Consider the following 57,351-nt stretch of genomic DNA (forward strand, 5'->3'; position numbering starts at 1 on the left):
GCTGCACTACCTTGGTCATGGGAGCCTCCCTTCTTGGTGCAACAATCTTGCGGCCACGTTTGGCGTGTCCCGCGTGCACAAGGTGAGGCTCCCATCTTTCTCAGCTCACTCCAACCGAACACATGGTAACTCTGCGGTGAATCCCCACTCGTCTTGACTGCTTCGGCAATGGGGCTACGCTCGCGTTCGGATAAGGGAGTCTCAATGACACGCTGGCTTTCACTCGTGCTCGCCTCCGTCCTGCTGGTCGCGACTCATGCGATCGCCGAAGAACCGAGCACCGAGGAAACGGTTCCCAAGACGGTTCACGGCGGCAAGCAGAAGATCAAGTCGGGCGGCAAAGAGGTCGGCGAAGGGTTTCGCGGGATCGGACGCGGCATCAAGAAGACCTTCACCGGTGAGAGTTCGAAGGAAGACTACAGCGAGGGCGGCAAGCAGCTCGGCGAGGGCTTCAAAGATCTCGGCACCGGCACGGCAGGTGTCGGCCGCGGTGTCGGCACGTCAGTGGGTCACGCGTTCACCGGCGAGCCGGACAGCACAGGCGGCAAGCGCGCGACCAAGAGCAAAGCGGAGAACAAAGACTAGAAAAAGGAGGCGGCGGGACGCCCGCCTCCTTCCTTCGCTGTCTCGCGGACAGCGAACCTACGCTGGTGCGGCGGCGACGACAACGGTACAGGGAGATGGTGGAGCCCGCCGCTGGCAAACCGCCGTCGTTGTTCGGTCCGTTGCCGACACGCGGGATATGGACCGCGCTCGATCTCTCGCGCGCGCAGTTTCTACTGATCGTGATCGCCTCGCTGGCGGCCTTCGTGTTCGTCGGCGGGCCGGTGTGGGCGCACGCACGCGAGAGTCACTTCTGGCGCATCGGGCTGAGTTACGCAGTCATCCCGGTCTTGGTGGCGGCCGCGTTGCGCCGCAACGGCAAGACGCGCCTGATTCGCATCGTCGTTGGCAGCGCCGTTATCGCGCTGATCAAGCTCGTCGTCACCGCCGCGCTGTTGGTCGCGATCGTGTTGGCGCAAGGCTAACAGCTCGTTGGAAAACCCCGCATGCTTCGAGACGCGCCTCTCGGCGCTCCTCAGCATGAGCGGTTCATCCTTTGTGCCACAACACTTTCCCGTTCGCCCTGAGGAGGCGCGCAGCGCCGTCTCGAAGGGCGCCGCACTTTTTGAACGCGCTGCTAACGTCGATGTGGCTAACCATGATGGCCCGCAATAGCGGACCCTACAAGATCGGACACCGTAAGGTCCGCTGTGCGGACGCGCCGGCGGTTCAGTGGCCGCTGTGCCCGACGCCGAACGCACGCAGCAGCGTCACCAACCCAAACGCAATCACCAGCCAACCCGACAAACGCGACAAGTATCCTCGAATGGACGGCCGAGCCAAGGCCCGCGTCGCGCCGACGGACAGCATCGCCGGCACGGTGCCGAGACCGAAACACAGCATCGTAAGCATGCCTTCGCCGATCGACGCCGTCGCTGCGGCGCGCGCGGCGAAGGCGTAGATCAACTGACACGGCAGAAACGCATTGAACACACCGAGCGCTAGCGGCGCCGCGGGTGATCGCGAGCGGATCACGCCACCGAGCACGCGACCGACGGTCGCCTGCGCCAACACTGCACCGCGCGTGGTGATGTGCGCCAGCACGCCGAGCACTTCGAGTCCCACCAGGATCATGAAGCCGCCGGCGACCAGCGCGAGCAGTTGCTCCGCCACATGCCCGGGACCACCGGCAACCATCCCCGCGCCGAGCGCTCCAGAGATTGCACCGATGAAGACGAGCGTGTTGAGCCGGCCGAGATTGTAGAGCACTTGCCGTTGCAGATTGCGGCCGGGCGCGACCGCGGCCAGCGCGAGTGGAAATCCGCCGCACATACCGACGCAGTGCAGTGACGCGGCGAGTCCGCCCACGAAGATCGCAAGGTACCACGTCACGAGACGTTCCCGTTGCGCAATCGGCGCGCGTTCGCCACCACGACGAAGCTACTGCCCAGCATCGCCAACGATGCCACCAACGGATTGAGGGCGCCGGTAACCGCGACGGCAAGCGCGGCTGCGTTGTAGGCAAACACCCAGAACAGATTCTGCCGGACGACTCGGCGCACGCGCCGTGCATAACCTAGCAACCACGGCACACGGCGCAGGTCGTCGCTCACGATGGCGACATCGGCCGTCATCCGAGTGAGGTCGGTGGCGCTTCCGATCGCAATCCCAATACCCGCCGCCGCCAGTGCCGGCGCGTCGTTGATGCCGTCACCCACCATGGCCGTCGCACCCTGCGGAGTCGCGCTACGAATGTGCGCCAGCTTGTCCTCCGGCAGCAGACCGAGCGCCGCTCGCATCGGCGCGATCAGACGCGGCACCACCGCCGCCGCCCGCACGTCGCCGGAGAGCAATCCGACTTCGACCCCCAGGTCATTAAGAGCGGCGACCGCCGCCGGTGCCTCCGCCCGCACATCTTCCTCGAACACAAACCGGCCGAGCAATTGCTGCCCGCGCCACAAGCACACCGTCGCGTCGTGCTGATCATCGAGACGCCCGAGTTCTTCGTGGGCGAAGCGGACGCAGCCGAGCGCGAGTGACTCGCCGTCAACGACACCACCTACACCGCGCCCCGGTACAACTCGAATCGACCCGGCTTCGAGCAGCGGACAGTGCGCGGCTCGCGCGGCCTGGGTGATCGCCAGGGCGAGCGGATGCGTGAGCGCACCTTCCAATGCCGCAGCGCGGGCCAGCAGATCGTCGCGCGACAGCGCGACGCCGGGAGCCGGCTCGATCGCCACGAGACGCGGCACGCGTTGCGTGAGCGTGCCCGTCTTGTCGAAGAACACGCGCGCGACATCGGCCGCGCGTTCCAATGTCGGCGCGCTGCGCACGATGACGCCGTGGCGTGCCGCCGTCATCAGTCCTGTCCACACGGCCACCGGCGTCGCAATCCCGAGCCCGCACGGGCAGGCAACCACGAGGACGGCCAGGCCGACCAACACTCCGGTCTCAACGCCCGCCCGCATACTCCAGAACAGCATCGCGCCGGCAGCCATCACGATCACGATCGGCACCAACACCGCGGCAACGCGATCGGCAAGTCGCTCGGCTGGCGCGCGCTCACGACGGGCCGCTTCCAACAGCGCTGCGACACGCGCGGCCGCGCTCTCCGCGGCACGTGCGCTGACCCGCACGCGAAAGAGCCCATCGACACTGCACGTACCGCTCGCCACCGCGCTACCCGGCTCTTTCAGGATGGTGCGACTCTCGCCTGTCAACGCGCTCTCATCGACCCCGCCGGTGCCGTCGATCACCACGCCATCAGTCGGAAACGCCTCGCCAGGCGTGACACGGACCACTTCACCGGCGCGCAACGCATCAACGGCGACGGCAGCGCTCACGCCCGCACGAATGCGCGTGGCAACCGCGGGCGCTGGCGCCAGCGTCGCACGGACGGCCGCGCCGGCTTCCGCCTTCGCGCGAGCTTCGAGATAGCGGCCGATCGTCACCAACACGAGCAACATCGCCGCCGTGTCGAAGTACACCGCACCCCGTCCGGCGAGCGTGTTCGAGACCGACAGCGCATATGCCGCCGCGGTGCCGAGGACGATGAGCGCGTCGGTGTTGGCGCCGCCCTTGCGGAGCGCGCCGAGGGCGCCGCGCAGGATCGGCCACCCCAGCAACATCAGCACCGGCGCGGTCATCAGCATCGCCAGCACGCGCAGCACCTGAAACAGCGGACCATCGCTCGATCCGGCAGCGGTGCCGTACACATATGGCACGTAGGTCGGCATGCTCACCATCATCACGTTCAGCGCGAAGAAGATCGCGAGACCCAGTCGCACGAAGATGGCGCTCGCCGCACCGTGCTCGCCGGTGGCGCGCGTGACTTGCCACGCCAGCACGCAGCCGTAGCAACAGAAGCGCGACGGCGCGCCTTCGACTTCGCCGATGACCCAGCGCCGCCCGAGCGGCAAGCCGCAATGGGCGCAGTCGGCGGCCGTCTGCACGTCACTGGTTGTGACCAACCGCTGTTCGATCACGACCGCGTTCATGAATTCATCCAGCCATGCATAGGAACCCTCGACAGCGGGTCCGTCATGCCGGCGTACGCCGGTATCCAGGCGGGGTGTCGGGGCACGAGCCTGGATTCCGGCTTCCGCCGGAATGACGAAGGAGAGGGCGCTCGACTTCCATGCGAAGCGTTTCACCCGTCGCCTCTGCTCGACCGTCGCCTCACTCCATCAGATTGAGCATCAAGTAGGTCACGCCGAAGATGAAGAACGACAGCCACAACAGTCCGATCCACCACGGCGCCGGATTGCCTTCGTAGATGTGGAAGCGGCCGTCTTCGAGCGTCTGGTCGGGCCGCGACGCGGTGGCGGCGCTGGCTCCTGGCGGCGCGAGAATAGGGCCGGCACTCAGCGGTTCGGTGGAACCCGGTTCGTTAGCCATGATGCGACCCCAGCTCTCCGCCGCGTTCGATCTCGCGATCGAGTTCGAGCATACGGAACTTTGGTTGCTCGACGTCGCGGAATTTTCCCGTCATCACCGCCCACAGCGTGAGAAACACGATGGGCAGCATGCCGATGAGATACACACCAACGGCGGCCGCACCGAAACCCGCGATATCGTCGTTGACGATCGTCATCACGAACTCAGTCATCTTGTAGGTAAAGCCAAGGCCGGCGATCACCAACACCGCGACCGCAAAGCCGATCGTCACGATCGTTCTAAGGAGCGATTGATCGCCGCGCCTGCCGCGAATCGCTCTGAGTCGTCGCGTCGACATCACGAACCTCCTTGCAACGCGTCCACGTTGTAGATCGTGGCCGGCACTTGCGTGACCCAACTGCCGAGCCACTGCACGTAGGCCACCAACGCCAACCCGCGCTCGGTGGGTCGCCGCTGCTCGTCGAAGAACCACGGATACGCCGGCATCACTGAATAAGGCGCCACGCTGCGCGGATCGTAGAAGTGCGCGACATGCCAGTCGTTCGAGTGCTTGCCCGACTCGCGAATCAGATCGGGACCGACGCGCCGCGTGCCGAACAAGTGCGGCAGGTTCATCATGTTCTGGTATTCGCCGGGCTGCGATACCGGCCCGAAGCGCAGATCTTCCTTCGAGACCGGCCGGACGAACTGCGAGTGGCAGTGCCAACACGCCTCGGCGATGTAGTTGGCCTTGCCGACCTCCAGCGCATGCGCGAAGCTCGTCGGGTTCACCTCACCGAAGTAACGCTTAAACTCGTCCGGATAGTCCTCCGCGAGCTGATGAAACTCGGGCGGAATGGTCTTGGCGATCTCCGCCACCGACGCGATCGGCAACTTGCGCAGCGTGAGCACCGGCAGCAGCCCCTGCAAGACGAAGCCGAGCAAAAACGTCAGAACGCCGGCGATGAGGAAGCTCGCTCCGAATCGTTCCATTCGTTACACCCGCTGCGCCACCGCGACCGCCGCCCGCGTGGCGAGCGTGCTCGGTTGCCGCGCCGTCGCCCACATCGCGTAGAAGAACAGTCCTTGGCCGGCGATGATGAGCAAGCCGGCGACCGAGCGCACCCACCAAAACGGCATCGAGGCGACGACCGATTCGCCCCAGTGACTCAAGGCTGCCCAGCTAAAGCCCTGCACCAAGCCGGCCGCCGTCAAGTCGATCACCATCAGCACGAGCCCGATCAGCGTGAACCAGTAGTGCAGCGTCAACAGTTGCGGCGTCGCCCACGGCCGGCCGACCGCGCGCGGCCACAGCTCGATGATCAACCCCATGATCCAGAAACCGAACACGCCGAACATCACCATGTGTGCGTGCGCCACCACCCAGTCGGTGAAGTGAATGATTTTCTGGAACGTCAGCGTGACCTGGAAGGCGCACTGGAAGCAGGTCAGCGCGTACATGATCATGCCGGTGTAGAACCAGCGAATGGCGAGGTTGCCGCGAATCGCGTCGGCGCGGCCGTGCAGCGTGCCGAAGAAGTTCACGATGACAGTGATGACGACGATCTCGACCGCGATGGTCGCCACCACTGCCCCGTACTGCGCGTACATCGGGATCGGGCTGTACAAGAAGTGATGTACGCCTTGCATCGGATAGAAGAACGCCAACCCCCAGAACCCGATCAACGACAGCGCGTGGCTCCAGATCGGTTTGCGCAGCAGCAGCGGCACGAAGAAGTACATCAGGCCCCAACCGATTGGCGTGACGAACAGACCGACCAGATCGTGGATGAACAACCCGGTGATCGCCGCGCCCGCCGTGCCCGGTACCCAAAACTGCGGCAGGTAGTTGCCCATGAAGTAGACCAGGCCGGTCCACGCGAAGGCCGCGAGGAAATACCACAAGCTGACATACAGCCCCTGCTCCTGCGTGCGCAGGATGGGCGTCGCCAGGTTCGTCACCAGCAGCACCAAGCCGACAATGATCAACGGGTCGACGAACATCGGCGTCTCGCCCCACTCGATCCCTTGCCCGTAGCCCAAGAGTTGTCCGCCAATGGTCAGCGTCATGAAGAGTTGCCACGCGCCAAAGATGACCCAGCCGAGTCGATCCGAAAGAATCGGCTGGCGCGTCAGCCGCGGAATCGCGAACAGCATGCCGCCGATGAAGGCATTGGCGATGAAACCATACGCCGCCATGTTGGTGTGGACCATGCGCACGCGTCCGGGCGACAGCCACTCGATGCCGCTGAGCGGATAGAGGTTGTTGAACTGCATTGCATACGCGAGCCCACCGAGTAGCGAAGTCGCGAAGAACGCCATGCTCGCGATCAAGTGCCAGCGCACGAGATCGAAGTTGACCAGCGGACGCCGATCGACGGTTGCGATCACCTGGACGCCTCCTTTCCAGCTTCTGCAACGGGCGAATGATCGGTGGCGCGCAGCGACAGAATGTAAGACACCAAGTTCCACGCATCGCCGGCAAGGATGTTTTCGCCGTCCGGTTCGGCGAAGATGTCGGCGAATGACGGCATCGCCGTACCACCGACGCCGGTCATGAAGGTGCGGTAGACGTCTTGCGGCGTTGGCCCACTCTTGAGGCGCCCCTTGGTGAAGTCGAACGGCTTTTGCGCGTTGCCCCAACTGTCAGGCGGAAGGTTCTTGGCCGACAGCCCGTCGCCGCGCCCGCTTTCACCATGGCAGGCGGTGCATTCGAGCATGGTGTACAGCTCGCGTCCGCGCGCCACCGACGCGGGTGAGCCGAGTGCGGCCGGCGGCGGTGGAACGTAGATCGGCGTGCCGGCCCCGCGCGTCTTCCACTCCGGGAAGAAGCCCTTGATGTACTCGACCACCGCCAAGCGCTCGCGTTCGCTCAGCAACGACCAATCGGGCATCGACGTGCGATACACCCCGCGGCTGACGATTCGATACAGATCTTCGTCGGTCGGCAGGGTTCCGCTCGGGGTCGAACGAAACTTGAAGATGCCCTTGGTGAAGTCGCGTGGCTTGACGAGCAGCATCGGCGCCGCGGCGCTGTTGCCGTCGCCGTTCACGCCGTGACAGCCGACGCAGTAGCGCGTGTAGATCGTCGCGCCTTCACCCTTGAGCGTGGCGACTTGATCATCGGCGCGGAGCGGCGCCGCGAACACCACGATCGCAATCCACATCAGTGTGGGCAGGGTGCCGAATCGCACGCGCATCACGTCACCGCCGGGCGATACGGCACGAAGCGAGCGAGCGGCTGCAGCACGCCGAGCGTCAGTCCGTAAATCAGGTGCGTCAACGCCGCGATCCAGACCGGCATCAGATTGAGGACGTATGGTTCGCCGACCAAGCGCGGCTGCAGCCACGACAGCACGAAGTAAAAATTGACCACCCACATCAGCAACCCGTACAGCGCGCCGAGCGCGATCTGCTGCAGATAGGAACTCGGGAAGTAACGGCTGATGAAGACCTGAAACACCGCGCCCGCAGCCGCCCCGACCGAGAAGTGCGCGACCGCAACCAACATGAAGAAGTTGAGATCCTCGGTGGTCAGCGCCTTGGCCCCGAGGAAGGCGGTGCCGTAGACGCGCAGGAACAGCAGCGGGTCCTGATTGACCATCAAGGACCCGATGACATGGAAGGCGAAACTGGTGACGCTGCCGACAATGCCGAGCGTGGTGCCGGCGACCAGATAGAAGGTCAGGTAGAACCCGGTCGGCGGCCACGTGCGGCCGGTCGGGACCGTCAGCCGTGCTTCCAGGTCGGCAATGGCCACCCGATGGTCCTCGATCTCCCGCAGAATGTCTTCCCGCCCCGCCATGAGTCGCAGCACCGGATCGCAAGCGACATGCCACGGCCGTACCAAGTTGTAGCTATCGCTCGCCGCATCAGCCCCGATCGTCCAATTACTGCGAGTGGGAACGCCGAGCGTGCGGTACTCGCGCGCGCGCGAAACCTCAACGCGGGAGGCTCTTCACAAGAGCGCCGACATCCCCACTCGTCATTCCGGCGAAAGCCGGAATCCAGGATCGCGCCCCGTCCCCCCGCCTGGATGCCGGCTTTCGCCGGCATGACGGACGCGTTGCGTGGATCTCTGGTGCAAGCCAACTCGGGGTATGGCTCGCTCGCATCGTTCAACAAGCGCTTGACGATGGAGACGGAACTCGCGATCTTCATCAGGGCATGACTGATCACGAATTGGAGGATGTAGCCGGGGATCGGGCAGCGCGGGTTCGCTGGGCGCTCCGCCTACTCGAATCCGGCGGTGCAGCAGTCGCGGCGGACGAGCTGGCGGCAGCGTTGGCGGGCGTCGGGCCGTTCGGCCAACATGAGAATTTCGGCGCGTACCTTGCGTTCTGGAATATACGGATCGGACCGCATCGCCTGGCGGCGGTGCGGCGCGGCGCCGGCGATGTCATTGAAGTCATCCTCCTCGATCAGCGCGCGCGCCGCTGGCGGCTCGATTGCGGCGTGGAGTTCGCGCCGCCGCATCGACTCACGCGCTTCGAGATCCAGCGAGAACTTCCCGCCGGCGTCGCGATCCGCCGCGCGACCGTCGCGGATGCCGACGCCATCGCCAGCATCGAGCGCGGCAGCGCCATCGTCCGTGACGACGGTGTGCGCGTCACCATCGTTCGCGGCGCGCAGTTGTTCGATCAACTCCGTCTCATGGACGCAGCGCGGGTGTTTCTCGCCGAAGACAACGGGACGCCAATCGCCTGCGAGGCAATCGGCGCGCACCGTGCGCGCGTCGGCGGTCAACTGGTCACGCTGCTGTATCGGCATCACACCCGCGTGCTGCCCAGCCATCAGCGGATCGGACTCAACGACGCGTTCTCGGCGCGCGTGAACGAGTTCGCTCAAACCGAAACCCGGCCGGATAGCGGCTATGTCTACACCGACCCGCACAACGAAGCGGTGCGCGAGTGGCAAGCATCGGCCAGCGGCGCACACACCTGGCGGATCGCGCGCGCGTGGAACTATCGGCCGTTCCGCGCGCTGCTGCGCTGCGCCGCGGTGTCCGGGACTGCCGCGGGTCACGCGGCAACGCGCGCTGACGCGGCGCGGATCGTCGCGTTGGTAAACGCCTGCCATGAACGCGAGGAGATGTTTCTTCCATACGACGCGGGACGGTTGGCGAGCCGCCTCGATCGCCTTCCCGAGTCGTACGGATGGGCGCGGGTGTGGTTAGAAGGCGAGGCAGTCGTCGGCGTGTGGGAGTCCGGCGAACTGTGCGTCCGCGACGAAAACGGCAAGACGACCGAGTCGGTACGTGCGTACGTTCTCGACTACGGCTTCGATCCGCAACGCGGGCTGCGCGACTTCGAGCGCTTGCTGCGCGCGTGGTGTGCCCGCCTAGCCGACCGCGGCGTCACCCATCTTTCGATTTTCAGTTCCCCCGCGTCGCTGGGATCGGAGTTGATTCGCGACCTCGCCGAGGCCGTCGTGGAGGTTCAGTTTCAGTGCCGCCTCGGCGAGCCTCCCGATGTGTCCGAGCGCGGATTCTACGTCGATCACGTCTATTTCTGACGGGCTTCGCCTAGTCAGCGGGCCGTTCACCAAGGACTTCATGGAACCTGAGGAGATATCCGTCCGGGTCCATCACGAGGATCTGTCGCTGGCCGATCAGGATGGTCTCCCGTCGGTACCATGCTTCGCGGGGTTGCATCTTGAGCGGGTAGTTGGCGTTCGCCAACGCCAGGAGAATTTGGTCAAGCGACTCGACGCGAATCTCAAGGTTCATACCGCGACCCAACGGGTATTCGAGCGCGCCGGTTCGCCACGCCCCCGCCCGTAACTCCTCATCGGTTGCGGCGTCGGTCGCCGAAACCTGTTCGAGCATCAACTGACTGTTGCCGAGGGACAAGAACGCAAACCCAACGTCTTGCCGTTGATACTCGATCTTGAAGGGCAGCGTCTGTGTGTAGAACCGCAGGCTCGCTTCGATGTCGAGAACCCCAAGCTCCGGAATGAGGTCGTTGTACGTCATTGAAGACGCAAGAGTCTGCAACGTGCGCGAACCAACGCCCGCTACAGCAAGAATTTTCCGTTGCCCGACGCGACTGGGCGCGATGGGTCGTCCTGCCACGCGATGACGTGGACCACGGCGACGCGACGGCCGAGTTTGAAGATGTCGGCGCGCGCGCGGGTGGTGGCGGGGCCAGCGGAGCGGAGGTAGTCGATCGCGAAGTTGATCGGTTTGGGCACCTTGTCGGTGCCGCTCTCGTCGATCAGCCGGAGAATCGCCGTCAGCTCGAGGAACGCACCGAGAACGCCGCCGTGGATCGCCGGGAGCATGACGTTGCCGATGATCTCCTGACGGAACGGCAGCACACATTCGAGCGCGCCGTTGGCGCGATCCACCGCGACGCCGAGAAAGCGCGCATAGGGTATGAAATCGAGTACATCGCTCACGACGGTTCCTCCCTGTCCTCGGGCGCGCCATCGCGCATGAACCGCTCGAAGGAGCTGCCGGCAGGATTCGCCCCCAGCATGAACGTGCCCAGGCAACTCGCGAACGGGTCATCGGGGCCACGCTCGTAAGCAATGCCACGAATGAAGGCAACGTTGCGCGTTACTTTGTAGCAGTCGACGCGCGCGTAGAGATCGAGCCCCGGCGCCGCGGCGCGGAGGTAGTCGACGCGCAGGTCCACGGTCGCGATCGCCCGCAAGACATCGAGCGCGCACGCAACCGCAAGGCCGGAGGCGTGATCGAGGAGTGTGGTAATCGCGCCACCGAAGACGACCTTGCGGACCGGGTCGCCGATGAGCTCCGCACGATAGGGCAGCATGATGATGGCGAAGCCCGGCCCGGTCTCAATCACCTTCATGCCGAGGTGATGCGCGTGCGGAGTATGGCTCGCCATGTCGTCGCGACCGGGGCCGAAGAGGGACCCGAGGGCGTATTGCTGATTCGAGGACATGCGCGATTGTAGCACTCGCCGCTGTCAGTAGAAGAGTGGGTACTTGCGATACGCGACGCGCGACGATACTGAGCGCCGCATGCCGCCCGCTGACGAACTCGAAGCCGCACGCGGGCTCACGCTGCATCTCGGTGACTCGGTGCCGTGGCGTCTGAGTTGGGGCGAGCCGGACTGGCTCGGGCCGATCGGCTTCATGTTGCAGCGCGCGGGAGAGGTGCACGGCGGTGGCGTCGACGTACCGGGCGCGCGGCGTTTGCAACCCAGCCTCCACAGCTTCGCGGGGCGCGACGATCTCGGCGCGTACAATGGTGTCGACGTGGCGTGGGCAACGCTGCCGATCTCGCTTCGCACCAGCGTCCGCGCCTACGTCGACGCGCCCGTCATCGTGTTTCGCATCGAGTCCCCGGACGGTGTGCGCGAACTCAGCACTGGGCGTTTCGAACAGCCCTCGGTCGTGTGGCCACTGTTCCGGCCAACGCAGCGTCAAGCTGGCGGCGTGCCGGCCGGCACCGTGTCGTGTGGCCATCAGTACACCGAGTTCGCGTTGCCAGTGAGCGGCGATGCGCACTGTACGGGCTTCCGCTTCGCGCCGAATCGGCCACCGGTGGTCGAGCCGTTGCTATTCATTGCGCCCGACGGTCGCACGCTGCTGCTTGCGCCGCTCGATCAGTTTCACGAACAGATCATCGTCGTGCCAGCTGACCGCGAGTCGGCCGCTGAAGGCGTACGCTGCGGCTGGCACGGTGACCTGGCAGAGGTTCCCGCCGGCTTCGCAACAGAGTTGGTGCTATGGACGGGCGATGGACCGCGTGAGGTGCTCGACGCGTGGGCCGCATTGTTGCGGCAGCGTCATGGGACTCAGCGCGCGACCCGCTACGCCGACGCCGGCGTCGGCAAGCTGTCGTACTGGACCGACAACGGCAGCGTCTTCTACTACCGCACCGAGCCGGAGTGCGATTACCTCACCACGTTGGAACACGTCGTTGCCGACTTGCACGCGCACGATGTTCCAGTCCGCTCGTTGCAGATCGATTCGTGGTTCTACCCGCATGAGAACCTCCGCGAGGTGAGCGCCGAGGGGGCGCCGATCGTGCCGCCGAGCGGCATGTTGAAATGGGAGCCACGCGCGGACCTCTTTCCCGACGGCGCATCTGATCTCCAACGGCGCGTCGGCGGTCTGCCGCTGACGTTTCACAGCCGTCACTTCTCGCGCCAGTCACCTTACTTTGAACAGTACGCGGCGTGGAGCGATGGAGCGTACGCGCACCCGACGGACGGGGTGCTGTTCGATCGGCTCATGGCGCAGGCGGCGGCGTGGGGCGCGATCACTTACGAGCAAGACTGGATGGTCGAGTCGTTCTTGGGCGTGCGCGGCCTGCGCGCCGCGCCCGGTCGCGCGCGCGCGTGGCAGGAGCAGCTCGACCGCGCCGCCGGCGAGCACGGGCTCACTCTGCAATGGTGCATGGCCACCCCCGCTGACTTCTTCCAGACCGTCACGCTGCGGCATCTCACATCGATCCGCACGAGCGGCGATTATCGCTACCTGTTCGACAATGGACTCAACTGGGTGTGGTTCCTTCACACCAACGCGCTGGCGCGCGCCCTCGGTCTCCATCCGTTCAAGGACGTGTTTCTCTCGCACGGCGCGACCGCGATCAGCGCGGGCGAGGAATACGCCGAGGTCGAGGCGCTGCTCGCCGGGTTGAGCGCGGGGCCGGTGGCGATCGGCGATCAACGCGGGCACACCGATCGCAACCTGGTGATGCGGGTCTGCCGCGAGGATGGCGTGCTGATCAAACCCGACGTGCCGCTCGCGGCGCTCGACCGCTGCTTTCTCCGCAACAGCTTCTTCGAAGCGTCACCGTTGGTTGGCGAGTGCTTCAGCCAGCATCCGGCCGGCCGCTGGCTGTACGTCGCCAGCTTCAACGCGTGGCGCGAGAAGCAGCCACTGCAGTTCCGGATCGACCTCGCTGACCTCGGTAGTGTGCGACCGGACGGCGCGGTGCTCGTGTACGATTGGCGTAGTCGCCGGTGGGAACGCATTGAACGCAACGGCGGCTGGGATTGTACGCTCGAATTTCAAGACTGGGACTATCGCGTGCTGTGCCCATTGCTGCCCGGTGACGTGACCGTGTTCGGCGACGTGAGCAAGTACACCACCGCTGGTGACCGGCGCATCGCCGGCATCTCGACGACGACGGATGGCATTCGCTTCGACGTGCTAGGCACGCCGGGGTCGTCGATCGATATCCGCGGCTACGCCGCCACTCGGCCGCGCGGTTTCGCCGCGTGGGTACCGGGCGCGTCACGCACGATCGCCGCAGCCGACGCGCTCGCTGGCGAGTCGTGGTGCTGGGACGGCGATTCGGGCGAATGGATTCTGCGCATCCGCAGCGGCGTACTCGGTCAACAACGGGTGTGCCTTACACCTGGCTGAACGCGGCCGGGTACTCCACGGTACCACGAACCCCGCGGAGCACTCCCGGCATCAATTCGAGCGCCATGAAGGCGGCATCACGATACGGGGCTTCGAGTCCGAGGGCGCGCGCGGAGGTAAATCCGAAGCGTGGATAGTAGTTCGGGTGCCCCACGACCACGACAATGCGGTGCCCGAGTCGGCGGCAGTCATCGAGACCGTGTCGCACCAACTCGCAACCGACGCCGCGGTTCTGGAACTTCGGTCGCACCGCCATCGGTGCCAGAGCGAGCGCCGGCAGCGCGCCTTCGCTAGTTTGAAGGGCGATGCGACTAAAGAGGACGTGACCGACGACGGTCGTCCCATCGACGGCCACGAGCGACAGCTCGGGAATGAATTCGGCCGATGCACGGATAGCCTCGACCAGTCGCGCCTCATCGTCACGGCCGAAGGCAAGGGCGTTGATCTCGTGAATCGCCGCGTAGTCGGCGATCGTTTCGGCGCGAATGGCGAGGCTCACGCGCGTGGTCTATCTGGCCCCGGCGGCGGAGCCAAGCGCCGATTCTCCTCGAACTTGGACCGGTCATTGTTCGCTTGCGTTCGCTGCTTGCGTTCGGTTGTACCCCAGCGGCACACCTGCTATGGTCGCGCCACTCAAACTGACTGTCTGGCGCGAGAATCCCGCCTAGCACTGCGGCGTCTCGGCACGCCTCCCGCACCCCACAATCAGCGATGACAGCGACAACAGGTGCCGCTGTCCTAAGAAGAGGCAAACGCAACGCGGTCGCGGCGGCGACCCATCAATAAGGGAGTTCGTGCAATGGGAAGGAAACTATACGTCGGCAATCTCGGGTTCGACGTGACCCAGAAGGATCTCGAAGAGCTGTTCGCTCAGGCTGGCGCCTGCGAATCGGTGGCGGTCATCACTGATCGCGAAACCGGTCAGTCGCGCGGGTTCGGGTTCGTGGAAATGAGCTCGAACGGCGAGGCTCAGCGGGCCATCCAGCAGTTCGACGGGCAGGATTTCAAGGGTCGCGCGCTTAAGGTGAACGAGGCCAAAGAGCGCGAAAGCCGTGGCGGTGGTGGCGGTGGTGGCGGTGGTGGTGGCGGCGGCTGGAACCGTCGCTACTAGTCGCGACCAGTTGTACCCTTCGCGCCCGCCTCAATGAGGCGGGCGCGAACATCCTCCAGACGCGGGAGTGGCGCACACAGGTGGCAGCGCCGGCTGTCAACCCACGGCACTCAGGAGACTCCATGCAATTCAGCCATCTGCCGACTTCGAAGCCGGCTCCCAAGCGCGTCAAAACCGGCCCTGTCTTCTGCGTCGGTTGGCGCGCATTCGTAAATTGGCCACAGCCGAATGGGGGTACGCCGCTGCCGGTCCCAATGACCGACGCCGAGGGCAAGACGATCGGCAACGATCTCATCGATGGTCAAGAAGTGGAGATCGTCTCGTGGCGCCCCCGCGCGCGCGAAGGTGTGGCCTATCAAATCAGGCGAATCACCGACCGCAGCGAGTGGTGGGTTGCCGCTCTGTACCTCCGCCGCCTGCGCCTTAGTGAGCCACGCGTAGCTACGCCGATCTGAGGTGCACGAAACGGATGCCCATGCGCGTCTTCTTGATTCACATCCGCGATCCGCAATTCTACGCGTTGCCGACCGCGACGCGCGCGAAGAATGGCAACATCCGCGTCATGGGTTTCCCGCCCATCGGGATCATGTCGCTCTCGGCGGTGCTCAAGCGCGCCGGTCACGAGTGCGTGATGTTCGATCAGGCGAACCCGGAAACGCCCGACAACGTCATCATCGACGAGATCCAGCGACAACAACCGGTACTGGTCGGACTGAGCTTCTTGAGCACCACGAGCTACCCGTACGCCAAGATGCTTGCGCGTCAGATCCGCGCGACCAATACGCAGACCCGGCTGGCGTTCGGCGGCGTCTTCGCCACCCTCAACGCGCAACTAGTCAAGCTGCAGTGTCCCGAAGTCGACTTCGTCTGTCGCGGCGACGGGGAGCAACTCCTGCTCGATCTGCTCGACCGGCTTGACGATCCGACCGAGGTCGCCGGCGTGACTTGGATGAAGGACGGCCAGTTGATCCACAATCCCAACCGGACGATGGATCGCGCCCTCGACCAGTGGCCGTTTCCTGACCGCGAAAGCCTGCCGTTGGACTTCGTCGAGTCGATGCCGCTCGACGTGCCGGCGGTGTTGTCGATGGAGCGCTTCACCACGATGCAGACCTCGCGCGGCTGTCCGTGGCCGTGCGTGTTCTGCGACATTCCGATCTTCAATGAAGGCAAGTGGCGCTCGCGCAGTCCGCAGCACGTTATCGACGAGTTCGTGCACCTGCAACAGCTCGGGTACGGATCCGTTTACTTTGTCGACGATCACTTCTTGCTGCAACCCAAACGCATCGAGGCCATCTGCGCGGGCATCAACCAGGCCGGCGTCACCATCGAGTGGGGCTGCGAGGGCCGCGTCGACTCGACCGCGCAACACCTCTTTCCCGCCATGGCCAAGGCGCACTGCCGCACCATCATGTTCGGCATCGAGAGCGGCAGCCAGGCGGTGCTCGATCGCTTGAAGAAGGAACAGACGCTGGCCGAGGTCGAGACCGCCGTCACCAACGCCAAGCAAGCCGGCATCGAGATCGTGCACGGATTCTTCGTCGTCGGCAATCCGGACGAGACCGTGGAAGATATGCGTGCCACCTTCGACTTCGCCTCCAAGCTGCGCCTCGATACCTTCGCCTTCAACCGGCTGTGCGTCTATCGCGGCACACCGCTGTGGCAAGAGTACCTCCAGCGCGGCGTGGTGAATGATGCGACGGATTGGTACAAGTACTTCAAGTGTTCCGAAATTGACCCGACCTGTCTCGACGGACCACTGATCAACGCCGAACGGAGCGCGGGGCTGCGCCGGCTGTTCATCTACAAGCTCACGCACTACCCACTGCAAACGCTGCGACTGCTGCGCCGCTTCACTCGCTACATGAAGCTGCGCGACGTGGTCTACCTCATCGTCAAGCCATTTCTCGGCGACAAGCGCGGGCCGACGAAGAACGAGGTGCTCTCGCGTGCTGTCGAGCACGGCTCCCTCAAGGACGCCGCGGCCAGTCTCACACAACTATCCGACCCGGTCCTCGAATTCGTGATGAACGAGTCGAGGGCCGAGCGCCACCGCTTGGAGCGACAAGCCGAAGGCTCGGCCGAAGTCGCCTGAGCGAGAGGTTCACCATGCCCATGAAAGACACTCCACACCGCTACGGGGCCGAGGATTGGGTTACGCTGCGCGACACGCGCGAACACGTCAAGATCGAGATGTGGTCGAGCATCGCGGCGGCCTACCGCGTTCGCTCGCGCGCGAACGGTTTGCTGTTCGTCACCGACGAGGAGGTCGACGAGGTGCCGGCTCACCCCGAGGCCCATCTCGGCAAGCACTGGCACCGCTGCCAAGCGCCGCGGTGCGGCGCTCCCATTACGCCGGATCGCCCGATTTGCCCGCGCTGTCAGGCGCCCATCTGTTCGTGCAGTCGCTGCCAATGCGCCCGGCCAGTCGCCACCGCGGCGCGCGCCCGCGCCAAGACCGCGCGCAAGAAGGCGGCGGCGAAAGCACAGTCCGCCCCCGCTGCTTGAGACTCGCTGCCGCGCTCCATCTCGGCGCGGGACAGAGCTAGCAGCCCGCGCCTCGTCAGGTGTCCGACTGAACGGTGTCGTGGAAGTGGGCGTAGTTCACACTGCGCCGCCCATCACGAGTGCGCGAGAGAATGTCGACAAAGCGCGCGTTCCACCTGATGTCGCTGACCACGTACGAGTGTCGGGCGTGCACCGTTTGCGCAAAACTCTCGTCGAGACCGGTGAGCGAGATGATGATCTCCGCCTCGGCGTCGGCGAGCGATTTCGGCGTGGCGTGAAACAACGGGCTGCTCTCGGTGAGGGGGTGAATCGCCGTCCAGGACAGCGCAAACAGCGCGTTCTGAGCGCGGGGCACATGCAGGTCGTGCAGCCGCCGGATCACTTCCCCTTCTTCGGTGGTTTCGGTCAGCGCCAGCACAACGTGGATACGCGCTTCGACGATCTGATTGCCGCGTTGATTGGCCATGCGAAACATTAGGCAGGGAACGCCGTCCCGTCGCGTCACCACCGCCACGCGGCTGAACAATACCCGCGCCGTCGGCCGCGAGAATTTCGCGAAGGTCAAGCCCGTAACAAGGGCGATACCCAGCAGGCCGACCAACGACTCGATGGTCACCAGCACGTTGGCCCACAGCGTATGCGGGACCATCTTACCGTAGCCGATCGTCGCCATCGTCTGCACGCTGAAGAAGAACGCATCGGCGAACGAGCCTGGGCGCGCGTTCTCGATGTTGTCGCCGCCGAGCAAGTACAAGACAGCAAACATGCTGTTGGTGGTGACGAACAGCGCCACCAGCACGATCAGCAGCCGCCACCACGAAGACACCAGCAACGAAAGGTAGAGGTCGCGGAGACGGCTGCCGCGCACGCCGACGTGCACAACATTGAGCGCGCCGGTGGGATCGACCACGCGCTGCGAATCTTCGGGACGATTCATCGTCGGCGAGTATACTTGAGCCGTGGCGCGATGCGAGTATTGTGCAGCCGGAGGGACGCCATGATCACCATCCGGCCCGCCGCGGCTCGCGGCCACTTCGACTTCGGCTGGCTCGACACGCAGCACACGTTCTCCTTCGGCGAATATCACGATCCACAGCACATGAGCTTTCGCGTGCTGCGGGTGATCAACGAGGACCGCGTGCAACCGGGCCGCGGCTTTGGAACGCACCCCCACCAGGACATGGAAATCGTCACCTACGTCCTCGCCGGCGCCCTCGAGCATCGTGACAGTTTGGGCAACGGCTCGATCATTCGCCCGGGCGACGTCCAACGCATGAGCGCCGGCACCGGTGTGACCCACAGCGAGTACAATTCCTCACAATCCGAACCGGTGCACCTGTTGCAGATCTGGATCACGCCCGAGCGGCGCGGCTTGGCGCCGAGTTACGAACAAACGCACTTCGCCGACACCCGCAACGCCCTGCAGCTGCTCGCGTCGCACGATGGCCGTGATGGTTCGGTGACCGTGCATCAGGATGTCGCGATTCTCGCCGCTCGGCTCGACGTTCGGCAAGCGGTGACCTACTCGGTGGCACTCAAGCGCCATGCCTGGGTACAGGTCGCGCGCGGAACGGCGACCCTCAACGATCACCGCCTCGCCGCAGGCGACGGCGCCGCCGCGAGCGATGAACGCTCATTGCGGGTTGGTGCGACGCAAGACGCGGAAGTCCTGCTCTTCGATCTGCCTTGAGCGCGGCGCAACTAGAGACTTCCGGCATGACGACGGTCATCTCGCAATACGGTGCGCGTCCGTGTTAGAGACGGCTGGGTTGACGACTCGGGCGGAGCGCCCGCCGGATGGTCGAGCCCCGATGGATGTAGGAGGGAGAAGATCATGTCCGCCAAGGCACAGAAGAAGCGTTCCAAAACGACGAGCGCCGGCGAGCGGGCGCGCGCGGCAATGTCGCGCGAGGCACGCGCCGCCTACGGAGAAATTCAGCAGGGCGTTACGCATCTGGAAAAATCCATCGCCGAGATCCAGCGCGGTTTGCGGAAGGCGGAGCAAAAGATCGAAGCCGATGCGCGCACCCGGATTCGCGAGTTGCGTACGGATGCGCGCGCGCAGCTTGGGGTCTTGAAGACAAAACAGCGCGAAGCCGCCGCTACCCTCAAGCACGTGTCCGCGGCTGCGGGCGAATCGTGGCAGGACGTGAAGCGGTCGGCTGACTCGATCTTCGCCGATGCCAGCATCACCGCCGCGTCAGTCATCGAGCGCTTCCGCAGCGCATTCGGGCGCTGACGCAGCCGGTTGACGGCGTAGCGATGGTTAGCGTCTCACGGGGGGCCACGATGAAAACGCAGCATGTGTCGATCCACGGCCACCGCGTCGCCTTCCGTACGGCTGGCCAGGGGCCGGTCGTGCTGCTGGTGCACGGCATGGCCGGCAGCTCGATGACCTGGGAGCACGTCTTGCCGGCGCTGGCCCGGCACTTCACCGTCGTCGCACCGGATCTGCTCGGGCATGGAGAATCGGGGGCGCCGCGGCGAGGCGAGTACTCGCTCAGCGCTCACGCCAATGTCCTGCGCGACCTCTTGGAGGTCCTCGGACATACGGGCGCAACCTTCGTCGGCCAATCCCTCGGCGGCGGCGTGGCGATGCAGTTGGCCTATCAATTTCCCGAGCGCTGCGAGCGCCTGGTATTGGTGAGCAGCGGCGGCCTCGGCCCGGAGGTCAACTTTCTGCTCCGCGCACTGACCTTTCCCGGAGCCGAATACGTATTCCCGCTGGTTTGTTCCCCGCCCCTTCGAGACGCCGGACTGTGGGTCAGGTCGTGGCTGCGCACGATCGGGCTGCGCGTCGCTCCTGCGGTAGAAGAAATGTGGCGCAGCTACGCATCGCTGTCGGACGCCGACACGCGCCGGGCATTTTTTCGCACCCTTCACTCCGTCATCGACCTCGACGGACAAGCCGTAAGCGCGAGCGACCGCTTGTACCTGACATCGCAAGTGCCGACACTGATCGTGTGGGGCGCTCAGGATCCGATCATTCCCGTCAGCCATGCGACCGCGGCGCACGCGGCCATGCCCGGCAGTCGTCTCGCGATCTTCGACGATGTCGGCCACTTCCCACATTGCGAGGCGCCCGACCGATTCGCTGAAGCGCTCGTCGACTTCGTCGCGTCCACCGAGCCTGCCCGGCTCTCAGAAGTTGGCTGGCGCAAGTTGCTCCAGTCATCTCCGCCCGTGCGAGCCGACGGCGAAGCCGGGATCGCAGTCCGCCTGGCGGAGAGCGGCGCGTAACCGATCCCGCGACGCCGATCAGTTGCTCAGCGGACCAGGCGTTGACGGAAGGGCGCGCCCGTCCGTATCTCTGATGTCGTGCGGAATCCACACGCGAAACGTCGATCCCGCACCGACCTGGCTGTGCACGGCGATGGTACCGCCGAGGAGATCGAGAAACCGGCGGACAATGTACAAGCCCAAGCCCACGCCGCTATGCGATCCCAGTGATGCGCCGTCCACCTGGCGGAACGGTTCGAAGATCACGGGCAATGCCTCCGGTGGAATGCCGATTCCAGTATCAGTGACGCACAACTCGACGCCGCCGTCGCGCGCGTCGGCGGTCACGGCGACACTCCCGTGTTCGGTAAACTTGAGCGCATTGACGATCAGGTTCTTGACCACCAACTTCAACTTCGTCGCGTCCGTGTACAGCAGGCGCAAACCCGGCGGCACGCGCCAGGTCACGTGCAGCCCGGGCTTGGCTTGCAGCTCGCGGGTCTCGCCGTCGATCTCGCCGATCAGATCGCCGAGGCTGAATTCCTGGCGCACCAAGGGTTGCTCGGCTCGCGCCTCCAATCGACTGAGGTCCAACGTGTTGTTGATGAGATCGCCGAGTTCCTTCGCACGCTGCGCCATGCGCCGCAGCGTATCGCTCTGCTCGTTGGTAACCGCGCCGAAGGTGCCATCGAGCAACAAGTCGTTGTACCCGATGATGATGTTCAGTGGTGTGCGCAGTTCGTGCGACATGGTGGCGACGAAGTCGGATTTCAAACGACCGGCATGGGCCAGCTCGTTGAGCAGACGGGCATTCTCCAGAGCGAATGACGCGAGTTGAGCGATGCCGCGCGCAATGCGCAGCTGCGCCATCGTGAACGACGAGCGCCGCCCCCGGCAACCGGCGACCTGGAAACCGATCAGCTCGGTTCCGCGACGCAGCGCCATACACACCACCGACGTTAAGCCGAGTTGTCGCGCCAGCGACGCCATCGGATCGTCTGACGACTGGGGCACCACTCCTTGCACCACTTCGTCACGCTCCAGATTGTCTACAAAATCCTTGAGCAACGCGCGCGGTGCCTTCAACACCCGAATCGACTCCCACTCCTCCGCGCCGTACCCATAGCCGGAGCTGCACGTGTATGCGTCCGCCGTCACATCCCAGAGGGTGGTGTGGCTGCAGTCGCAGGCCAACGCCTCGGTCGTGATCTGGCACAACTTGTCGAGCAGGGCCGGCTGATCAAGCGACGAGATAAGTTCGCGTCCGACCCGTGCCAATGCCGCGGAGACCTCCGCCTCTTGTTGCTGCGCCCGATGCAGTTGCGTGGTCTCGATCGCGACCGCGACGTGGTCGGCGATGCCTTCCAGCATTTCGCTCTGACGCGGTTCGAATCGACGCGTGGGGTGCGTGTTGAAGACGACCAGCACGCCGAGGGCACGCCCTTTGACGTTCAGTTGCGTCCACGCCAACGCCGTGATCGGGCTGCCCGTGAACAACTCGGCGGGAATCCAGGATTGCTCCACGATGTCGTTGATCACCATTGTGCGCTCGCCGCGGAGCTGCTCGACGAACGGCAGGCCGCGGCGAAACTCGAAGGCGGCCGCCTGGCGCAGCAGATCCGCGGTCAGTCCGTGCTGCGCGAGCATGCGAAAGGTGTGGACTTGCGGATCCCAGTAGTACGTAGCGACCGCGTCGCAGGGCAGCACCTCAGCGATGCGGCGATGCGCGCGGTCGAGCATTTCCGACAAGTCGAACGTGCCGGTGACGTCGCGCGCGACCTCGAGCAGCGTGACCTTTTCCATCTCCGCCCGCTTGCGATCGGTAATGTCGCGCGCATGGACAACGATGCTCTGAATCTGCGGATGGTGCAGGAGGTTGTTCGCATTGGCATCGAGATACGCCCACTCGCCGGTGACGCGCCGCACGCGGAACTCCGCGCTGGCGTTGGCGCCAGCTGCGGCGATGGACTCGAACAGGCGCTGGAGCGTGCCGCGATCCTCTGCATGCGACAACGTCGCGAAGAAATCGCGGCCGACCAACTGCTCTGGAGAATATCCGAGCACGCGCTGCACTGCCGGGCTGGCGTAGCGAACGACGCCATCCAGGCTCTGAATGAGAACGATGTCCGAGGAGTGCTGTACCAGCGCGGCAAAGCGTTCTTCGCTGACACGCTGCGCTTCGTTCCGCTGGCGGGTCAGATTCTGTTCAGCCGTCGCGAAGCGGAGCCGTTGACGCCGGCGCGCGATCCACACCGACAGCAGCATCGCCACAGCCAACGTGAGGATCGTGTCGTGCCCGAAGCTACCGATCCGGCCGTTGACCGCGTACACGTTGCCAGCAATCACGCTCGTAGCAATCGCTACGGTGGCCAATTGTGGAACAACACCCCAGGCAAAGACCGCCCCGATCCCAAGCGTGAGCACCAGGGCGAGCAGTGGTGCAGTCGTCGCGTCGCCTCGAACTATACCGGCGCCGGCGCTGCACCCGAGCACCGTAGCAACCATAACCAAGGCGAAGGCTACCGCGTGTGATTGCATCGATGGCAACCGGATCGCACGCAGTCCGAGCGCAAGGAGTCCGACGAGGCACAGATTCACAACATGCAGGCGCGGCAATTTGGCACCGAAGGCGATGAGATCGCCGACGCCAAGCGCGATCCCAACGACCAGGAGGTTCCAGCAACAGATCCGAATCTGCTCCAGAAACAGACGATCAGCCTCGGCGCGCACAGCCGAATCAACGACGTCACCCCTTCGCTCGGACATCTTGTTTTTCTATCACAGCCTGAGTCAAATCCGGTACCGCAGAACGAAGTGGGTACCTTCCCGGCGTCACGGTTGACGACGCCCAGATCACGATGGCGAGTCACAAAAGTGGCCGGGGTGTTCCCCACTGGCCAACGTCGCGCTACAAGACGATGTGGAGGAAAGGACCCTTTCGTGAATGATTTGCGCGCCCACGTCCAACCATCGTCCGCCGGCCGAACACCGACTGTGGCAATCCTCGGGGCGGGCATCTCGGGCATCTGTCTGGGCATTCAGCTCAAGCAGGCGGGGATCGACTCATTCACGATCTTCGAGAAGTCCGACGGCGTCGGCGGCACCTGGAAGGACAACACCTATCCCGGCGCCTGCTGCGACGTGCCGTCGATGCTCTACTCGTTCTCCTTCGAGCTGAAGACCGATTGGTCGCGCAAGTTCAGTCCGCAGTCTGAGATCCTCGACTACCTCGAACACTGCACCGACAAGTATGGCGTGCGCCCGCATCTCCGCTGCAACACCGAGATCGCGTCGGCGCGCTTCGATGAAAGCGACAGCGTGTGGCGCATCCGCACCGCGACCGGCGAGGATCACACCGCCGACATCTTCGTCAGCGGCGTCGGACAGCTCAACCGGCCGTACTACCCGGATATCCCGGACCGCGAAGAATTCCAGGGTACGACCTTTCACTCGGCGCGCTGGAATCATCAGCACGACCTGAGCGGCGAGAACGTCGCGGTCATTGGCAATGGCGCGAGTGCGATTCAGATCATTCCGCAGATCGCGCCCGCGACGAAACAACTCCACATCTTCCAACGCAGCGCCAACTGGATGATCCCACGCATGGACGGCGCGTATAGCGAGCGAGAGAAAGATCGTTTCACTCGAATGCCGCTGCTGGCGCGCGCCTACCGGGCGTTCATCTGGGCGCTCCTCGAATCCCGCTGGCCGGCATTCTCGAAGCAGAGTCGCGCCGGCAAGAAGTTGGAGAAGTTCGCCACCGCGGAAATGCACAAGCACATCACCGATCCAGTTCTACGCGCGATTCTGACGCCCGACTATCCCGTCGGCTGCAAGCGCATCTTGATCTCGGACGACTACTATCCGGCACTGACGCGCGACAACGTCGAGGTTGTCACCGACCACATCACCCGTTTCACCAAGAACGGCATCGTCACCACCGACGGCCGCGAGCGGCCGCTGGACACGATCATTTATGCCACGGGCTTCCGCGCCAGCGATTTCCTCGCCCCGATGGACATCCACGGCACCGCCGGCAAGACGTTGAATCAGGTATGGAAGGACGGCGCCGAAGCGTACCTGGGCGTGGCGTTGGCGGGTTTTCCGAACTTCTTCATGCTCTACGGACCCAACACCAACCTCGGCCACAACTCGATCATCCTGATGATCGAGTGCCAGGTGCGATACATCATGCAGTGCATCCGCAGGTTGATGGAGCGCAATCTCGCCTCCATCGACGTGCGTCAAGACGCGATGGAGAACTACAACCGCGAGGTGCAGCGCAGCCTCAAGCAGTCGGTGTGGGATACCGGCTGTGCCAGTTGGTACAAGAACGCCGCCGGCAAGATCACCAACAACTGGCCGCACAGCACCATCAGTTACTGGTGGCGAATGCGCACCGCCGATCTGACCGCGTATCATCAGAAGGCGCGCACCCAGCCAGGCAGCGGCGTACTCCCGCGCCCGGCGTGATCGCGGCGTTCATGTGTGATGGGCTGACCAGGATACGACGATGGTTGGGCAGTTCGGCGGACATCTCAAGTTGCACAGTAGGCGGTTCGGTACGAGCGTGACCGTGAGTCATGAGTGATCAGCCAGTCCGGTTTCGCGCAGTCAACGTGGCCACGGCGATCGTCCTCGCAATTTACGTCGCAATGCTCGGTTTGTCTCTCGCCTCAGTAGGACTCTCCATGTTCCAACACCTGTCGACTGACAACCGCACGTTTTGGGTCTTCCAGTCCACCCTGCTCTTGGCCTTGATGCCCACTTCGTTCCCGATTCGCAGACGCTTGCGAACCTGGTACGCACTTCCCCGCCTGCTCATCGTCACCAGCCTTTTGGGCTCGTTCGTTGTCATGGCGAGCGTCTCGGATGGATTCCGGTACTAGCGGGGACGTGTGAGGGGCCAGCAAGGTACTCCACCGGACGCGCGGGAATATGCGCGTCGGCAAGCACTGACGGTTTGCCAGATCGCCATGGACCTGGCCGACGCACCAACCTGAGATCGATGTCGAACCAACTGACGATCGCACTCCTTCAGCTCTTGTCCCGTGGATCGGATCGCCACGCCAACTTGCAGAAGGGCGATGACTTCTGTCGGCGCGCGGCGGCGGCGGGCGCGGATGTGGCGCTGTTCCCGGAGATGTGGAGTATCGGGTACCAAGCGTTCGATCCCGCGCAGCCCAGCGAGCGGGAGGCGTGGCTCGCCTTGGCTGTCGGTGTCGACGATCCGGTCGTTCAGCACTTCCGCGCGCTAGCCCGCGAACTCAGCATGGCGATCGGGATCACCTATCTCGAACGCTGGCCCGGCGCGCCACACAACACACTCACGCTGTTTGATCGCCACGGCAACGCGGCGCTCACCTACGCCAAGGTCCATCTCGGTCCGTGGAATCCACCAGCCAGCGCCTGCAGCGCTGGCAACGAATTTCCGGTCTGCTCGCTCGACACGCGCGTGGGTCCCGTTCGAGTCGGATCGATGATTTGCTTCGACCGCGAGTTTCCGGAGGCCGCCCGCATGCTGATGCTGAACGGAGCCGAACTCATTCTCACGCCCAACGCCTGCGATCTCGACGATCGCAAGAGTTCCATCGGCGATGTCCGCATCGCTCAGTTTCGCGCCCGTGCCTTCGAGAACTTGGTTGTCGTCGCGATGACCAACTACCCTGCACCCCAGCACGACGGCCGCTCCGTGGCTTTCTACCCCGACGGATCTCTAATCGTGCAGGCCGACACCGCGGAGCGCATCGTACTCGCGGAGATCGATCTGGATCGGGTGCGCGCCTACCGAGAACGCGAGGCCAGCCGCGATGCACCGCGGAGTCCCGCGAAGTACGCGGCCCTCGCGTCGGTCGATCACCCGCGACCGTTGACGTTGCGAAGGTGACTTGACCCTGATGAGACAATACTCGCTCGCGCAAAGACGCGAAGCTGCAAAGAGAAACAGGATGCCGTGGACGCACTGTGTGACCTCGTAACCGCATCGAGAATGGGCATTGTGATCTGTTCCTTCCCTTCCCTGCCCCCCTGTCCTACTTGGCGGCTTGGCGTCTTTGCGCGAGATGTAGTGGTTAGCTTGCAACTCCCACCTCACTCTGGCATCAGCGCGGTATGAACCTCTACGACTTCACGGCAACGACCATTGATGGAGACAAGCGATCGCTGCGCGACTACGCCGGTAAGGCCGTGCTGGTCGTGAACGTCGCCTCGCAATGCGGGCTCACGCCGCATTACGCCGGGCTGCAGGAGCTGCACAAGAACTACGGGGATCGCGGGCTCGTGGTGCTGGGTTTCCCGTGCAATCAGTTCGGCAACCAGGAACCGGGGACCGAGAAGGAAGTCAAAACGTTCTGCGAGACCAAATTCGGCGTCACGTTCCCGATGTTCGCCAAGATCGACGTGAACGGCGACACGCGCCACCCGCTCTACGCCTTCTTGACCGAACAGCCCACGCAGCCGGACGGCGCCGGCGACATCCAATGGAACTTTGCGAAGTTCCTCATCGACCGCTCCGGCAAAGTTGCGGCTCGCTTCGCGCCGACCGCGAAGCCCGTGTCCGACGAGATCGTTAGCGCAATCGAAAAGATTCTGTAGCAGCCCGTTGAAACTCCGCATGCTTCGAGACGCGCCTGTCGGCGCTCCTCAGCATGAGCGGTTCTTCCCTTCTGCCACAACATTTCCCCGCTCACCCTGAGGATGCGCGAAGCGCCGTCTCGAAGGGTACCGCGTCTATTCAACGGGCGGCCAACCCAAGGCAGTCGCGCCGTTCACCGCCGAGGGGTTCTCGTGTAGGTGACGAGGAAGAGCACGCCCAACAGCAAGTCGATCATGCCGAAGGCCAACATGAGGGGCGCGAGGCGCTGTTGGGCGAAGAGCACGAGCGTGGCGATACCGAAGGTCGCTTTCTCCACCACCGACGGCAGCATCAGCGCGCGATAGCGCGTCGGGTCGCGACTGATCACCAAGAACGCGAGTTGAAACGCAAGCGCGGTACCGACGAAGCCGTAGTAGAACTCCGGATGCGTGATCGGCGGCGGAAAATCGCGCCCGGTCCGCGCTTCGGTGAAATACTGCGGGACGAGTACGAGCAAGCCGTAGATGCCGGCGACAAAGAACACGCGGCGCGCGAATTTCCGTTGGCTTCCCCTGTAAATCATCAGCGCGGGTTGAACGTGATTGGCATCGACGCAAAGCCGCGCACGTTGGGCGAGTGCACGCGGACGAGCTTGGTCGCCTCGATCTCGAAATCCGGTACTCGTGCCTGGATCGCTTCGAGTGCCACGCGCGTTTCGAGTCGAGCGAGCGACGCGCCCATGCAGAAGTGTGTGCCTTTGCCGAAGGCGAGGTGCTGACTGCTGTCGCGCGCGATGTCGAACACATCGGTGTTGGCGAACACGCGCTCGTCGCGGTTCGCCGAGCCGACGAGCAGCAGCACCCGATCGCCGGCTCGCAGCCGCTCACCGTGCAGCTCGCAGTCGCACGTTACCGTGCGCGCGAGCATCTGCGTCGAGCTGTCGTAGCGCAAGGTTTCCTCGATCCAGTTTGGAATCATGGCTGGGTCGCGGCGCACCCGTTCGCGTTCGCTCGGGTTCCGCCACAACCAATAGAGCGCGTTGCCGATCAACTTGGTCGTCGTCTCGTTGCCGGCGATGATCATGAGAAAGAGGAACGCCATGACGTCGCGATCCTCCAGGCGCGCGCCGTCGATCTCGGCGTCGAGCAGGGCGCTCGCGAGATCGCTGCCGCGCTGCTGCTTGCGCTGCGCGATCAGCTCGCGGAAGTACGCCAGCAACTGCCCGCTCGCCTGCAGCGCCGCAGGTGGAATCTCCGCGCTGCCCGCTTCGCGGTGAACTACCGCATCGGCCCAGTGCCGCAACTCATCGCGGTCGGCCGGCGGCACGCCCAGCAGCTCGCCCACCACGTCCATCGGTAACTTGGCGGCCAGATCCTCAATTACATCGCAGTGCCCGGCCGAGACGAAACTCTCGATGTGCGCGGCGGTGAGCGCACGAATCCGCGGTTCGAGATCGGCCACACGCCGCGGCGTGAACCCGCGCGACACCAGCGCCCGCATCTGATCGTGACGGGGCGGGTCCATCGCCAGGAATGACGCCACCGCCGACGGATCACTCATGCTCGATCGTTCCAACGACACGCCTTGGGCGTTCGAAAACGTCTGCGTGTCCTTGAACGCCGCGAGCACATCGTCGTGACGCGACAGCGCCCAGAATCCGAGCGCATCGTTGCGATACGCAGGCGCGTGCGTGCGCAGTTGCCGATAGACCGGAAACGGATCTTCGTGGATGTCGTACGAATACGGGTTGAAATCGATCGCTGAGATCGAGTCGGACATCGCCGTGCTGGTACTACAGGGACGAATCGCGAACAAGGGCGAGATGACCGGCTTGTGCACTGGGGAGCGCCCGTGCTTTACAGCAACACAATTCATCGGGTGGAGGTACGTGATGGCCAACAACGGACGAACGCGGGGTCCCTTTCTCACCGTGATGGCGGTGTTGTTCGGCGTTCTCGCCTTCTCGAACAGCACCAAGGCGCTGCAACATTTGCGCGACCCGACACATCTGGGGATCGTCATCGTCGGCGTGCGCTTCGAAAGTGTCGTGGCCAACTTGATACTCGGCCCGCTGATGGGCGCCATGCTCGCCGCATACGCGTACGGCCTCTGGAAGCTCAAGCCGTGGGTCGCCCCGCTGTCGATCATGTACGCGTTCTATGTCCCGGTGAACCTGGTGCTCTTCTGGTACTCGCAGACCAGCCCCGACATTCCGCCGCTCGGCTTCATTCTGATGTATCTGGCGGTTTCACTGACCGGCTCGATCGGCACGGCGCTGTATCTCGCGTACCATCGCGACCTGCTCGCGTGAGGTCGTTGGTCGCGGCTTTGGTCGTGGGAACGGCCACGGTGGGGTGATGACCATCGATCCCGCACCGTTCATGCGCGGTGAACCGGACCGCTTCGACGAGTGGCTCCGCTATCCGTTGGCGCGCTCGTCCTCCGATCCGCGCGTCGAAGTGCGGCGGGCGCAGTCGGCGGAGTTCGAGCGCATCTACGATCTCATCGACGAGGCCTTCGGCGTGCGCCGTCCGCGCGCACTCTACGATTGGCTGTACCGCCGCAACCCGCACGGCATCGCCCGCTGCTGGATCGTCGTGGAGCGCAGCAGTGGACGCTTTGTCGGCAACCTGACGAACTGCCCGTGGCCGTGCGCGCGCGGCGCGCGCGCGCTACCCAGCGTGCTCAATGCCGACAATGTGGTCGCGCGAGAATGGCAAGGCCAGGGACTCAATCGCGTGCGCAGCTTCGTGCGTGATGAGCACCCGATGGAGCAAACAATCCGCTTCGGTTGGCCGAATCCGCAATCGCAAGGCGCGGCCCGCAAGGGCGAGATCGACGTCCACCGATCGGAACCGATTCCGTACTACGCGCTCCCGTTGCACGCCGCCGTGCCGTTGATCGAGCGCGGATGGCCCCGGGCGCTCGCTGCCGTCGCCGAGCGTACGGCCCTGACCGTTCTTGGCGCGTGGGTGTCCATCCGCTTACAAAACTCGTTCCGCGGCTCGGTGGAGCCGGTGCGCCGCTTCGACGAGGCGTACGATGCGGTGACCGAACGCTGCTCGACGTGGGACGGCTACTGGTTTCCGCACAACGCCGACTTTCTCAATTGGCGCTATATCGATCACCCCACGCGCCAGTACCTTCCCTTTGCCGCCGTGAGCGGTGGCGCGGTGACAGGCTACTGCGTCGTCCAGATCGACGGTCATCGCGCGTGGCTGATGGACTTCGCCGCACCGCCGCTGTCGACCCCAGTCGCGCGCGCATTGCTGCTGCGCGCGGTCACCGTCGCGCGCGACGCGGGTTGTGCGTGGCTGACTGTCTGTGCCCCGCCACGTTGGCCGCATTGGAAGATGGTGAAGTCCGCCGGCTTCATGAAGATCCCAACGCCCATGTACCTGTTCACCTCACCGTACGAAGACCCCGACTTGCATCGGCTCGACCGCTGGCAATTCCTTTCGGGCGATCGCGACGGCTTGTAGCGGACCGCGAGTGAGCCGCGATTTCCAGACGTCTCCCACGAACGTCGACGAATAGACACACTTCGCACTTGTCTCCGCTACATCGCTTGCGGTAGTCTCCGCCGCAAATGTCCCCCGTTGAGCGCGCCGCCGATCTGCTGCTGTCCGTCGTCGTAGTAGTCGTACGTGTACTGGAGGCCGTCGCGCCATAGCGGGGATCAGCAAGCACAACTTTGAAACCCCTGTCGGCGTGAAGGCCGGCGGGGGTTTTCTGTTTCTACATCCCTCACCGTCCATCGCGCCGCGCAGGGAGCGCATCCGAGAAAGGAGAGCTCCCAATGAAGACCAACGGCGCCCAATTGATCACGAGGCTGCTCGAACGCCAGGGCATCACTACCATCCCCGGCATTCCCGGCGGCGCGAGCCTGCCCCTGTACGACGCGCTGCGCGCCAGCACCATTCGCCACGTGCTCGCGCGCCACGAACAGGGGGCGGGATTCATCGCGCAAGGCATGGCGCGCGCCAGCGGCCGGCCGGCCGTCTGTTTCGGAACGTCGGGCCCCGGCGCCACCAACCTGCTCACCGCCATTGCCGACGCCAAGCTCGACTCGATTCCGCTGGTCGCCGTCACCGGCCAAGTGCCGCGCGCCATGATCGGCACCGACGCCTTCCAGGAGATCGACACCTACGGACTCACCATCCCGATCACCAAGCACAACTTCCTAGTGCGCTCGGCGGCGGAACTCCTCGAAGTGATCCCGGACGCCTTCCGCATCGCCGCCTCGGGCCGACCCGGTCCGGTGGTGATCGATGTTCCGAAGGATGTGCAGAACGAACCGATCGAGATCGACGCGCTGCCCGAACCGGGAACCGCCGATCCGCCGCCGCGCTTCAGCGACGACGACATCGCTCGCGCCGCCGCGTTGATCAATCAGGCGCGGCGGCCCGTCCTACTCATCGGCGCGGGGATCATCGCGGCGAACGCGTCGTCCGATCTTCGGCGGCTGGCCGACAAGGCGTCCATCCCAGTCGCCGCCACGCTTCTCGGCCTCGGCGCCCTGCCCCATGACCACCCATTGTTTCTCGGCATGATCGGCATGCACGCCGCGCGTTTCACCAACTTACTGCTCGAAGAGTGCGACCTGCTCATCGGGCTCGGCGTGCGCTTCGACGATCGCGCCACCGGCAAGGTCGCTGAGTTTTGTCCGCGCGCGAAGATCCTTCACATCGACATCGACCCCAGTGAGTTGGGCAAGATCAAGCAACCAACCCTGGGGATCGTGGCCGATGTTGGCCAAGCGTTGCGGGCGTTGGATCCGCGAGTCGCCGCGACGTCACGCTGCGAATGGGTTCAGCGCATGGCGACGCTGCGCGCGCTGCATCCATTGGCGATGCCGGGTGCCGATGATCCGTCGCGTCCCTACGGCATCGTCCGTCACACCGCCGCGTTGGTGCCCGACGACAGCGTGATCACCACCGACGTCGGCCAACATCAGATGTGGGCGGCACAAGCGTATCCGCTCACCCGGCCGCGGCAGTGGCTGACCTCCGGCGGCCTCGGGACGATGGGGTTCGGATTGCCAGCCGCCATCGGCGCGGCACTCGCCGAGCCCTCTCGCGCGGTGGTGTGCTTTAGCGGCGACGGCAGCCTGCTGATGAATCTGCAGGAGCTCGCCACTGCGGCCGAGGAAAACGTGAACGTCAAAGTGATCTTGCTCAACAACGCCCACCTCGGCCTCGTGCGCCAGCAGCAGCAACTCTTTTATGGCGAGCGTTTCCACGCCTCGCGTTTCCGAGCCGAGCCCGACTTCGCCGCCATCGCGCGCGGCTTCGGCATCACCGCCTACGATCTCGGCACAGCGGCGAATCCCCTCGCCACTCTCACCCGTGCACTCGGCGAACCCGGCCCGTGCCTGGTCAACGTGCCGATCGCGGCCGACGAGAACGTCTACCCAATGGTGGCGCCCGGCGGCGCCAACCGCGACATGATCGGAGGAGAGAGCCATGCACGCATCTGATCAACGAATCGTTGAGGAACCCGCTCCGACAACCGGGGCCGTCCTGCGCCTGCTCGTGCGCAACCATCCCGGTGTCATGTCGCATGTGTGCAGCCTGTTCGCTCGCCGCGCGTTCAACGTCGAGGGCATCATCTGTCTCCCCGTCGGCGACGGCAGGCAGAGCGCCATCCTGTTGTTGGTGAACGAGGACGCACGCCTCGCGCAGGTGATGCAGCAGCTCCACAAGCTCGAAGACGTGATCGAGGTCGATCGCGCGCCGACCGCGCGCGCGATCTTCGCAGCGGTCGCGGATCATCTGGGGTAGGACGCCCGCCCTACCGGGAGGTTTGAAATTCAGCAGTGGGAGGGCGAGCCTCCCGGCGAGCCGTTCGCCTTTACATGGCGCGGCTCGACGGAAGCCTCGTCTTCCCTAGCCAGCGGCGCGTGGAAGATCGATCGCGCACCGTTGGCAACCCAAGCTTGACCGTTCACGTGCTTTGCTGGTCTAAGAACGCGCGATGCAATTCGGTCTCTTCTTCGAGTTGTCGGTACCCCGCCCGTTCACCGGCGAGATCGAGCGCCAGGTGTTCGAGAATGCACTCGAACAGGCACGCGTCGCCGACGAGCTGGGGTTCGATTCTCTGTGGGCGGTCGAACATCACTTCCTGGAGGAATACTCGCACTGTTCGGCGCCGGAGTTGTTCCTCACCGCGTGCGCGATGCAAACCAAACGGATTCGTCTCGGCCACGGCGCCGTGGTGTGCGTGCCGCAAATGAATCATCCGGTCCGCGTGGCGGAACGCGCGGCGACGCTCGACATCCTCTCGCGCGGCCGCCTCGAGTTCGGCACCGCACGCTCGTCGACGTGGACCGAGCTCGGTGGCTTCCAAGTCAATCCCGACGACACCAAGAAGACCTGGGACGAGTACGTTCGGGTGCTGCCGAAGATGTGGACACAGGAGCGCTTCGCTCACGAGGGGTTTTCATTCTCGATGCCCGAACGCGCCATCATTCCGAAGCCGTTGCAGAAGCCGCACCCGCCGATGTGGGTGACGGTGACCAGCCCAGGCACAGAGCTGGACGCGGCAGACCGCGGCATCGGTTGTCTCGGTGTCGCCGCTGCCAGCTACGCCGAGCAGGAGCGACGCACGGCGGAGTACCGCCGCCGCATCAAGCTGTGCGACCCGGTTGGGGCGGTCAACGACCGCGTGGCCACGCTCAATTTCCTCTACTGTCATCAAGATCCGCAGCAGGCCGCGTCAACCGGCCTGCTCATGCTCGGCGTCTTCGGCCTGCTGAATGCGCATTTGCTGTCGACCCGCGAGGCCTATCCAACCCGCGCCTATCATTCGCTCGGCAACCTCGCCCCGCGCCCGGCCACCGTCGACGAGAGCCCCGGCGATCGGCGCGCCGCTCCTGAAGGCATCGCGATCGGAGACCCCAAACAAATCGTCGCCGCCGTCAAACGCTGGGAATCGATCGGCGTCGATAGCATCAACTTCATCGTCAACGCCGCGGAGATCCTTCCGCAGCCACAGGTGCTGGAGAGCCTGCGCCTGTTCGCGCGCGAGGTGATGCCGGCGCTCCGGAGGTCGAAATGAGATGCTGATCGGGACGGCAAACATCGACGAGTTGGCCGCGCGCGCGCCGGTCATGGAAGCGGTGGACGGCGGAGAGGCCGTCGTCTGCAAGCAAGCCGATGTGCTGCAGGTGCTGTACGAGATCGCCACGCCGCACCGCGATGCGATGCTGCCACCGGCGTTGCATCCGGCCGATCCGCCCATCGTCACGTGGCTCTTCTACCGCTGTCCCGCGAGTCCGTGGGGGAGTTTCGCCATGGCGCAGACGCGCATCGAATGCCGCAGCGGCCTGCGCTTGCGCGCGTTTCTGGTCTCGGCGGTGGTGGACAACACCGCCGCCGCGGCGGCACTCGGCCAGCGGTGGGGGTTTACCGTGCAAACGGGTCGCATCGAGCTGCAGCGTTACTACGACTCCACGCACGTCACAGTCATCAGCAACGGCGCCGCGATCCTCGACATTCTGGTTTCCGATCCCGAGCCGCTGTCGGCTGCTGACCTGCAATATGTCGCGAACATGAACTTGGTGCGCACATCGCGCGGTGTTCGGCTGGTGCAAGTGGAGCCGCGCTACGAAGTCCACCGCGTCGAACGCGGTCGGCCACGTCTGCTGGCGTTCAACGGCGCCGCCTGGGGCGACGGCCACGTCGAGCCGGTCTATCCGGTGTCCGCGTCACTCGCAGTGGCGGACATCACCCTTCCCCGCATCCGCTTCGTCTGCCGCCCCGATGTTCTCGCCTTCGATGGCACCGAGGTCGTGCGCTAGCCGCGACGACAACGCGAGACCAGATGCAACCGGAGGTGAGCGAGGCGCGCTGCCAATTCCACTTTCGCTGCCGCTTCGGGCCCGCCACTCGCGCGCGAAGATGAGCATGGCGCAGCCGCGGACCAGCGTTCGCCTGAGTACCGATGAGGCCTGGCAGTTGGTCGCGGAGTCACATACCGGAATCTTCGTAACGCTGCGCGCCGACGGTGTGCCGATTGCGACGCCGATGTGGTTCGCAGTGCTCGATCGACAGATCTACGTGCAGACACCCAAGCAATCGAAGAAGGTGGCGCGTCTGCGGCGCGACCCACGCGTCAGCTTCCTCGTCGAGTCCGGCGAGCGCTGGGCGGAACTGCGCGCCGTTCACATCACCGGGCAGGCCGAGTTCGTCGACGACCCGACAACGCACGCGCGCGTCGCCGCCGAGATGGAGCGGAAGTACACACGCTTCCGAACCGGGCGCGCCGCCATGCCCGACGCCACGCGGCGACACTACGAGACTCCGTTCGTGCTCATCCGCGTCGCACCGGATGAGCACATCATCAGTTGGGACAACCGCAAACTGCGGGACAGGAGACTCGATCGGAGTTGAACCCTTCCACGACCGGCGGTCGAGCGGAGGTGGAAGCGAGTTCACTACGATGATCAATTGGATTGTCACGCGGAGGAGCTGATCCGCCAGGTGACTCCCAAGCCGGAACACCTTGCCTCCCTCGTCCATGCCATTCGCGGCGAGAAGATCCTGCTGGTTGCGGATCTCGCGGCACTCTATAGAGTCAGCACGAGGCCCTCAACAGGCAGTGAAGAGGAATTCCGTGCGCTTTCCTTATGATTTCATGTTCCAGCTTACCGCCGAGGAATGGAATGCTTTGAGGTCACGTTCTGTGATCTCAAAAGAGCCATCGATGATGTGGTCACGATCTGTGACCACATCCCAAAGATTCCGGCGCGAGGGATCCGTTCCCTACGCCTTCACCGAGCAGGGCGTTGCCATGCTTTCCAGCGCCCTGCGCTCGCCGCGTGCCGTTGCAGTGAACATCGCCATCATGCGCACCTTCGTGCAGTTGCGACGCCTCATGGATTCGAATCGCGACCTCGCTCGGAAGATCGAGACTATGGAGAAGCAATACGACGAGAAGTTCGCCGTTGTCTTCGATGCCATCAAGCGACTCGTCGCCGACGATCAGACGAGAAAAGCGCGGCCCAAGGGCCGTATCGGCTTCACTCGCTGACCATATCAACCCGCGCGGAAGAATCGCTTGGCCAAGACGCCTGCCGCCAAGGGGACCGCCGCCGACAGGGGCGCTCGCGGTCGTCAGCGCGTCCGTACTTTGTGCAGGCGAACACGCACGGTCCGAGTTTGGTTTCCGCGGACCACGACGGCGCGGCGGGCGGTTGTCGTCACACCGTCATGCACCCGCGTCGCCACCACTCGTGCGACGCCGGTCGGCAAGCCGCTCAACTGGACGCTGCCGTTGGACACGCGGTGGAACGTGAGAACTTTGCGCACGCGGCGGGTCACGGGTCGACCCGCTGCGGTCGTGGCTGTGGTCTGCACCATGACCATCTCGGACACATCGACGTTCACGTCGTCCATCTCGGTGCCGCTGTCGTCGACATCGTCGACTTCTTGGCCGCTCGTATCATCGACTTCAACCGCAACTTGATTGGTGAAGTTCTTGACCTGCAGTTCCGTTGCCACCAACGCGGGGAGTTGGGAGGGATCCAATTGCACGTCGGCGATCTGGCCGGGCATCAGCGTGCTCAGATCAATCGCTTGGCTAGCTCCGTCGTTGGCGTCGTCGTCAGCGCCATCGAGATTGGCTGCGCTCACGTCGATCGTCAGACCCAGCACGGTGATGGTGTGCAGCATCGGATCGACGGACTGAATCGGACCCTGGAGTTGGGGCTCTCCGTCTCCGCCGTTTGCAACCGCGGTTGCCACCAGCGGCACAGTGTCGCTCGCAAACGCTACTTCAACACCCTGGCCAGGTACCAAGCCCGCGCAGCCGCTCGCGCCGGCGGCTTGGCCATCCTCACCTTCGCTCTCGCCGTCGCTACCGCCCGTCGCGTCGATCGCAGCTGTGCTCACATCAATGACCAGTCCGAGCACGGTGATCGTCGGCGGGGTCGCATCGCACGCAGTCGCACCGAGGGGCGCTTGCAGATGGATCGCCACGTCGTCGGTTTCATCGTCGGCGGCCACCACGGCCACTGTCGCAAGCATCAATCCGGCAACCAGCGCTGCGCCAGCAATGACCTTCATGTCGATCCATCCGATTGTTGGTTTCATCATTTCCTCCTGGTGCCCCATGGGGCGTCTGACAACGAGAGCAAGAGCACAGCCAACGCGCCCGAGCCAAACGACACTGGCTGGCAAGATGCCCCTAAACGAAACTCGCTGCAACATCTTTCGATCCACGCAGCAAAATTCTGCAAATTGTTGCAGAGTCGGCTACAAGCCATACCGCTTCAACTTGTACCACAGCGTGCGCTCGCTGATGCCGAGGAGACGGGCCGCCTCGGCCTTCTTGTCGTTCGCGACAGCGAGCGCGCGCACGATCACCTTGCGCTCGACTTCCTCGACGGCCGCATCGAGCCGCAGGCCGTCCGCGGCGAGATCGGCCACAGCTTCGGCGCGTACGTGCGGCAGCAACATCCGCAGCAACGTGAGATCGATTTCACTGGCCGGCGAGAGCACTGCGGCGCGTTGCATCACGTTGCGCAACTCGCGGACGTTGCCGGGCCACGCGTGTCCCAACAACAACGGCGCGGCATCGGCTCTGAGCGTCAGCGCTCCTTTACCGAGCTCGGCACCAGCCCGCGCCAAGAAGAACGCGGCCAGGTGACCGATGTCGTCGCACCGTTCGCGCAGCGGCGGCAGATCGATGTGGAAGACATTGAGACGGTAGTAGAGATCCTCGCGGAAACGCGCATCGCGCATGCTGCTAGCGAGGTCGCGATTGGTCGACGACACAACGCGGACATCGACCCCGATCGGCTTGTTGCTCCCCACGCGTTCAAGCACGCCTTCTTGCAATACGCGCAACAGCTTGGCTTGCAGCGGGTAGGCCAAGTCGCCAATCTCATCGAGAAACAGCGTGCCGCCGTCGGCCATCTCGAACTTGCCGATGCGCTCAGCCTGCGCACCGGTGAACGCCCCGCGAACGTGGCCGAACAATTCGCTCTCCAAAAGATCGGGCGGAATCGCCGCGCAGTTGAGCGGCACGAAGAGCTTGTCGCGCCGCGGACCAAGGTTGTGAATGGCGCGGGCAACGAGTTCCTTGCCGGTGCCGGTCTCGCCGGTGATGAGCACGGCACCCTTCGCCGGGCTTACTTGGCGAATCATCTCGTAGATCAACTGCATCGCTGGCGACGCCCCGATGAGGTTCTCGAAGGCCGGGGTGGCGACGCTCGGCTGTTTGAGAAACCGATTTTCGGTCTGATCGCGGCGCAGTTCGATGACGTTGCGCATCACTCCGCCGATCGCCGGTTCATCAAACGGTCTGAGATCGTAGTTCAAGGCGCCGTTCTTCATCGCGTCGACGGCCGTCGTCGCCACGCCGCGGCCTGGCGGCCACCGTTCGCACCGTGAATGCATCGTTGAGTCATTCCCTCCCCCTCTTGAAGCGCGCTGACGGCGCTGTCGCACGCGCCATCTAGACACAGGGATGCAGGGACTTTGAGCTTTGCTGCAACGGCTTGCGGGTGTGATCTGCAAGCCGCTGCAAAAGTGCGGCGCCCCCTTCGATGGGGCTCAGGACAGGCTTCGAGACGGCGCTGCGCGCCTCCTCGGGGCGAACGGGAAAGTGTTGTGGCACAAAGAAAGACCCGCTCATGCTGAGGAGCGCCGCAGGCGCGTCTCGAAGCATGTCGGGTTCTTCAACGGGCGGCTTGATCTGCAAGCCGTTGCAGAGAATCGCTACTTCGCTTTCTCCTCGTAGCGCTGTTCGTAGGCGCGTTGCAGGGCCTTCGCCTCCTCCGGCGTCATGCCCTGCTGCCAGACGTGCTCATCCTTGGCCATCAGCGCGGCGAGCTTGGCCTTCCACTCGGCACCGTGGCCGCGGCGCTCGGCCAATTCCGCCACTTCGGGGAGGAACTTAGTGTAGAAGTGCTTGCTCACTTCATACATACCGTGCCAGTGCGTGTAGTCGGGGCCTTGCATCGAAGCGCCGTGGCGCGCGCGCCGGCCTTCGTGGTGCCACAACTCGTAGAAGGTCCACTGCAGATTCTCGCCGAACGGCGACTTCGAGTTGAGCAAGCCCTCCTTCGTCAATTCGTCCATGATGGACTTGCTCGGCACCGCGAACTTGTCGTTGTAGAGCGTCACCAGCGAGTCGTACTGCTGGTAGAAATTGTCGACGTAGGTGTGATTGTGGCAGTTGAGGCAGACGCCCTTCATGCCTTCGCGCCGATCCTTCCACGTGAGCACCTTGGCCACTTTGCGCGGCACCGTCTTGCTGACGAGCTGATCGTGCTCGACCACGTACTCGGTCGTATCGACCGTCGCGCCGATGTCGGGCAGCGCGCGGGTGTCGGGGAAGTCGTCTTGCGTGCCGTCGTCGAAGCGCACGAGATTGAGCTTGGTCGAGACGATCGGCCGCAGCGTCCAACTGATGCGCTCGCCGACGTCGTGACTGTTGCCTTGCACTTCGCCGGTCGGCGTCACGAAGCCCGAGATGTGACATGTCGCGCAGGTCGGCGCCGCGGAGTAGTCCTTGCCGAGAATCCAACTGCCGTCCTTGTCGAGCGCCATGCGGGCGCGGTTCGCATAGAACGCGATGCCGTGTTTCGACTCGTTGTAGATTTCGATCTGCGGATGATCCGGACCCATGTGGCACTTGCCGCAGTTCTCCGGACTGCGTGAGAGCTTGGCTTGAAACTCGTGCCGGCTGTGGCAGGCATGACACGAGCCCTTGGAGCCGTCGGGATTGAGCCGCCCGATGCCGCTGTTCGGCCACGTAGTGAAATCGATCACCGGCTTGTGCTCGGGTCCGACGCGCTCGATTTGCCCCTGCGCGTCGCGTTTGAACTTGACGATCGTCCCATGACACTGCCAGCACCCGTTGACGGCGTCGGCGGGGTTGTCCGGCAAGCCCGCGATCTTGAGCGCGAGCACATTGTCGAGGCTGGAGATGATCTCGCCCGCGCGGGCGTGGTGGCTACGCGAGAACTCCTCATACTCCTTCTGATGACAGCGCGAGCAATCGAGCGGCGTCACCAGCGAGGCGATCCACACGCCCTCGTGCTTCCAGGCGTCCACCTCGCTCTCCTTGGCTTGGTGGCATTCGACGCAGCCGATGCCGATCTTGGCGTGGCGCGACGCCTCCCATTGCATGACCAGCGCCGCCGAGTGCTGGCGATGACACGTCACGCAGCCGTCGTTCAATCCAGTGACCACGGCCTTCGGTTCTTCCTCGGCGCGATGCTTCAGCGTTTCGCGGTAGCCCACCAGCAACAGCGCCACGAGAAAGAACATGCTGAGCACCGCAATCACCACCCATTTTGCATTCAGCGACATGCTGTTTTCTCCCCTACGTGTCGGGCGCACGCGGCGGCGTCAGCCCGCCCAACTTTCCCACACGGTCAATGCCAAGAAGCCGAGGAAGGTGAACACGCCGAGCACGACTGAGACATCGCGCGGCATGCGCAGCCGCCGGTGCAGCGTCTCTTCGAGGAACGGCCACAGGAACATGCCGGCGCCGAGCGCCGCGGTGAGATAGACGCTGGTCTTCAACGACGTGAGCTTGAGCAAGCGGAAGCTGAAGAAGAAGTACCACTCCGGTTGAATGTGCTCGGGTGTCACCGCCGGATTGGCTTTCGGACCAAGTTCCGCCGGCGCCGCAAGCGCTAGCACGGTGAGGACAAACATCAGCAACACGCCGATCAACAATTCCGTGCTCGCGTGGTGGGGCCAGAACGGGAAGGTCCGCTGCGACGCCGGCACGCGCGCGCCGCGAAACTCCAGCTCGGTCACGCCGTGCAAGCGGATGAGCACGATATGCGCGGCCAGCAACGCAAACATCACAGTCGGAAACAGGCCGATGTGGAAGACGAAGAAACGGGTCAGCGTGTTTCCGCTCACTTCGGCCCCACCACGCATCAGCAGCGCCGCCGGCGGACCCACCAGCGGCAACGCCTCGACCAAGTTCGTCGCCACCGTGGCGCCCCAGAACGAGAGCTGTTCGTAGATCAACGAGTAGCCGGTAAACCCAAAGCCGAGCGTACACGCCAACAGCCCACAGCCGATGCACCAGTTGAGCTGGCGCGGGCGACGATACGCCCCGGTGAAAAATACCCGTAGCATGTGCAGGAACACCGCGACGATCATTAGATTGGCTGACCACTTGTGCAGCGAACGCAGATACCACCCAAAGCGGACTTCCTGCGTGATCTTGAGCACGCTCTCGTACGCGCCGGACGGGTCAGGCACGTAGTAGAACGTCAGTAAGATTCCGGTCGCCACCTGCACAACGAACAAGTAGAGCGGCGTGCCGCCGAGGCACCACCACCAGGACGCCAGGTGATACGGTACCGGTTCGGCACCGACGGCGCGCAAGGCATCCCAATCGAGCGGGATGGTCTCGGCGAAGAAGCGTTGCAGACGCCCCGACAGCCCGCGGCTGGTTGTCATGCCTCGACCTTGAGGAAAACGTTGCCGGCGCTGTCGACATCGAGCACTTCGTGGGCGAGGCTCTGCTTCGCATCGAACGGCGGCCCGGCGGTCGCAACGCCGTCGCGATTGAAGACGCCGTGATGGCAAGGGCAGAAGAAGCGATCCTTGTCGGGCTCCCAGTGCACCTTGCAGCCAAGATGCGGGCAGCGTGTGTCGAAGGCTTCGATCGAGTCGCCGCTCGGCCGCAGCAACAACGTGCGCCCCTTCGCGTCGACGAACGTGCGTGTACTGCCCGCGGCGAAATCCACGCGTCGGCCGATGAACAACAATCGCGCCTTGCGCCGGACTCGCGCCGGGAATAGATACGCCACCGCGTAGCCACCGAGCAGCCCGTAACTCAGTAGTAGGCCGATTGCCGCCAGCATCTGCGCAAAGAACGACCGCCGACTCGTCTCCCCCGCACCGCCGTCGCTCATCATCGCCTCCGCCACGAGCGCGGTTCTTACACCATCACCCGGTCACGAGAAAAGCGTCCGATCAACGCCGCTGCCGTCGCATCGCTGCGAACGCCGGCCACTGACTTCCTGCGCTTGGGGAGTCATCTTCCTGGACGGCAGCGAAGAAGATTGATCGCCAAATTCCTTGACGAGGATGACGGGCGCGGGGTAAACACACCACGTCACCTGTTCGACAACTGACATCCTTCGTCGGGTAGCGAGAGCGCCCAGCTAATCCGTAGACACAATCACGTCACAGGAGGGGGCCATGTGGACCGCATCCGAGCGAGCGTGGAGTTCACCGGCATGCAGGAGAACGCGTGGCACGCGCAGCCAGGAGCGGCGCATCAACCCGTTGCGCACGCTGGCCATGCTGCTCATGCTGCCGGCAGCGCTGGCGCGCGCACAGGCGCCAGCTTTTCTGGTCAAGGACATCAATGCGACCATCGTCGGCCCAAACCAGGCGAATCCCACCGGTTTTGTGACCAGTGGGGCGACGACGTTCTTCTACAACCAGGACGCTATCCATCCCTGCGGCCTGTGGAAAACGGACGGCACTGCGGCCAGCACCAGTCTCTTGAAGGACATCTCTGATGGCGCCTGGGTGAACGATTGTTCCCCGCTCGATCAGCCGTCAGCAGCAGCGAACGGCACGGTGTTCTTCGCCGGCGCTGACTCCGTTCACGGCCTGGAGCTCTGGAAGAGCAACGGGACCGCAGCCGGTACCGTCATGGTCGCCGACATCTCCCCTGGCGGCGATCCACAATTCCCCAACAGCTCTAGGCCACGCGAACTGATCTACGTGAACGGCACCCTGTTCTTCTCGGCCGAAGATGGTGTTCACGGACAGGAGCTGTGGAAGTCCGACGGCACCGCAGGCGGCACGATCATGGTAGCGGATATCGCCCCTGGTGTGGCTGGTTCCTACCCCGGCGGGTTCACCAACGTGAACGGCACGCTCTTCTTCGGCGCGGCCAGCGGCTTGTGGAAGACCGACGGCACTGCGGCGGGTACCGTGTTGATCGTGCCCAATATCTATCCAGGGGTGCTGACCAATGTGAACGGCACATTGTTCTTCACCGCGTACGACGGCACGCACGGAGCTGAGCTGTGGAAGAGCAACGGGACCGCGGCTGGCACCCTCATGGTAGCCGACATCTTACCCGGGGCGATTGGGTCGAACCCCTCCTGGCTTACGAATTTGAACGGGACTCTGTTGTTCACCGCCAACGATGGCACGAACGGGCTTGAGCTGTGGAAGAGCGACGGCAGCGAACTAGGCACCGTGATGGTGGCTGATATCTTTCCCGGCGTTGACAGCTACGGCAATCCGCAGAGGTCAAACCCGGGCGGACTGATCAATGTGAACGGCAAGTTGTTTTTCGCGGCCAACGACGGCGTCCACGGGCAAGAGCTGTGGAGCAGCGATGGCAGCGAAGCTGGCACGGTCATGGTGGCGGACATCTCGCCCGGCGTGGACAGCTATGGCAACCCCAAGAGTTCGTTTCTCGACTGGTTCGCCAACGTCAACGGGATTCTGTTTTTCTCGGCGGACGACGGCGTCCATGGACAAGAGTTGTGGAAAAGCGACGGCAGCGAAGCGGGCACCGTCATAGTGAGAGACATCGAGCTTGGTTCGACCGCGTCCTACCCGTCCTATCTCACCAAGCGGCTCGGGACGCTCGTCTTCTTGATGCAGGGCGATCCCAATGGTCCCGAGCTCTGGCTGAGCGACGGCACGGCGGCGGGCACGGTGCGGATCGACAATCCCGTCTTTGGTCCATCGACGGACCATTCCATCCCTCAACCGTTCGCCGACGTGAACGGCACGCTGTTCTTCCTCGCTGATGACGGCACACATGGGATGGAGTTGTGGAAGAGCGACGGCAGCGAGGCCGGCACCAGTCTGGTGAAGGACATCGTTCCAGGACTGGGAGGTCTGGATTCGGGGAGCGGCGACTTCAGCAGCTGGGCCGTCTTGAATGGGACGCTGTTCTTTGCCGCTTATGATCAGACCAACGGGAGCCAGAGCCAGCAGCTGTGGAAGACCGACGGCACCGAGGCCGGCACCTCGATTGTAAGGAACATCTACCCTGGTTCGGTGGGCGGTGTGGTCAACGTCAACGGCACGCTGTTCTTCTCCGCCAACGATGGGGTTAACGGGCAAGAACTCTGGAAAAGCGACGGCACTGACGCGGGCACCGTCATGCTGGCCGACATCTACCCGGGAATGGATCCCTACGGAAATCCGGGTAGCTCGCGTCCTGGTGGGATGATCAACGTCAACGGTTTGTTGTTCTTCAATGCGAACGACGGCGTCCACGGCCAGGAACTGTGGAAGAGCGACGGCACCGCCACTGGCACCGTCATGGTCGCCGACATCTCTGCGGGGAACGACAGCTCCGGCAACCCGCTTAGTTCGTACCCGAACACGATGATCAACGTGAACGGCACGGTGTTCTTCATCGCGGACGACGGGGTCAATGGCCGAGAACTGTGGAGGAGCGACGGCAGCGAGTCCGGCACCGTCATGGTGGCGGATATCTTCCCGGGCAGCACCAGCGGCTACCCCAACAGTGCTGATCCCCAAAACCTGCTCAACGTGAACGGCACGGTGTTCTTCACCGCGAACGACGGCGTCCACGGTTACGAGCTATGGAAGACCGACGGTACGGCGACGGGAACCGTGTTAGTCGCCGATATCTACCCGGGGACTAGCAGCGGCGGATACCCCTACGGCTCATTCCCGAGCGCGCTGCTCAACGTCAACGGCACGTTGTTCTTCTCGGCAAATGACGGCACCCGCGGGCGGGAGCTGTGGAAGAGCGACGGTACCGCCACTGGCACTGTTATAGTCGCCGATATTTTCCCGGGCACCAGCAACTACGGTGGCTTTCCCAATTCCTCGTATCCCTCAGAGTTGATCAACTTGAACGGTACAGTGCTGTTCACCGCCGACGACGGCATCCACAACCTGCAGTTGTGGACGAGCGACGGCACCGGCGCCGGTACGGCGATGCTCGCCAACCTCGGCTACCAGGCGAATCCGTTTACCCTCACCCGTTCGGGTGGCTTCGTGTTCTTCAACGCGGACGACTCGACTCACGGCCAAGAGCTGTGGGCAGTTCCGGTCTCCGCACTCACGGCGATCTGCGGCAACGGCATCGTCGAGGGGCTGGAGGAATGCGACGACGGCAACACCGTCGAGACCGACACGTGCCTCACTACCTGCGTCCTCAATCCAGCCTGCGGGGATCTCACCGGCACATGGACCGACAGCGTCGCGGGTTTGCGCTGGAACTTTGTCGAGGAGGGAGGCGGGAGTTTTCACACGGTTTCCAATCTCTCGGTTCAATTCCTCCAGCCCGTTGGCTTTACCGACAACGGCCGGCGTGTCGGGACGACTGTCAACTGGCCTCCGGCGGCCGATCCCGGCGTTTGGGCGACCTGCGACACCATCGTCTTCGCCGATTCAGTGTTCACGCGCCTGAGCCGGCAGGCGTGCGGCGACGGCGTGGTGGATCCCGGCGAGCAGTGTGACGACAACAATCTCGCCAATAGCGACGGCTGCAACCTGTACACCTGCGTCCCGCAGCCGAACGATCTGTTCAATCCGCCCGGATTCATCAGCTGTCAACTGTGCGTGACGATCCCCGCTGGCTGCGGCAACGGGATCCTCGAACCGGGCGAAGCCTGCGACGACGGCAACGCGTACGGCTTTGACACTTGCGAAGCGGATTGTACACTACCCCGCTGCGGCAACGCCGTTCTCGATGACAGCGAACGTTGCGACGACGGCAACCTCATCGACGGTGACGGCTGCTCGTCCACTTGCCAATCCGAGGGCGGCCCCAGCCTCTGTGGCAACGGGTTCCTGAACGACGGCGAGCGGTGCGACGACGGCAACAACATCGGCGGTGACGGCTGCGAGCCGGATTGTACGTACACGCCGGTGAGCGGGTCGGTCGGTAACGGCGGGACGATCACGACGGACCACGCGGGAAACGGGGCGACCCCTGGCTTCCCAATTCAGGCTTCGGTGACAACCCCCAATGCAGGCACCGTGTCCATCACCGCCGAGCCATCCAGCGCCGCGCCAGTACCAGGCCATGTCGTCATCGACTTGCAGTTCCACATCACGGCGCCACCAGCCGCCGCAAACGACCCGCTCGTTCTCGTGTTCCAAATCGACGCGTCGCGCCTACCCGCGGGGATCGATCCGAGCGTGATCGAGATCTTCAAAGATGGCGTTCCCGTCCCAAATTGTACCGGTGCGGCCGGCGTCGCCTCACCGGACCCATGCGTTTCCGACCGAGCGTTGCTCATGGATGGGGATGTTCAGATCACCGTGTTGACCTCGTCGGCGAGTACCTGGACATTCGCCGTGCCGTCGCACGACTCGGTTGTCGAATTGGTCAGTCCGCAAACCCTCACCGTCCGGATTCGCGCCGGTCAGTCCCCGGTGAGCAAGCAAGTGCGAGTAAGCGTTCGCAACGCCGACGTGCTGCTCGCAACGGAGCAGCTCGGCCACGTGATCCAGTTGAGCGCTGGCAGCGCCGACTGTCCCGCAGGTACGATCGTCGGTCGACCCGACTTCCAGTCGTCTGACGCTGGCGATCAAGATATTGTGGCACTCGCTGGCGGTAGGTCGAAGACGGCGGTGGTAACGTTGAGTATTTCCGGTGCCTTCAACAGCGTCAACCGCAAGGCACCGCACCGCTGCACGCTCAGCTTTACCGCCACAACGGTTGTTCCGTTCGGCGCGCCCGATCCGACACCAAAGAACAATACGGTGACGTTGGAGTTGAACGTGGTCGACGAAACGGACCCCGAACAGACTACTGCGATCGTCCACGAAACAGTTCTCGCAAGTGTCGCGAAGCTACATGTAAGCATCAAGCGGGGCGCAACCCCGGTGCTCCGGAGCGTCCGAGTGGCGGTGGGCAATGCCGACTATCGGCCGAAGGCGGAGGCGGCCGATCAGCACTTCATCACGGTGACTACCTCGGATGGCGATTGTCCGCCGGGAACCGTCGGTGTAGCTGATATGGATCCGAAGACGCCGGGGGTGCAGAGCACGATGCCGGTGAAGGGCGGCAGTACGCGAAGCGGGACGGTTCCGATCGTGATTGATCCCCTGCTGTTTGCGACCACTAATGCCGCGTCCCCCACGCGATGCACCGCTCAGATCACCGCTACCGGTCCGAGTGGCGATACCGACGGTAGCAACAACACCACGAGGTTTGTAATCGATGTAATTGACCGCAACGACTTTTGACCGCCTCGACGAGTGAAGGTGATCACCCGCCCGCGAACATCGCTTCGAACGGATGCGGCTGTTCGTATGGGCGGCGCGCGATGTCGGCGAGTGCGGCGGCGAGGTCGAGGCGCGGCACTGGTTGCGGTTCACGGCAGTAGACGTAGGCGGTGGCGCAGTAGTCGTCGACGCGCTCGGCGATGCCGCGTGCGAGAACGCTCGGGCGCGGGTTGCGTTCCCAGCCCGCGCCCGCGGCGGGATGGCGCCGTGCGTAGTGCGCGAACTCCGCGTCCTGACCCGCGGCGAACAACGCGTAGCCGATCTGCTGGATGGTAACGCGCAGCTCGCGCGCGTAGACGATCGGGTCGGCAAGATGCCAGCGATAGAAGCCCACGAAGTCGGGATTCAGACTGCCGGCCGGATCGCGCACGTCGAGCGGGGTGCCGGCATAGTGCGCCGCGTGGGCACCCATTCCCCAAGCGGTGCCGACGTAGTCTTCGAGGCCGGTGCCGCAGATCGTCGGCTGCGCACCGTCGCCGTCGCGGTAGACTTTGACTTCGCCCTCGCCGTACCACACGCCGGTATCGATCACGCGCACGCCGACGTTGCAGCCGAGGAACCGCCCGGGTCCGTGCAAGTTCTCGGCGATCACAAAGTCGCGCTGCAGCGTGGTCGGATTCTCGCGACGAAAGGCGGCGTGCAGATAGCCGGCATCGTCCGCCACCGCGCCGAGCGTGTAGTCGATCTGGTAGTACAGCGGCAGTGGTCGCTCACTGCCGTTGGTCAGCTCGACGCGGACGCGCTGGCGAAAGGGCATCGGAAAATACGCGTTGAAGCCGCGCCCTTCGTGCAGCGACACCAGCGCCGAATCGAAGGCGACGGGTCGCCCGTGCGCAACGCCGAAGAAATCGACGCACGGCACCGAGACGCTCGGCTCGCCGGCACCGTCGTAGAACACGTCCAGCCATAGCGCCCGCATGATCTCCGGGGGTGCCGGCGGGAACGTCATCCAGATGTGCCGAATCGTTCCGGGCCCGGCGAGATCGGCGAGCACCACGCGCTCTCCCGCTTTGAGCACGCGCGACGGCGCGCCCTTGCGCCCGCCGTGCGCCGAACCGCCGGCGCCGCGCGCGCCCGTCGGGTTCTCGAACGTCACCGCACGACAATCGAGCGACAGATCGATCTTGGCAGCGTCAGCGATTTCAGTCATCACAGTTCACCCGTCCTATATCGACAGCGTCGGCACGGTCCTGTAGAGCGCTTCCGACCGCCGGTAGCCGCTGCCAGCGACGCACTCATTAGAGGACTACGATGACGATCTATGACCTGCAAACCCCCGCGCTGCTCGCCGACACGGACGCGCTCGAACACAACCTTTCAACCATGGCCGCGGCCCTGCCCGGCCCGCACCTGCGCCCACACGTGAAGGCGCACAAGTGTACGGCGCTGGCGCGGCGTCAGCTCGCGCACGGGCATCGCACGTTTACTTGCGCCACGATCCGTGAAGTCGAAGGCCTCGCCGCCGCCGGTCTCGGCGAAGATTTGCTGCTCGCCAACGAAGTGCTCGACGCGCGCCGACTCGGCCGACTCGCCGCGCGTGTCACCGTCGCTGTCGACTCGGCGGCCACCATCACTGCGGCCACTGCCGGAAACGTTCGCGAAGTCGTCATCGACGTCAACGTCGGACTGCCGCGCTGCGGTTGTCTGCCGGCCGCTGCCGGGGGACTTGCCGATCTGGCGCGCAAACAGGGACTGCTGGTGCGCGGCGTCATGGGCTACGAGGGACACGTCGTCGGTCTCGACGACCGCGCCACCCGCACGCGTTTGTGTGAAGAAGCCATGCAGCAGCTACTGGCGGCGCACGCCGACGTCGGCGGCGAGCTGATCTCCGCCGGAGGCACCGGCACGTACGATTGCAACACCTGGGCGAGCGAGATTCAGGCGGGCTCGTACGTCTTGATGGACACCGCGTACGGCAAACTGAATCTCCCGTTTCGCCGCGGCCTGAGCGTGCTCGCCACCGTGATTTCAGTCTCCGCCAGCTTTGCCGTCGCCGATTGCGGATTGAAGGCGCTCGGCATGGATCACGGCAATCCGTCGATCGATGACGCCAAGGTGTGGTTTTGTTCCGACGAGCACATCACCTTCGCCCCCGAGCGGACGGTGACGGTTGGCGATCGCATTCGCGTATGGCCCGCGCACATCGATCCGACCGTTGCGTATCACGAGCGATTGGTGGTCGTGACCGGCGAGGAGGCGCTCGACACCTGGTCGATCGATCTGCGCGGTTGGTGATATCGCGCGACTCGTTCGGTATCTCCTCTAATCCTGATGTAACAAAAGATCGGGCGAATCTGGGAGGGCGAGCCTTCCGGCGAGCCGCTGGCGCGGTGATGGTGCGGCGGCTCGGCGGGAGCCTCGCCCTCCCAAACCCTCATTCTCAACGCGGAGACGCTGAGAAGAGCCGAGAAACCCTCTGTGGTGCTGCTCCGCAATCCTCTGCGTCCCTGCGCCTCTGCGTTGATCCTTGTTCTGTCAGATCAAGACCAACTACGGCTGCGCCTGCAGCGTAATGTCAGCGTTCTCCGCCGCCAATGTATGTTCGAGGAATGCGCGGGCGCGTTGATCGTTGCGCAAATAGGCATCGAAGAACGGCAGAATGGCGAGGCGCTCGAGCGCGAGTTGACGAGAAGGCCGCATCGCGCGCGGGCGGGGGGTCGGATCGGCACACCCTGGCGGGCAGTCGCCCATGATGATGCCGGCGTCGGCGCCGCCGAGCAGATCTGTAAAGCTCGGCCCACCGTCATCGCCGTGCGTCCCGCCGCCGAGCGCTTTGCAACCGACGTCGTCGGGATTGCGCAAGTTCTCGAACAACAGCACCCCCGCACTGGTGAATCCGGTGTGCGAAGCGTCGGCGAGGGTCGCGAGGTACTTGGGCGTATTGGCTTGGCTGAAACCGAAGACCGCATTCTGTTGATAGGGAACGATCGCGTCGATGCTCCCGTGCACAATCAACAACGGGACGTGACGGTCGCCGTAGAATTTCGAACCGAAGAAGCATGCCATACCCGCAATCGGCGCCGCCGCGCGCACGCGCGGATCACGCAACGTGGGATGAAAAGTAGCGAGGAAGGTCGTCGAGCCGCCGAGCGACAAGCCGGTGAGTCCGATGCGATCCGGATCGATGGCGCCGGCGAAGAAACTGTGACTATCGGCGCTGAGTGCGAGCAGTCGATCGATGAGAAAATGCACATCACCGGGTTGGTTGACGAGATCGCGAGCATTCGGCCCGCCGGGCGTGTTCAAGTTCGTCAGCGGGAAGTCCGCCGACGCCACGATGTAGCCGTAGCTGGCGAGATGCTGCGCGAGGGCGGTCCCGCCGCCGCGCGTGTCCATGAAGCCATGACTGTAAATGATGAGCGGGTGACGCGTGCCGCCCCGCCGCAAAGGCGCGTCGCGCGCTTCGTCATCGGTCGCACCCGGCTGCGACGGATCGGTGGGATACCAGATCTCCGTGGGTAACGTGCGCGACGGCAAACCGGGAACGTTGCCGTTGGCCATCGTCGAGCGGCTGGTGTCTTCGAACTCGCTAGTTGTGACCCCGACACCCTCGGGACCGCGCTGCAGCAACGCCGCGGTGGTGAGCGGCGGAGCGCTGCTCGGCTGGTCCGAATCGCCGCAGCCGAACGAAACCGCAACCACCGCCGCCAGCAACACGTTGCGCGCGCTGGCGATCGTCCCTCTATTCATGCCGCGCTGACTATTCGAGCGGGGCAAGTGAGTCAACGAACAAGCGAGCAGCGGCCTGGTTGCAGTCGCGCGATATCCGGGGTACGCGCTAACCACATCTCGATGAGAGGATGAGCCAATGAACTACGATCAAATTCTTTACGACGTCACCGATCGTGTGGCGACCATCACGTTGAACCGACCAGAAAAGTTGAACGCGTGGACGATGCGCATGGGCGCGGAGGTGCGCCACGCGATGGTGCAAGCCGATCGCGATGATGGCGTACGCGTGATCATCGTCACCGGTGCGGGCAAGGGCTACTGCGCCGGCGCCGACATGAACATGCTGCAAGGGTTGCAACAAGGCGGCAGCGAGGCCGGCGCCGACGCGGGCGACGGCAGCTTGCACGTCGACTTCGACGCCAGCCTGCCGGCGGCGTTCCGCGGCGAGTACAGCTACCCGCTCGGTCTGCACAAGCCGGTCATCGCCGCCGTCAACGGTATCGCGGTCGGGCTCGGCCTCTCATACATGCTCTACTACGATATGCGGATCGCTTCCGAGCGCGCGCGTTTCGGCACGATCTTCTCCCGCCGCGGCTTGGTCGCCGAGCACGGCAGCGCCTGGCTGCTTCCCAAGCTCATCGGCATGAACAACGCCTGCGATCTGTTGTACTCGGGCCGCATCGTGACAGCTGAGGAAGCGCAGCGCATGGGTTTGATCAACCGCGTGGTGCCGCACGACGCGTTGCTGAGCACTGTACGCGAGTTGGCCACCGAGATGGCAACACTATGCTCGCCGCGTTCAATTCGACTGATGAAGCGCCAGCTCTACGGCGATCTGTTCGTCGACCTCGGCGCCTCGATTCAGGAAGCCGACACCGAGATGGTCGCCAGCTTCACCACCGCGGACTTCAAGGAGGGCGTCGCGTCCTTCGTGCAGCGTCGTTCGCCGCGATTCACGGGCCGGTAGTCGTCTCGCGCGGCGCACTATTGCGACCGCGGCCGCAGCAGCACGCGCAAGAGATCGCTCTCGGTGATGATCCCCATCAATTTGCCGGCGTCGTCGGTGACCGGCAGACCGCCGACCTTGCGCTCCAGCATCAGTTTGGCGGCGGCCTCGACCGGTTCGTCGGGACCAATCGTGAACGGCTGCTCCACCATCGCGGCGTCGACGCGGGTGGTCGGCAGGTAGCCGGCGAACGGGCGCAAATCACCTTGCGCTAGCATGCCGATGAGCGCGCCCGACACGTCGAGAACCGGCAACCGTCGATAGCGGCCGCGGATCATCTTGTCCTGCGCCAGCGCGAGCATGTCGCGCGGGCTAATGGTTTGCGGATTCGCGGTCATCCAGTCCCGAACGGTCATCGTAACGTTGCCTCCGCCAGCGGTTGCCGGCTTCGATGAGCGAGCAGCAGCATGCGTGCCGTGCGTCCCGGCTACGCAACCCACGGAAATCGACGCGCCGAAAAAGCTATGGCGTAGCGAATTTCGGAATGTTACTTTCGCCTGCGAGAAGACTCGGAGCACGGGGGGAATCTAAAATGGGACGATTCGAGGGCAAGGTCGGCTTCGTCACCGGCGGCGGCACCGGGATCGGGTTCGCCTGCGCCGGTGCGATTGTCGCCGGCGGCGGCCGCGTGATGCTCGCCGGGCGCCGCGCCGAGATCGTCGGCGAGGCCGCCCGCGCGCTCGGGAAGGCAGCGTCATGGATCGCGTGCGATGTCACCGACGACGCGTCGGTCGCGGCCGCCGTCGCCACCACGGTCGAACGGTTCGGACCGCTGCGGCTCGCCGTCAACGCGGCCGGCGGCGGCTCGATTGGCAGCGTGCTCAACGCCACCACCGAAGAGTTCGCGCAAACGATCGACACCAATCTCATCGGGGTCTTTCGTTGTTTGCACGCCCAGGCGCGCGCGATGAAGGCAGCCGGCGGCGGCAGCATCGTCAACATCAGTTCGATCGCCGGCGCGCTCACTCACCGCTGGATGACCGCCTACTGCGCGTCGAAAGCGGCGGTGAACATGCTCACCCGCTGCGCCGCCGACGATCTCGGCGAACACGGCATCCGCGTCAACGCCGTCATGCCCGGGCTCGTCCCGACTGACTTGGCCGCGCCCTTGACCAATGCCGAGGAGGCAGTGGCCGACTACTTGCGTTGTATGCCGTTGTCGCGGCTCGGCACAACCGAGGACGTGGCGAACGCCGTCAGCTTTCTCTTGAGTGATGACGCCGCGTGGGTGACCGGCCAATGTCTCGGCGTCGACGGCGGGCATACGATTCGGCGCGGTCCCGAACTGGTCCCGCTGTTTCGCCATATTCTCCCCGTGGAACGCTGACCTTCGTCACGAGGTGCGGGTCAAACGATGTCGTCATCGAAATTCGCAGCCACGGCTCTGATTGTCGTGGTAATCATGGGCGCGGCGTGTTCCCGTGATCTGTCGGCTCGGCGCGCGGCCGGATCACCCGACGACATCGCGTGGCAAGAGACCAACGACGCGGGGCAGGCCGCGTTCAAGCAAGGGCGCTACGAAGAAGCCGCGGCGCTGTTCAATCGCGCCGTCACGCAAGCCGCGCCCTTCGGTCCCAACGACGGCCGCCTCGCCACCAGCCTCAACAACGTCGCTGCGGTCGACCGCGTGCAGCACAAATACGCCGAGGCGGAGACGCTCGACCGCCAAGCACTAGAAATCCAGGAACGCGTGCTCGGCCCCAACCACTTGTTCGTTGCGACCACGCTGCTCGCACTCGCCGACAGTTGTCGCGCCCAAGGGCGCTACGATGACGCCGAGCCGCTGGTGCTGCGCGCACTAGTCATTCGCACAAAGTCGCTCGGCCCCGACCACACCGATGTGGCGGCCGCCCGCTTCGCGTTGGCGCAGATCTACGCCGCGCAAGGACGCTACGAAGCCGCCGCGCCCCTCTATGCGGAGACGCTCGCCACCTACGAGAAGAACCTCGGACCCAATCACGCGGCCGTCGCGCGTGTGCTCGACAACTACGCCGCCCTGCTGCGTCGCAGTCCGCGCGCCGCCGAAGCCGCCGCGCTCGAAGCGCGCGCGCAAGCCATTCGCGCCAGCCAACCCGCACCGCATCCAACCCACTGAGATGCGAGCGCGGTCGAGGGGCGCCTCGAACCCTCAGTCCGATTCCAATTCCGGCAGCTCGGCCTTGGTCTCGGCCACGTCGAGCAGCCGCGCGAGGTAGCGTAAGCAATCGCCCTCGCTCAATAGACCGACGATCCGATCGCCCGCGATCACCACGACGCACCCGATCTTCTTGTTCAACATCATCTCGACCGCTTCGCGCAGCGGCGCGGTCGGCTGCACGCTGAACACCGCGGCGGTCATGACTTCCCGAATCTTCACCTTCGCCAGCCACTCCCGCTCGGTGGAGGAGCGAAACTGCAGCACCGACGAAATCGCCGCGCGAAAGAGATCACGCTGCGACAGAATGCCGACCAGCTTCCGATCCGAGACGATCGGCATGTGGCGGATGCGTCCCAGCCGCATGATGTCGTCAGCAAGATCCAACGTATCGGACGCATCGAGCGTCACCACTTCGGTCACCATCAAGTCACGTACGAGCATGGTCGCTGTAGTTTCCAAGATGTGTGCCGCGATGAGTTCGCGCCGGCGAACCCGAGTGATGTGTTCGACTCCGCTGTATTTCGCAACCCAATAGCGACACTGCTTCCCGACTTTCGGAAGCGCATCGTCAGTGCTGCGAAGTTGAGTAGATGCTTGACACGCCGCCTGATGCAAACTCCCTTGACTGAGTAGATCAAGAGGGTGACACTCTGTGTTGGTACCACTCAGCGAACAAAGACAGTCGGATGACCGTGTCCGAGCGAGAACTGACAGCTTCACCACATCAGTTGAACGCCGCTTTCCCCACGCGTGCGAACGACCGCGTCGCAACCCGTTCGTGGGCTGAGCGTGCGATCACCATCGGTATCGCCCTCGCCTTCACAACGATCGGAGCGATCGCGATTGTTTCCTACCGCGCCATCGACCGGCTCGTGAACGACGCGGCGTCCGTGGCGCGCACTCGCGACGTACTGCAAGCCTCCTATGAGCTGCGGGCGACCCTCACGCAGGCGCAGAGCGGCTATCGTGGGTACGCCGCGACCATAAACGAGCGCTTCTCGCAACCGTTCGCTACCGCCGTCGAGCAAGTCGACGAACAAGTTGCCCGCCTGCACCGTCTGACCGCCGACAATCCCGCGCAACAGCATCGTCTCGATACGCTGAAACCGCTCGCCGCCTCGCTGCTCGCCTTTGGCCGGGAAGTGATGCAGACGACCAAGGCGCGGGGCCTGGGAGCAGCGGCCGAGTCACTCGCTACCGCGCGCGGGCTGACATTGATGGACGAGATCAGTGCGCTGCTCGCCGAGTTGAACGCCGATGAAGACTCCTTGCTCGCAGTCCGCACCGCAGCCTCGCAGGCGAGCCGGCAACAGACAATGGTAGCGTTTTTCGGTCTCACCATCTTGGCGCTCGTGATGCTGGGCATCGTGGCCTTCGTAACCACCCGCGACATCGGCCAGCGCAAACGGACGGAAGCTGCGCTGCGTCGCGGGCGCGACCAACTGGAAATTCGGGTGGCGGAGCGCACCGCCGAGTTGGCCCGCTCCAACGTCGAACTGGAGCAGTTCGCCGCGGCCGCGTCGCACGATCTTCAGGAGCCGCTGCGCAAGATTCAAACGTTCGGCGAACGGCTGCTCGCGAGGCACGCCGACGCACTTGTGCCCGAGGCGCGCGACTACGTCGATCGCATGCGCAACGCCGCCGGCCGCATGCAGGCAATGATCAACGCATTGCTGACCTTCTCGCGCATCACTACCAAAGCGCAAGCTTTTGAGTCGATCGACCTCACCGTCGCCGCCCGCGAAGCGGTTGCGGATCTCGAAACCCGCATCGAACAAGCGCACGGCCGGGTCGAGGTCGCGCCCTTGCCCCACGTCGACGCCGACCCCACCCAAATGCGGCTGCTACTGATGAATCTGATCGGAAACGCGCTCAAGTTTCATCGCCCCGACACGCCCCCCGTCGTTCGTCTCTGCGCCAACGGAGCCCTCGCAGATTCGGGGACGATAGCGATTGCGGTGGCTGACAACGGTATCGGTTTCGACGAGCGGTACAGCGATCGCATCTTCACGATGTTCCAGCGCCTACACGGGCGCGGGGAATACGAGGGTACCGGTATCGGTCTCGCCATCTGCGCCAAGATTGCCAAGCGCCACGGTGGTACTATCACCGCGCGTAGCGCACCCGGCGAGGGTGCAACGTTCATCATCACCCTGCCGGTTCACCAGGATCGCTCATGAATACCGACGAACAGGCCGGGAGCGCACAGCATGGAGGCGAACGAGCACTGCGCCAGAGCGAAGCCCTTACGCGCGCGATCCTCGATGCAGCCGTCGATCCGGTCATCACCATCGACGAGCACGGCAACGTGCAATCATGGAATCCCGCGGCCGAACGTTTATTCGGCTACGCGGCCGCCGAGGTCATCGGTCACAACGTCAACATACTGATGCCGTCGCCCTACAGCGAAGAACACGATCAGTATCTGGCCAACTATCGCCGTACCGGTGAGCGTAAGCTCATCGGCATTGGCCGCGAGGTCATCGGCCGGCGCAAAGATGGTACGCTCTTTCCGCTCGATCTCGCCGTCGGCGAGGCGCACATCGGCGATCAGCGCATCTTTACCGGCATCATTCGCGACATCACTGCACGCAAGCAGGCCGAGAACGGCCTGCGCCAGAGCGAAGCCCGCACGCGAGCGATCCTCGATGCTGCGGCCGATCCCATCATCACCATCGACGAGCACGGCAACGTGCAATCGTTCAATCCCGCAGCCGAGCGCCTGTTCGGCTACGCGGCCGCCGAGGTCATCGGTCGCAACGTCAACATGCTGATGCCGTCGCCCTACAGCGAAGAGCACGATCAGTATCTGGCCAACTATCGCCGCACCGGCGAGCGCAAGATCATCGGCATTGGCCGCGAGGTCCTCGGCCGGCGCAAAGACGGGACCCTCTTTCCGCTCGAACTCGCCGTCAGCGAGGCGTACATCGGCGAGCAGCACATCTTCACCGGCATCATTCGCGACATCACCGAGCGCAAGCATCGGGAAGACGAGTTGCAACGGAGTCTGGCCGAGCTGGCGCGCTCCAATCGAGAGCTGGAACAATTCGCCCACATCGCCTCGCACGATCTCCAGGAGCCGTTGCGAAAGATCCAATCGTTCAGTGACCGGCTGATCAGCAAGTACGC

At 64.2% G+C, this 57,351-nt stretch carries 53 protein-coding genes and 1 pseudogene (1 of these 54 only partly in view); 29 read left to right on the forward strand and 25 right to left on the reverse strand.

Going from position 1 to position 57,351, the window contains the following annotated elements; genetic code table 11:
- Positions 1-204: 204 nt before the first annotated feature.
- Both HYR72_07400 and HYR72_07405 read left to right on the forward strand, forming a co-directional pair.
- Positions 205-585 carry a hypothetical protein gene (locus tag HYR72_07400; protein MBI1814786.1) on the forward strand — a complete coding sequence of 127 codons (381 nt, stop codon included), beginning with the start codon at positions 205-207 and terminating at the stop codon, positions 583-585.
- A gap of 95 nt (positions 586-680) precedes the next feature.
- A complete protein-coding gene (locus HYR72_07405; GenBank protein MBI1814787.1) occupies positions 681-1,028 on the forward strand; it encodes a hypothetical protein in 348 nt (115 codons plus the stop codon).
- A gap of 244 nt (positions 1,029-1,272) precedes the next feature.
- On the opposite strand, the gene HYR72_07410 is transcribed toward HYR72_07405, so the two are convergent.
- From HYR72_07410 to HYR72_07445, 8 genes are all read right to left on the reverse strand, one after another.
- Complete coding sequence (locus HYR72_07410) at positions 1,273-1,935, reverse strand: sulfite exporter TauE/SafE family protein (protein MBI1814788.1); 663 nt, start codon at positions 1,933-1,935, stop codon at positions 1,273-1,275.
- A complete protein-coding gene (gene cadA, locus HYR72_07415; GenBank protein ID MBI1814789.1) occupies positions 1,932-4,196 on the reverse strand; it encodes a cadmium-translocating P-type ATPase in 2,265 nt (754 codons plus the stop codon). The genes HYR72_07410 and cadA overlap by 4 nt, the downstream gene beginning before the upstream one ends.
- Positions 4,197-4,221: 25 nt before the next feature.
- Complete coding sequence (locus HYR72_07420) at positions 4,222-4,440, reverse strand: hypothetical protein (GenBank protein ID MBI1814790.1); 219 nt, start codon at positions 4,438-4,440, stop codon at positions 4,222-4,224.
- Positions 4,433-4,777 (reverse strand): hypothetical protein, encoded by a 345-nt coding sequence (locus HYR72_07425; protein ID MBI1814791.1) that lies wholly within the window; start codon positions 4,775-4,777, stop codon positions 4,433-4,435. Before HYR72_07425 ends, HYR72_07420 begins: the two co-directional genes overlap by 8 nt.
- Positions 4,777-5,412 carry a cbb3-type cytochrome c oxidase subunit II gene (locus tag HYR72_07430; GenBank protein MBI1814792.1) on the reverse strand — a complete coding sequence of 212 codons (636 nt, stop codon included), beginning with the start codon at positions 5,410-5,412 and terminating at the stop codon, positions 4,777-4,779. Before HYR72_07430 ends, HYR72_07425 begins: the two co-directional genes overlap by 1 nt.
- A gap of 3 nt (positions 5,413-5,415) precedes the next feature.
- Positions 5,416-6,741 (reverse strand): cbb3-type cytochrome c oxidase subunit I, encoded by a 1,326-nt coding sequence (locus tag HYR72_07435; GenBank protein ID MBI1814793.1) that lies wholly within the window; start codon positions 6,739-6,741, stop codon positions 5,416-5,418.
- A 65-nt stretch (positions 6,742-6,806) separates the two neighbouring features.
- Positions 6,807-7,619, reverse strand: coding sequence for a c-type cytochrome (locus tag HYR72_07440; protein ID MBI1814794.1), 813 nt, complete (start codon positions 7,617-7,619; stop codon positions 6,807-6,809).
- A complete protein-coding gene (locus HYR72_07445; protein ID MBI1814795.1) occupies positions 7,619-8,224 on the reverse strand; it encodes a hypothetical protein in 606 nt (201 codons plus the stop codon). The genes HYR72_07440 and HYR72_07445 overlap by 1 nt, the downstream gene beginning before the upstream one ends.
- Before the next feature lie 362 nt (positions 8,225-8,586).
- On the opposite strand from HYR72_07445, the gene HYR72_07450 reads away from it, so the two are divergent.
- Positions 8,587-9,933 carry a hypothetical protein gene (locus HYR72_07450; protein MBI1814796.1) on the forward strand — a complete coding sequence of 449 codons (1,347 nt, stop codon included), beginning with the start codon at positions 8,587-8,589 and terminating at the stop codon, positions 9,931-9,933.
- 10 nt (positions 9,934-9,943) lie between these two features.
- Here HYR72_07450 and HYR72_07455 read toward each other — a convergent pair whose 3' ends face one another.
- From HYR72_07455 to HYR72_07465, 3 genes are read right to left on the reverse strand one after another with little or no spacing between them, the layout of a single operon-like run.
- Positions 9,944-10,393: a VOC family protein gene (locus tag HYR72_07455; protein ID MBI1814797.1), complete on the reverse strand. Its 450-nt coding sequence runs from the start codon at positions 10,391-10,393 to the stop codon at positions 9,944-9,946.
- A gap of 41 nt (positions 10,394-10,434) precedes the next feature.
- Positions 10,435-10,818 (reverse strand): PaaI family thioesterase, encoded by a 384-nt coding sequence (locus HYR72_07460; GenBank protein MBI1814798.1) that lies wholly within the window; start codon positions 10,816-10,818, stop codon positions 10,435-10,437.
- Positions 10,815-11,327, reverse strand: coding sequence for a PaaI family thioesterase (locus tag HYR72_07465; protein MBI1814799.1), 513 nt, complete (start codon positions 11,325-11,327; stop codon positions 10,815-10,817). Before HYR72_07465 ends, HYR72_07460 begins: the two co-directional genes overlap by 4 nt.
- A gap of 79 nt (positions 11,328-11,406) precedes the next feature.
- On the opposite strand from HYR72_07465, the gene HYR72_07470 reads away from it, so the two are divergent.
- Positions 11,407-13,764, forward strand: coding sequence for a hypothetical protein (locus tag HYR72_07470; protein ID MBI1814800.1), 2,358 nt, complete (start codon positions 11,407-11,409; stop codon positions 13,762-13,764).
- Here HYR72_07470 and HYR72_07475 read toward each other — a convergent pair.
- Positions 13,751-14,263: an N-acetyltransferase gene (locus tag HYR72_07475; protein MBI1814801.1), complete on the reverse strand. Its 513-nt coding sequence runs from the start codon at positions 14,261-14,263 to the stop codon at positions 13,751-13,753. The two genes, HYR72_07470 and HYR72_07475, sit on opposite strands and share 14 nt — an antisense overlap.
- A 300-nt stretch (positions 14,264-14,563) precedes the next feature.
- On the opposite strand from HYR72_07475, the gene HYR72_07480 reads away from it, so the two are divergent.
- The 4 genes from HYR72_07480 to HYR72_07495 all read left to right on the forward strand — a co-directional run bounded on the left by HYR72_07480 (position 14,564) and on the right by HYR72_07495 (position 17,383).
- Positions 14,564-14,875, forward strand: a complete 312-nt coding sequence (locus HYR72_07480) for an RNA-binding protein (GenBank protein MBI1814802.1) — start codon at positions 14,564-14,566, stop codon at positions 14,873-14,875.
- Positions 14,876-14,997: 122 nt separating this feature from the next.
- Positions 14,998-15,330, forward strand: a complete 333-nt coding sequence (locus HYR72_07485) for a hypothetical protein (GenBank protein MBI1814803.1) — start codon at positions 14,998-15,000, stop codon at positions 15,328-15,330.
- Between the two features lie 20 nt (positions 15,331-15,350).
- A complete protein-coding gene (locus tag HYR72_07490; GenBank protein MBI1814804.1) occupies positions 15,351-16,970 on the forward strand; it encodes a B12-binding domain-containing radical SAM protein in 1,620 nt (539 codons plus the stop codon).
- A gap of 20 nt (positions 16,971-16,990) precedes the next feature.
- Positions 16,991-17,383, forward strand: coding sequence for a hypothetical protein (locus HYR72_07495; GenBank protein MBI1814805.1), 393 nt, complete (start codon positions 16,991-16,993; stop codon positions 17,381-17,383).
- A gap of 55 nt (positions 17,384-17,438) precedes the next feature.
- Here HYR72_07495 and HYR72_07500 read toward each other — a convergent pair whose 3' ends face one another.
- Positions 17,439-18,320, reverse strand: coding sequence for an ATP-sensitive inward rectifier potassium channel 10 (locus HYR72_07500; GenBank protein MBI1814806.1), 882 nt, complete (start codon positions 18,318-18,320; stop codon positions 17,439-17,441).
- Between the two features lie 60 nt (positions 18,321-18,380).
- On the opposite strand from HYR72_07500, the gene HYR72_07505 reads away from it, so the two are divergent.
- Genes HYR72_07505 through HYR72_07515 form a run of 3 tightly spaced genes read left to right on the forward strand, consistent with a single transcriptional unit; the run spans position 18,381 to position 20,623 of the window.
- Complete coding sequence (locus HYR72_07505; GenBank protein ID MBI1814807.1) at positions 18,381-19,073, forward strand: pirin family protein; 693 nt, start codon at positions 18,381-18,383, stop codon at positions 19,071-19,073.
- 51 nt (positions 19,074-19,124) lie between these two features.
- Positions 19,125-19,622 (forward strand): hypothetical protein, encoded by a 498-nt coding sequence (locus HYR72_07510; protein ID MBI1814808.1) that lies wholly within the window; start codon positions 19,125-19,127, stop codon positions 19,620-19,622.
- A 50-nt stretch (positions 19,623-19,672) separates the two neighbouring features.
- The gene (locus HYR72_07515; GenBank protein ID MBI1814809.1) at positions 19,673-20,623 is read left to right on the forward strand and encodes an alpha/beta fold hydrolase; all 951 of its coding nucleotides are present in this window, start codon (positions 19,673-19,675) and stop codon (positions 20,621-20,623) included.
- A gap of 18 nt (positions 20,624-20,641) precedes the next feature.
- Here HYR72_07515 and HYR72_07520 read toward each other — a convergent pair whose 3' ends face one another.
- Positions 20,642-23,140: a PAS domain S-box protein gene (locus HYR72_07520; protein ID MBI1814810.1), complete on the reverse strand. Its 2,499-nt coding sequence runs from the start codon at positions 23,138-23,140 to the stop codon at positions 20,642-20,644.
- Between the two features lie 63 nt (positions 23,141-23,203).
- Between HYR72_07520 and HYR72_07525 the strand changes: the two genes are divergently transcribed.
- From HYR72_07525 to HYR72_07535, 3 genes are all read left to right on the forward strand, one after another.
- On the forward strand, positions 23,204-25,075 hold the full coding sequence (locus tag HYR72_07525) for an NAD(P)/FAD-dependent oxidoreductase (protein ID MBI1814811.1): 1,872 nt from the start codon (positions 23,204-23,206) through the stop codon (positions 25,073-25,075).
- Between the two features lie 535 nt (positions 25,076-25,610).
- A complete protein-coding gene (locus HYR72_07530; GenBank protein ID MBI1814812.1) occupies positions 25,611-26,489 on the forward strand; it encodes a carbon-nitrogen hydrolase family protein in 879 nt (292 codons plus the stop codon).
- A gap of 224 nt (positions 26,490-26,713) precedes the next feature.
- Positions 26,714-27,196: a glutathione peroxidase gene (locus HYR72_07535; protein MBI1814813.1), complete on the forward strand. Its 483-nt coding sequence runs from the start codon at positions 26,714-26,716 to the stop codon at positions 27,194-27,196.
- A gap of 173 nt (positions 27,197-27,369) precedes the next feature.
- On the opposite strand, the gene HYR72_07540 is transcribed toward HYR72_07535, so the two are convergent.
- Positions 27,370-27,759: a hypothetical protein gene (locus HYR72_07540; protein ID MBI1814814.1), complete on the reverse strand. Its 390-nt coding sequence runs from the start codon at positions 27,757-27,759 to the stop codon at positions 27,370-27,372.
- Positions 27,759-28,955, reverse strand: a complete 1,197-nt coding sequence (locus tag HYR72_07545; protein ID MBI1814815.1) for a cytochrome P450 — start codon at positions 28,953-28,955, stop codon at positions 27,759-27,761. Before HYR72_07545 ends, HYR72_07540 begins: the two co-directional genes overlap by 1 nt.
- Between HYR72_07545 and HYR72_07550 the strand changes: the two genes are divergently transcribed.
- From HYR72_07550 to HYR72_07585, 8 genes and pseudogenes are all read left to right on the forward strand, one after another.
- Complete coding sequence (locus tag HYR72_07550; GenBank protein ID MBI1814816.1) at positions 28,906-29,487, forward strand: hypothetical protein; 582 nt, start codon at positions 28,906-28,908, stop codon at positions 29,485-29,487. The two genes, HYR72_07545 and HYR72_07550, sit on opposite strands and share 50 nt — an antisense overlap.
- Positions 29,488-29,533: 46 nt before the next feature.
- A complete protein-coding gene (locus tag HYR72_07555) occupies positions 29,534-30,658 on the forward strand; it encodes a hypothetical protein (GenBank protein ID MBI1814817.1) in 1,125 nt (374 codons plus the stop codon).
- A gap of 260 nt (positions 30,659-30,918) precedes the next feature.
- Positions 30,919-32,655: an acetolactate synthase large subunit gene (ilvB, locus tag HYR72_07560; GenBank protein MBI1814818.1), complete on the forward strand. Its 1,737-nt coding sequence runs from the start codon at positions 30,919-30,921 to the stop codon at positions 32,653-32,655.
- Entirely contained in the window at positions 32,642-32,959 is a 318-nt protein-coding gene (gene ilvN, locus HYR72_07565; GenBank protein MBI1814819.1) for an acetolactate synthase small subunit, read from the forward strand. The genes ilvB and ilvN overlap by 14 nt, the downstream gene beginning before the upstream one ends.
- Positions 32,960-33,152: 193 nt before the next feature.
- Entirely contained in the window at positions 33,153-34,235 is a 1,083-nt protein-coding gene (locus tag HYR72_07570; protein MBI1814820.1) for an LLM class flavin-dependent oxidoreductase, read from the forward strand.
- Between the two features lies 1 nt (position 34,236).
- Positions 34,237-34,977, forward strand: a complete 741-nt coding sequence (locus HYR72_07575) for an acetoacetate decarboxylase family protein (protein ID MBI1814821.1) — start codon at positions 34,237-34,239, stop codon at positions 34,975-34,977.
- Positions 34,978-35,083: 106 nt separating this feature from the next.
- The gene (locus HYR72_07580; protein ID MBI1814822.1) at positions 35,084-35,569 is read left to right on the forward strand and encodes a TIGR03618 family F420-dependent PPOX class oxidoreductase; all 486 of its coding nucleotides are present in this window, start codon (positions 35,084-35,086) and stop codon (positions 35,567-35,569) included.
- Between the two features lie 150 nt (positions 35,570-35,719).
- Positions 35,720-36,209: pseudogene (locus HYR72_07585) on the forward strand (ORF6N domain-containing protein).
- A gap of 83 nt (positions 36,210-36,292) precedes the next feature.
- Here the strand turns inward: HYR72_07585 and HYR72_07590 are convergent.
- The 5 genes from HYR72_07590 to HYR72_07610 form a co-directional block, all read right to left on the reverse strand.
- Positions 36,293-37,273 carry a hypothetical protein gene (locus HYR72_07590; GenBank protein ID MBI1814823.1) on the reverse strand — a complete coding sequence of 327 codons (981 nt, stop codon included), beginning with the start codon at positions 37,271-37,273 and terminating at the stop codon, positions 36,293-36,295.
- A gap of 159 nt (positions 37,274-37,432) precedes the next feature.
- Positions 37,433-38,578, reverse strand: a complete 1,146-nt coding sequence (locus tag HYR72_07595; protein MBI1814824.1) for a sigma-54-dependent Fis family transcriptional regulator — start codon at positions 38,576-38,578, stop codon at positions 37,433-37,435.
- A gap of 321 nt (positions 38,579-38,899) precedes the next feature.
- Positions 38,900-40,498 (reverse strand): hypothetical protein, encoded by a 1,599-nt coding sequence (locus tag HYR72_07600; GenBank protein MBI1814825.1) that lies wholly within the window; start codon positions 40,496-40,498, stop codon positions 38,900-38,902.
- A gap of 39 nt (positions 40,499-40,537) precedes the next feature.
- Positions 40,538-41,611 carry a cytochrome bc complex cytochrome b subunit gene (locus HYR72_07605; protein MBI1814826.1) on the reverse strand — a complete coding sequence of 358 codons (1,074 nt, stop codon included), beginning with the start codon at positions 41,609-41,611 and terminating at the stop codon, positions 40,538-40,540.
- Positions 41,608-42,072, reverse strand: a complete 465-nt coding sequence (locus HYR72_07610; protein ID MBI1814827.1) for a Rieske (2Fe-2S) protein — start codon at positions 42,070-42,072, stop codon at positions 41,608-41,610. Before HYR72_07610 ends, HYR72_07605 begins: the two co-directional genes overlap by 4 nt.
- Positions 42,073-42,358: 286 nt before the next feature.
- On the opposite strand from HYR72_07610, the gene HYR72_07615 reads away from it, so the two are divergent.
- Complete coding sequence (locus tag HYR72_07615; protein MBI1814828.1) at positions 42,359-47,368, forward strand: DUF4215 domain-containing protein; 5,010 nt, start codon at positions 42,359-42,361, stop codon at positions 47,366-47,368.
- Positions 47,369-47,390: 22 nt separating this feature from the next.
- Here HYR72_07615 and HYR72_07620 read toward each other — a convergent pair whose 3' ends face one another.
- Positions 47,391-48,557, reverse strand: a complete 1,167-nt coding sequence (locus tag HYR72_07620; GenBank protein ID MBI1814829.1) for a DUF2961 domain-containing protein — start codon at positions 48,555-48,557, stop codon at positions 47,391-47,393.
- Between the two features lie 101 nt (positions 48,558-48,658).
- Here HYR72_07620 and HYR72_07625 point away from each other — a divergent pair, with 101 nt between their 5' ends.
- Positions 48,659-49,642, forward strand: a complete 984-nt coding sequence (locus tag HYR72_07625) for an alanine racemase (GenBank protein ID MBI1814830.1) — start codon at positions 48,659-48,661, stop codon at positions 49,640-49,642.
- A 255-nt stretch (positions 49,643-49,897) separates the two neighbouring features.
- Here the strand turns inward: HYR72_07625 and HYR72_07630 are convergent, their stop codons facing one another.
- A complete protein-coding gene (locus tag HYR72_07630) occupies positions 49,898-51,097 on the reverse strand; it encodes a hypothetical protein (GenBank protein MBI1814831.1) in 1,200 nt (399 codons plus the stop codon).
- A gap of 118 nt (positions 51,098-51,215) precedes the next feature.
- On the opposite strand from HYR72_07630, the gene HYR72_07635 reads away from it, so the two are divergent.
- On the forward strand, positions 51,216-52,046 hold the full coding sequence (locus tag HYR72_07635) for an enoyl-CoA hydratase/isomerase family protein (protein ID MBI1814832.1): 831 nt from the start codon (positions 51,216-51,218) through the stop codon (positions 52,044-52,046).
- A gap of 17 nt (positions 52,047-52,063) precedes the next feature.
- Here HYR72_07635 and HYR72_07640 read toward each other — a convergent pair whose 3' ends face one another.
- Positions 52,064-52,441 carry a CBS domain-containing protein gene (locus HYR72_07640; GenBank protein ID MBI1814833.1) on the reverse strand — a complete coding sequence of 126 codons (378 nt, stop codon included), beginning with the start codon at positions 52,439-52,441 and terminating at the stop codon, positions 52,064-52,066.
- A gap of 176 nt (positions 52,442-52,617) precedes the next feature.
- On the opposite strand from HYR72_07640, the gene HYR72_07645 reads away from it, so the two are divergent.
- Together HYR72_07645 and HYR72_07650 are read left to right on the forward strand one after the other, a co-directional pair.
- Positions 52,618-53,412 (forward strand): glucose 1-dehydrogenase, encoded by a 795-nt coding sequence (locus tag HYR72_07645; GenBank protein MBI1814834.1) that lies wholly within the window; start codon positions 52,618-52,620, stop codon positions 53,410-53,412.
- Between the two features lie 27 nt (positions 53,413-53,439).
- Positions 53,440-54,180, forward strand: coding sequence for a tetratricopeptide repeat protein (locus HYR72_07650; GenBank protein MBI1814835.1), 741 nt, complete (start codon positions 53,440-53,442; stop codon positions 54,178-54,180).
- A 33-nt stretch (positions 54,181-54,213) separates the two neighbouring features.
- On the opposite strand, the gene HYR72_07655 is transcribed toward HYR72_07650, so the two are convergent.
- Positions 54,214-54,663, reverse strand: a complete 450-nt coding sequence (locus HYR72_07655) for a CBS domain-containing protein (GenBank protein ID MBI1814836.1) — start codon at positions 54,661-54,663, stop codon at positions 54,214-54,216.
- 776 nt (positions 54,664-55,439) lie between these two features.
- On the opposite strand from HYR72_07655, the gene HYR72_07660 reads away from it, so the two are divergent.
- Entirely contained in the window at positions 55,440-56,402 is a 963-nt protein-coding gene (locus HYR72_07660) for a hypothetical protein (GenBank protein MBI1814837.1), read from the forward strand.
- A protein-coding gene (locus HYR72_07665; GenBank protein MBI1814838.1) for a PAS domain S-box protein crosses the window boundary here: on the forward strand, positions 56,399-57,351 show its 5' portion. Its footprint extends 616 nt past the window's final position; the window shows 953 of its 1,569 coding nt (coding positions 1-953); it begins with the start codon at positions 56,399-56,401; its stop codon lies beyond the right edge, outside the window. Before HYR72_07660 ends, HYR72_07665 begins: the two co-directional genes overlap by 4 nt.

This window comes from Deltaproteobacteria bacterium (assembly GCA_016178705.1).
In the GTDB taxonomy this organism is placed as follows: domain Bacteria; phylum Desulfobacterota; class Binatia; order HRBIN30; family JACQVA1; genus JACOST01.

Bases quoted from the DNA above. Each gene is read 5' to 3' on its own strand.
- HYR72_07400 (MBI1814786.1), top strand. From the start codon at position 205: ATGACACGCTGGCTTTCACTCGTGCTCGCCTCCGTCCTGCTGGTCGCG.
- HYR72_07405 (MBI1814787.1), top strand. From the start codon at position 681: ATGGTGGAGCCCGCCGCTGGCAAACCGCCGTCGTTGTTCGGTCCGTTG.
- HYR72_07420 (MBI1814790.1), bottom strand. From the start codon at position 4,440: ATGGCTAACGAACCGGGTTCCACCGAACCGCTGAGTGCCGGCCCTATT.
- HYR72_07425 (MBI1814791.1), bottom strand. From the start codon at position 4,777: ATGTCGACGCGACGACTCAGAGCGATTCGCGGCAGGCGCGGCGATCAA.
- HYR72_07430 (MBI1814792.1), bottom strand. From the start codon at position 5,412: ATGGAACGATTCGGAGCGAGCTTCCTCATCGCCGGCGTTCTGACGTTT.
- HYR72_07435 (MBI1814793.1), bottom strand. From the start codon at position 6,741: ATGGCGTTCTTCGCGACTTCGCTACTCGGTGGGCTCGCGTATGCAATG.
- HYR72_07440 (MBI1814794.1), bottom strand. From the start codon at position 7,619: ATGCGCGTGCGATTCGGCACCCTGCCCACACTGATGTGGATTGCGATC.
- HYR72_07445 (MBI1814795.1), bottom strand. From the start codon at position 8,224: ATGGCGGGGCGGGAAGACATTCTGCGGGAGATCGAGGACCATCGGGTG.
- HYR72_07450 (MBI1814796.1), top strand. From the start codon at position 8,587: ATGACTGATCACGAATTGGAGGATGTAGCCGGGGATCGGGCAGCGCGG.
- HYR72_07455 (MBI1814797.1), bottom strand. From the start codon at position 10,393: ATGACGTACAACGACCTCATTCCGGAGCTTGGGGTTCTCGACATCGAA.
- HYR72_07465 (MBI1814799.1), bottom strand. From the start codon at position 11,327: ATGTCCTCGAATCAGCAATACGCCCTCGGGTCCCTCTTCGGCCCCGGT.
- HYR72_07470 (MBI1814800.1), top strand. From the start codon at position 11,407: ATGCCGCCCGCTGACGAACTCGAAGCCGCACGCGGGCTCACGCTGCAT.
- HYR72_07480 (MBI1814802.1), top strand. From the start codon at position 14,564: ATGGGAAGGAAACTATACGTCGGCAATCTCGGGTTCGACGTGACCCAG.
- HYR72_07485 (MBI1814803.1), top strand. From the start codon at position 14,998: ATGCAATTCAGCCATCTGCCGACTTCGAAGCCGGCTCCCAAGCGCGTC.
- HYR72_07490 (MBI1814804.1), top strand. From the start codon at position 15,351: ATGCGCGTCTTCTTGATTCACATCCGCGATCCGCAATTCTACGCGTTG.
- HYR72_07495 (MBI1814805.1), top strand. From the start codon at position 16,991: ATGAAAGACACTCCACACCGCTACGGGGCCGAGGATTGGGTTACGCTG.
- HYR72_07500 (MBI1814806.1), bottom strand. From the start codon at position 18,320: ATGAATCGTCCCGAAGATTCGCAGCGCGTGGTCGATCCCACCGGCGCG.
- HYR72_07505 (MBI1814807.1), top strand. From the start codon at position 18,381: ATGATCACCATCCGGCCCGCCGCGGCTCGCGGCCACTTCGACTTCGGC.
- HYR72_07515 (MBI1814809.1), top strand. From the start codon at position 19,673: ATGAAAACGCAGCATGTGTCGATCCACGGCCACCGCGTCGCCTTCCGT.
- HYR72_07520 (MBI1814810.1), bottom strand. From the start codon at position 23,140: ATGCAATCACACGCGGTAGCCTTCGCCTTGGTTATGGTTGCTACGGTG.
- HYR72_07525 (MBI1814811.1), top strand. From the start codon at position 23,204: ATGCAGGCGCGGCAATTTGGCACCGAAGGCGATGAGATCGCCGACGCC.
- HYR72_07530 (MBI1814812.1), top strand. From the start codon at position 25,611: ATGTCGAACCAACTGACGATCGCACTCCTTCAGCTCTTGTCCCGTGGA.
- HYR72_07535 (MBI1814813.1), top strand. From the start codon at position 26,714: ATGAACCTCTACGACTTCACGGCAACGACCATTGATGGAGACAAGCGA.
- HYR72_07540 (MBI1814814.1), bottom strand. From the start codon at position 27,759: ATGATTTACAGGGGAAGCCAACGGAAATTCGCGCGCCGCGTGTTCTTT.
- HYR72_07550 (MBI1814816.1), top strand. From the start codon at position 28,906: ATGTCGTACGAATACGGGTTGAAATCGATCGCTGAGATCGAGTCGGAC.
- HYR72_07545 (MBI1814815.1), bottom strand. From the start codon at position 28,955: ATGTCCGACTCGATCTCAGCGATCGATTTCAACCCGTATTCGTACGAC.
- HYR72_07555 (MBI1814817.1), top strand. From the start codon at position 29,534: ATGACCATCGATCCCGCACCGTTCATGCGCGGTGAACCGGACCGCTTC.
- ilvN (MBI1814819.1), top strand. From the start codon at position 32,642: ATGCACGCATCTGATCAACGAATCGTTGAGGAACCCGCTCCGACAACC.
- HYR72_07570 (MBI1814820.1), top strand. From the start codon at position 33,153: ATGCAATTCGGTCTCTTCTTCGAGTTGTCGGTACCCCGCCCGTTCACC.
- HYR72_07575 (MBI1814821.1), top strand. From the start codon at position 34,237: ATGCTGATCGGGACGGCAAACATCGACGAGTTGGCCGCGCGCGCGCCG.
- HYR72_07580 (MBI1814822.1), top strand. From the start codon at position 35,084: ATGGCGCAGCCGCGGACCAGCGTTCGCCTGAGTACCGATGAGGCCTGG.
- HYR72_07590 (MBI1814823.1), bottom strand. From the start codon at position 37,273: ATGATGAAACCAACAATCGGATGGATCGACATGAAGGTCATTGCTGGC.
- HYR72_07595 (MBI1814824.1), bottom strand. From the start codon at position 38,578: ATGCATTCACGGTGCGAACGGTGGCCGCCAGGCCGCGGCGTGGCGACG.
- HYR72_07600 (MBI1814825.1), bottom strand. From the start codon at position 40,498: ATGTCGCTGAATGCAAAATGGGTGGTGATTGCGGTGCTCAGCATGTTC.
- HYR72_07605 (MBI1814826.1), bottom strand. From the start codon at position 41,611: ATGACAACCAGCCGCGGGCTGTCGGGGCGTCTGCAACGCTTCTTCGCC.
- HYR72_07610 (MBI1814827.1), bottom strand. From the start codon at position 42,072: ATGATGAGCGACGGCGGTGCGGGGGAGACGAGTCGGCGGTCGTTCTTT.
- HYR72_07615 (MBI1814828.1), top strand. From the start codon at position 42,359: ATGTGGACCGCATCCGAGCGAGCGTGGAGTTCACCGGCATGCAGGAGA.
- HYR72_07620 (MBI1814829.1), bottom strand. From the start codon at position 48,557: ATGACTGAAATCGCTGACGCTGCCAAGATCGATCTGTCGCTCGATTGT.
- HYR72_07625 (MBI1814830.1), top strand. From the start codon at position 48,659: ATGACGATCTATGACCTGCAAACCCCCGCGCTGCTCGCCGACACGGAC.
- HYR72_07630 (MBI1814831.1), bottom strand. From the start codon at position 51,097: ATGAATAGAGGGACGATCGCCAGCGCGCGCAACGTGTTGCTGGCGGCG.
- HYR72_07635 (MBI1814832.1), top strand. From the start codon at position 51,216: ATGAACTACGATCAAATTCTTTACGACGTCACCGATCGTGTGGCGACC.
- HYR72_07640 (MBI1814833.1), bottom strand. From the start codon at position 52,441: ATGACCGTTCGGGACTGGATGACCGCGAATCCGCAAACCATTAGCCCG.
- HYR72_07645 (MBI1814834.1), top strand. From the start codon at position 52,618: ATGGGACGATTCGAGGGCAAGGTCGGCTTCGTCACCGGCGGCGGCACC.
- HYR72_07650 (MBI1814835.1), top strand. From the start codon at position 53,440: ATGTCGTCATCGAAATTCGCAGCCACGGCTCTGATTGTCGTGGTAATC.
- HYR72_07655 (MBI1814836.1), bottom strand. From the start codon at position 54,663: ATGCTCGTACGTGACTTGATGGTGACCGAAGTGGTGACGCTCGATGCG.
- HYR72_07660 (MBI1814837.1), top strand. From the start codon at position 55,440: ATGGACGAGATCAGTGCGCTGCTCGCCGAGTTGAACGCCGATGAAGAC.